This window comes from Halorussus halophilus, assembly GCF_008831545.1.
GTDB lineage: Archaea > Halobacteriota > Halobacteria > Halobacteriales > Haladaptataceae > Halorussus > Halorussus halophilus.
This window is the reverse complement of record NZ_CP044523.1, coordinates 225,713-281,370: the sequence shown is the minus strand read 5'-3', so window position 1 is coordinate 281,370 and position 55,658 is coordinate 225,713. Positions and strand designations below refer to the sequence as shown.

The 55,658-nt window shown below is 62.9% G+C and carries 57 protein-coding genes and 2 tRNA genes (2 of these 59 running past the window's edge); 34 read left to right on the top strand and 25 right to left on the bottom strand.

Annotated elements, in window-relative coordinates:
- Positions 1–903, bottom strand: the 5' portion of a protein-coding gene (locus F7R90_RS01350) for a DUF1611 domain-containing protein (RefSeq protein WP_158058807.1). It extends 141 nt beyond the left edge of the window; only the first 903 of its 1,044 coding nucleotides appear in the window; the start codon lies at positions 901–903; the stop codon falls past the left edge of the window.
- Positions 904–1,003: 100 nt separating this feature from the next.
- On the opposite strand from F7R90_RS01350, the gene F7R90_RS01345 reads away from it, so the two are divergent.
- From F7R90_RS01345 to F7R90_RS01335, 3 genes are all read left to right on the top strand, one after another.
- Positions 1,004–1,702: a helix-turn-helix domain-containing protein gene (locus tag F7R90_RS01345; protein ID WP_158055489.1), complete on the top strand. Its 699-nt coding sequence runs from the start codon at positions 1,004–1,006 to the stop codon at positions 1,700–1,702.
- A 113-nt stretch (positions 1,703–1,815) separates the two neighbouring features.
- Positions 1,816–3,255, top strand: coding sequence for an APC family permease (locus F7R90_RS01340; RefSeq protein WP_158055488.1), 1,440 nt, complete (start codon positions 1,816–1,818; stop codon positions 3,253–3,255).
- A complete protein-coding gene (locus F7R90_RS01335) occupies positions 3,248–4,462 on the top strand; it encodes a M20 family metallopeptidase (RefSeq protein WP_158055487.1) in 1,215 nt (404 codons plus the stop codon). The genes F7R90_RS01340 and F7R90_RS01335 overlap by 8 nt, the downstream gene beginning before the upstream one ends.
- 127 nt (positions 4,463–4,589) lie before the next feature.
- Here F7R90_RS01335 and ddh read toward each other — a convergent pair whose 3' ends face one another.
- The gene (gene ddh / locus F7R90_RS01330) at positions 4,590–5,525 is read right to left on the bottom strand and encodes a D-2-hydroxyacid dehydrogenase (RefSeq protein ID WP_158055486.1); all 936 of its coding nucleotides are present in this window, start codon (positions 5,523–5,525) and stop codon (positions 4,590–4,592) included.
- A 229-nt stretch (positions 5,526–5,754) separates the two neighbouring features.
- Here ddh and F7R90_RS01325 point away from each other — a divergent pair, with 229 nt between their 5' ends.
- Entirely contained in the window at positions 5,755–6,849 is a 1,095-nt protein-coding gene (locus tag F7R90_RS01325; RefSeq protein WP_158055485.1) for a PQQ-dependent sugar dehydrogenase, read from the top strand.
- A 316-nt stretch (positions 6,850–7,165) separates the two neighbouring features.
- On the opposite strand, the gene F7R90_RS01320 is transcribed toward F7R90_RS01325, so the two are convergent.
- Positions 7,166–8,431: an aryl-sulfate sulfotransferase gene (locus F7R90_RS01320; protein WP_158055484.1), complete on the bottom strand. Its 1,266-nt coding sequence runs from the start codon at positions 8,429–8,431 to the stop codon at positions 7,166–7,168.
- A gap of 82 nt (positions 8,432–8,513) precedes the next feature.
- Here F7R90_RS01320 and F7R90_RS01315 point away from each other — a divergent pair, with 82 nt between their 5' ends.
- Complete coding sequence (locus F7R90_RS01315; protein ID WP_158055483.1) at positions 8,514–8,792, top strand: DUF7577 domain-containing protein; 279 nt, start codon at positions 8,514–8,516, stop codon at positions 8,790–8,792.
- Between the two features lie 92 nt (positions 8,793–8,884).
- On the top strand, positions 8,885–9,664 hold the full coding sequence (locus F7R90_RS01310) for an Nmad3 family putative nucleotide modification protein (protein ID WP_158055482.1): 780 nt from the start codon (positions 8,885–8,887) through the stop codon (positions 9,662–9,664).
- Between the two features lie 9 nt (positions 9,665–9,673).
- Here F7R90_RS01310 and F7R90_RS01305 read toward each other — a convergent pair whose 3' ends face one another.
- A complete protein-coding gene (locus F7R90_RS01305; RefSeq protein WP_158055481.1) occupies positions 9,674–10,786 on the bottom strand; it encodes a lipid II:glycine glycyltransferase FemX in 1,113 nt (370 codons plus the stop codon).
- 425 nt (positions 10,787–11,211) lie between these two features.
- Between F7R90_RS01305 and F7R90_RS01300 the strand changes: the two genes are divergently transcribed.
- Positions 11,212–12,408 (top strand): GAF domain-containing sensor histidine kinase, encoded by a 1,197-nt coding sequence (locus F7R90_RS01300; RefSeq protein ID WP_158055480.1) that lies wholly within the window; start codon positions 11,212–11,214, stop codon positions 12,406–12,408.
- Between the two features lie 20 nt (positions 12,409–12,428).
- On the opposite strand, the gene F7R90_RS01295 is transcribed toward F7R90_RS01300, so the two are convergent.
- Positions 12,429–12,499: transfer RNA gene (locus tag F7R90_RS01295), tRNA-Gly, on the bottom strand.
- Positions 12,500–12,753: 254 nt separating this feature from the next.
- Here F7R90_RS01295 and F7R90_RS01290 point away from each other — a divergent pair.
- Positions 12,754–13,551, top strand: a complete 798-nt coding sequence (locus F7R90_RS01290; RefSeq protein WP_158055479.1) for an NAD+ synthase — start codon at positions 12,754–12,756, stop codon at positions 13,549–13,551.
- Positions 13,552–13,563: 12 nt separating this feature from the next.
- On the opposite strand, the gene F7R90_RS01285 is transcribed toward F7R90_RS01290, so the two are convergent.
- Positions 13,564–14,271: an enoyl-CoA hydratase/isomerase family protein gene (locus F7R90_RS01285; RefSeq protein WP_158055478.1), complete on the bottom strand. Its 708-nt coding sequence runs from the start codon at positions 14,269–14,271 to the stop codon at positions 13,564–13,566.
- A 61-nt stretch (positions 14,272–14,332) separates the two neighbouring features.
- On the opposite strand from F7R90_RS01285, the gene F7R90_RS01280 reads away from it, so the two are divergent.
- From F7R90_RS01280 to F7R90_RS01250, 7 genes are all read left to right on the top strand, one after another.
- Positions 14,333–15,016, top strand: a complete 684-nt coding sequence (locus F7R90_RS01280) for a DUF7114 family protein (RefSeq protein ID WP_158055477.1) — start codon at positions 14,333–14,335, stop codon at positions 15,014–15,016.
- A 71-nt stretch (positions 15,017–15,087) separates the two neighbouring features.
- Positions 15,088–15,159: transfer RNA gene (locus F7R90_RS01275), tRNA-Thr, on the top strand.
- Between the two features lie 264 nt (positions 15,160–15,423).
- Complete coding sequence (locus tag F7R90_RS01270) at positions 15,424–15,825, top strand: response regulator transcription factor (protein ID WP_158055476.1); 402 nt, start codon at positions 15,424–15,426, stop codon at positions 15,823–15,825.
- 92 nt (positions 15,826–15,917) lie between these two features.
- Positions 15,918–16,592, top strand: a complete 675-nt coding sequence (locus F7R90_RS01265) for a potassium channel family protein (protein WP_158055475.1) — start codon at positions 15,918–15,920, stop codon at positions 16,590–16,592.
- Between the two features lie 601 nt (positions 16,593–17,193).
- Positions 17,194–18,060, top strand: coding sequence for a dihydrodipicolinate synthase family protein (locus F7R90_RS01260; RefSeq protein WP_158055474.1), 867 nt, complete (start codon positions 17,194–17,196; stop codon positions 18,058–18,060).
- Between the two features lie 434 nt (positions 18,061–18,494).
- Positions 18,495–19,451, top strand: a complete 957-nt coding sequence (locus F7R90_RS01255; protein WP_158055473.1) for an AEC family transporter — start codon at positions 18,495–18,497, stop codon at positions 19,449–19,451.
- Between the two features lie 72 nt (positions 19,452–19,523).
- Positions 19,524–20,639 carry a site-2 protease family protein gene (locus F7R90_RS01250; RefSeq protein ID WP_158055472.1) on the top strand — a complete coding sequence of 372 codons (1,116 nt, stop codon included), beginning with the start codon at positions 19,524–19,526 and terminating at the stop codon, positions 20,637–20,639.
- A 27-nt stretch (positions 20,640–20,666) separates the two neighbouring features.
- Here the strand turns inward: F7R90_RS01250 and F7R90_RS01245 are convergent, their stop codons facing one another.
- From F7R90_RS01245 to thiL, 3 genes are all read right to left on the bottom strand, one after another.
- Positions 20,667–21,287 (bottom strand): hypothetical protein, encoded by a 621-nt coding sequence (locus tag F7R90_RS01245; RefSeq protein WP_158055471.1) that lies wholly within the window; start codon positions 21,285–21,287, stop codon positions 20,667–20,669.
- Positions 21,288–21,348: 61 nt separating this feature from the next.
- Positions 21,349–22,236 carry a hypothetical protein gene (locus F7R90_RS01240; protein ID WP_158055470.1) on the bottom strand — a complete coding sequence of 296 codons (888 nt, stop codon included), beginning with the start codon at positions 22,234–22,236 and terminating at the stop codon, positions 21,349–21,351.
- 111 nt (positions 22,237–22,347) lie between these two features.
- A complete protein-coding gene (gene thiL / locus F7R90_RS01235; RefSeq protein WP_158055469.1) occupies positions 22,348–23,229 on the bottom strand; it encodes a thiamine-phosphate kinase in 882 nt (293 codons plus the stop codon).
- 148 nt (positions 23,230–23,377) lie between these two features.
- On the opposite strand from thiL, the gene F7R90_RS01230 reads away from it, so the two are divergent.
- The 10 genes from F7R90_RS01230 to F7R90_RS01185 all read left to right on the top strand — a co-directional run bounded on the left by F7R90_RS01230 (position 23,378) and on the right by F7R90_RS01185 (position 31,811).
- On the top strand, positions 23,378–24,424 hold the full coding sequence (locus F7R90_RS01230; protein WP_158055468.1) for a lysylphosphatidylglycerol synthase transmembrane domain-containing protein: 1,047 nt from the start codon (positions 23,378–23,380) through the stop codon (positions 24,422–24,424).
- 76 nt (positions 24,425–24,500) lie between these two features.
- Positions 24,501–24,956, top strand: coding sequence for a 30S ribosomal protein S19e (locus F7R90_RS01225; RefSeq protein ID WP_158055467.1), 456 nt, complete (start codon positions 24,501–24,503; stop codon positions 24,954–24,956).
- 224 nt (positions 24,957–25,180) lie between these two features.
- Positions 25,181–26,119 carry a DsbA family protein gene (locus tag F7R90_RS01220; protein WP_158055466.1) on the top strand — a complete coding sequence of 313 codons (939 nt, stop codon included), beginning with the start codon at positions 25,181–25,183 and terminating at the stop codon, positions 26,117–26,119.
- Positions 26,120–26,196: 77 nt separating this feature from the next.
- Positions 26,197–26,538, top strand: coding sequence for a DNA-binding protein (locus F7R90_RS01215; RefSeq protein ID WP_158055465.1), 342 nt, complete (start codon positions 26,197–26,199; stop codon positions 26,536–26,538).
- A 1-nt stretch (position 26,539) separates the two neighbouring features.
- On the top strand, positions 26,540–27,130 hold the full coding sequence (locus F7R90_RS01210) for a DUF7411 family protein (RefSeq protein ID WP_158055464.1): 591 nt from the start codon (positions 26,540–26,542) through the stop codon (positions 27,128–27,130).
- Between the two features lie 39 nt (positions 27,131–27,169).
- Complete coding sequence (locus F7R90_RS01205; protein ID WP_158055463.1) at positions 27,170–28,384, top strand: hypothetical protein; 1,215 nt, start codon at positions 27,170–27,172, stop codon at positions 28,382–28,384.
- Between the two features lie 361 nt (positions 28,385–28,745).
- Positions 28,746–30,053 (top strand): histidine--tRNA ligase, encoded by a 1,308-nt coding sequence (gene hisS / locus F7R90_RS01200; protein WP_158055462.1) that lies wholly within the window; start codon positions 28,746–28,748, stop codon positions 30,051–30,053.
- Between the two features lie 54 nt (positions 30,054–30,107).
- Positions 30,108–30,506, top strand: coding sequence for an SHOCT domain-containing protein (locus F7R90_RS01195; RefSeq protein ID WP_158055461.1), 399 nt, complete (start codon positions 30,108–30,110; stop codon positions 30,504–30,506).
- A gap of 231 nt (positions 30,507–30,737) precedes the next feature.
- Positions 30,738–31,532, top strand: a complete 795-nt coding sequence (gene truA / locus F7R90_RS01190) for a tRNA pseudouridine(38-40) synthase TruA (protein WP_158055460.1) — start codon at positions 30,738–30,740, stop codon at positions 31,530–31,532.
- A 42-nt stretch (positions 31,533–31,574) separates the two neighbouring features.
- On the top strand, positions 31,575–31,811 hold the full coding sequence (locus F7R90_RS01185) for a GNAT family protein (protein ID WP_158055459.1): 237 nt from the start codon (positions 31,575–31,577) through the stop codon (positions 31,809–31,811).
- Here F7R90_RS01185 and F7R90_RS01180 read toward each other — a convergent pair whose 3' ends face one another.
- Positions 31,812–33,203 (bottom strand): M28 family metallopeptidase, encoded by a 1,392-nt coding sequence (locus tag F7R90_RS01180; RefSeq protein WP_158055458.1) that lies wholly within the window; start codon positions 33,201–33,203, stop codon positions 31,812–31,814. It abuts the gene before it with no gap.
- A gap of 122 nt (positions 33,204–33,325) precedes the next feature.
- On the opposite strand from F7R90_RS01180, the gene pepF reads away from it, so the two are divergent.
- On the top strand, positions 33,326–35,122 hold the full coding sequence (gene pepF, locus F7R90_RS01175) for an oligoendopeptidase F (RefSeq protein ID WP_158055457.1): 1,797 nt from the start codon (positions 33,326–33,328) through the stop codon (positions 35,120–35,122).
- 108 nt (positions 35,123–35,230) lie between these two features.
- The gene (gene pan2 / locus F7R90_RS01170; protein WP_158055456.1) at positions 35,231–36,469 is read left to right on the top strand and encodes a proteasome-activating nucleotidase Pan2; all 1,239 of its coding nucleotides are present in this window, start codon (positions 35,231–35,233) and stop codon (positions 36,467–36,469) included.
- Between the two features lie 99 nt (positions 36,470–36,568).
- On the opposite strand, the gene F7R90_RS01165 is transcribed toward pan2, so the two are convergent.
- The 9 genes from F7R90_RS01165 to F7R90_RS01125 all read right to left on the bottom strand — a co-directional run bounded on the left by F7R90_RS01165 (position 36,569) and on the right by F7R90_RS01125 (position 42,371).
- Entirely contained in the window at positions 36,569–36,841 is a 273-nt protein-coding gene (locus tag F7R90_RS01165; protein WP_158055455.1) for a DUF5808 domain-containing protein, read from the bottom strand.
- Positions 36,842–36,934: 93 nt separating this feature from the next.
- Positions 36,935–38,506 carry a bifunctional N(6)-L-threonylcarbamoyladenine synthase/serine/threonine protein kinase gene (locus F7R90_RS01160; RefSeq protein ID WP_158058806.1) on the bottom strand — a complete coding sequence of 524 codons (1,572 nt, stop codon included), beginning with the start codon at positions 38,504–38,506 and terminating at the stop codon, positions 36,935–36,937.
- Positions 38,507–38,567: 61 nt separating this feature from the next.
- Positions 38,568–38,702, bottom strand: a complete 135-nt coding sequence (locus F7R90_RS01155) for a 30S ribosomal protein S27ae (protein ID WP_158055454.1) — start codon at positions 38,700–38,702, stop codon at positions 38,568–38,570.
- Complete coding sequence (locus F7R90_RS01150) at positions 38,702–39,025, bottom strand: 30S ribosomal protein S24e (protein WP_158058805.1); 324 nt, start codon at positions 39,023–39,025, stop codon at positions 38,702–38,704. Before F7R90_RS01150 ends, F7R90_RS01155 begins: the two co-directional genes overlap by 1 nt.
- Before the next feature lie 329 nt (positions 39,026–39,354).
- A complete protein-coding gene (locus F7R90_RS01145) occupies positions 39,355–39,975 on the bottom strand; it encodes a GTP-dependent dephospho-CoA kinase family protein (RefSeq protein WP_394352014.1) in 621 nt (206 codons plus the stop codon).
- 4 nt (positions 39,976–39,979) lie between these two features.
- The gene (gene spt4 / locus F7R90_RS01140) at positions 39,980–40,177 is read right to left on the bottom strand and encodes a transcription elongation factor subunit Spt4 (RefSeq protein WP_158055453.1); all 198 of its coding nucleotides are present in this window, start codon (positions 40,175–40,177) and stop codon (positions 39,980–39,982) included.
- A gap of 2 nt (positions 40,178–40,179) precedes the next feature.
- A complete protein-coding gene (locus F7R90_RS01135) occupies positions 40,180–40,749 on the bottom strand; it encodes a DNA-directed RNA polymerase (protein ID WP_158055452.1) in 570 nt (189 codons plus the stop codon).
- A gap of 1 nt (position 40,750) precedes the next feature.
- Entirely contained in the window at positions 40,751–41,137 is a 387-nt protein-coding gene (locus F7R90_RS01130; protein WP_158055451.1) for a DUF188 domain-containing protein, read from the bottom strand.
- A gap of 1 nt (position 41,138) precedes the next feature.
- On the bottom strand, positions 41,139–42,371 hold the full coding sequence (locus tag F7R90_RS01125) for a translation initiation factor IF-2 subunit gamma (protein WP_158055450.1): 1,233 nt from the start codon (positions 42,369–42,371) through the stop codon (positions 41,139–41,141).
- A gap of 232 nt (positions 42,372–42,603) precedes the next feature.
- Between F7R90_RS01125 and F7R90_RS01120 the strand changes: the two genes are divergently transcribed.
- Positions 42,604–43,554 carry a winged helix-turn-helix domain-containing protein gene (locus tag F7R90_RS01120; protein WP_158055449.1) on the top strand — a complete coding sequence of 317 codons (951 nt, stop codon included), beginning with the start codon at positions 42,604–42,606 and terminating at the stop codon, positions 43,552–43,554.
- 512 nt (positions 43,555–44,066) lie between these two features.
- Here F7R90_RS01120 and F7R90_RS01115 read toward each other — a convergent pair.
- Entirely contained in the window at positions 44,067–44,336 is a 270-nt protein-coding gene (locus F7R90_RS01115; RefSeq protein ID WP_158055448.1) for a hypothetical protein, read from the bottom strand.
- Positions 44,337–44,501: 165 nt separating this feature from the next.
- On the opposite strand from F7R90_RS01115, the gene F7R90_RS01110 reads away from it, so the two are divergent.
- From F7R90_RS01110 to fdhF, 4 genes are all read left to right on the top strand, one after another.
- A complete protein-coding gene (locus tag F7R90_RS01110; protein ID WP_158055447.1) occupies positions 44,502–44,780 on the top strand; it encodes a hypothetical protein in 279 nt (92 codons plus the stop codon).
- Between the two features lie 49 nt (positions 44,781–44,829).
- Positions 44,830–45,789 carry a DUF5787 family protein gene (locus F7R90_RS01105; protein WP_158055446.1) on the top strand — a complete coding sequence of 320 codons (960 nt, stop codon included), beginning with the start codon at positions 44,830–44,832 and terminating at the stop codon, positions 45,787–45,789.
- 71 nt (positions 45,790–45,860) lie between these two features.
- A complete protein-coding gene (locus F7R90_RS01100; protein WP_158055445.1) occupies positions 45,861–47,402 on the top strand; it encodes an NADH-ubiquinone oxidoreductase-F iron-sulfur binding region domain-containing protein in 1,542 nt (513 codons plus the stop codon).
- Complete coding sequence (gene fdhF / locus F7R90_RS01095; RefSeq protein ID WP_158055444.1) at positions 47,399–50,710, top strand: formate dehydrogenase subunit alpha; 3,312 nt, start codon at positions 47,399–47,401, stop codon at positions 50,708–50,710. Before F7R90_RS01100 ends, fdhF begins: the two co-directional genes overlap by 4 nt.
- Before the next feature lie 22 nt (positions 50,711–50,732).
- Here fdhF and F7R90_RS01090 read toward each other — a convergent pair whose 3' ends face one another.
- Positions 50,733–50,951 carry a hypothetical protein gene (locus F7R90_RS01090; protein ID WP_158055443.1) on the bottom strand — a complete coding sequence of 73 codons (219 nt, stop codon included), beginning with the start codon at positions 50,949–50,951 and terminating at the stop codon, positions 50,733–50,735.
- Positions 50,952–51,118: 167 nt separating this feature from the next.
- On the opposite strand from F7R90_RS01090, the gene F7R90_RS01085 reads away from it, so the two are divergent.
- A complete protein-coding gene (locus tag F7R90_RS01085; RefSeq protein WP_158055442.1) occupies positions 51,119–51,586 on the top strand; it encodes a hypothetical protein in 468 nt (155 codons plus the stop codon).
- Positions 51,587–51,663: 77 nt separating this feature from the next.
- Here F7R90_RS01085 and F7R90_RS01080 read toward each other — a convergent pair whose 3' ends face one another.
- Positions 51,664–53,421: an aldehyde ferredoxin oxidoreductase family protein gene (locus F7R90_RS01080; RefSeq protein ID WP_158055441.1), complete on the bottom strand. Its 1,758-nt coding sequence runs from the start codon at positions 53,419–53,421 to the stop codon at positions 51,664–51,666.
- A gap of 86 nt (positions 53,422–53,507) precedes the next feature.
- Between F7R90_RS01080 and mobA the strand changes: the two genes are divergently transcribed.
- On the top strand, positions 53,508–54,113 hold the full coding sequence (gene mobA / locus F7R90_RS01075) for a molybdenum cofactor guanylyltransferase (RefSeq protein ID WP_158055440.1): 606 nt from the start codon (positions 53,508–53,510) through the stop codon (positions 54,111–54,113).
- 2 nt (positions 54,114–54,115) lie between these two features.
- Here mobA and F7R90_RS01070 read toward each other — a convergent pair whose 3' ends face one another.
- The 3 genes from F7R90_RS01070 to F7R90_RS01060 form a co-directional block, all read right to left on the bottom strand.
- Positions 54,116–54,442 (bottom strand): putative quinol monooxygenase, encoded by a 327-nt coding sequence (locus tag F7R90_RS01070; RefSeq protein WP_192498373.1) that lies wholly within the window; start codon positions 54,440–54,442, stop codon positions 54,116–54,118.
- A 77-nt stretch (positions 54,443–54,519) separates the two neighbouring features.
- On the bottom strand, positions 54,520–55,257 hold the full coding sequence (yqeC, locus tag F7R90_RS01065) for a selenium cofactor biosynthesis protein YqeC (RefSeq protein WP_158055438.1): 738 nt from the start codon (positions 55,255–55,257) through the stop codon (positions 54,520–54,522).
- Positions 55,258–55,304: 47 nt separating this feature from the next.
- Positions 55,305–55,658: the 3' portion of a DUF6653 family protein gene (locus F7R90_RS01060; protein WP_192498372.1), read on the bottom strand. Its footprint extends 120 nt past the window's final position; 354 of the gene's 474 nt are visible here — the last part of the coding sequence; its start codon lies off the right edge, out of view; it ends in the stop codon at positions 55,305–55,307.

Sequence of the window (55,658 nt, the reverse complement as noted above, 5' to 3'; positions counted from 1 at the left end):
TGCCCCGATAGCTTCGATTTCTGCCTCGACCCCTGCCACAGAGAACCGTTCGAAGTCCGCCCGACCAGTCCGATTGGGGTCGTCCACGAGCACCACTGCGTCGGGATTCGCCCCGTGGAGAAGCGAGAGCGTCACGCCCGAGTACGCCCGGTGAGTCAGTGCGGCTTGGCCTTCCACGACGACGAAATCGTGGTCCGCCGCCACGTCGCAGACGAGGTCTTCGACGACGCCTGCTGTGAAGTCCGCCGGAACGCGGTCGATGACGACGCCCCGGTGCGCGCCGACCATGAGACCAGTCTGACCGGTCGCCACCCATCCGGCGTCCAGTCCTGCGTCGCGTGCCGCACGGTACAGTTCGAAGGCAGTCGTTCGCTTGCCGACCGCACAGTCGGTCCCGAGCGTGAGAATCACGTCGGCGTCTACGTCGTCAACTCGGCCGTCCCCCACGCGCACGTCGTCTCCTTCGGGCGGCTTTCGCACGTCGAACAGTTGGACGCCGAACTCGTCGGCGATGTCTGCCCACTGGCAGTCGGCCGAGAGGAACGTGTGGAGACCAGACACCACGTCACAGCCTGCACGCATGGCTTCTTTGATGTCTTCGACCCACTCCTCGGGAAGTTTGCCGCCCGCGGGCGCGACACCGATGACGAGCGCTTCTGCGTTGGGTGCGGCTTCGAGCGCGTCTTCGACCGAGGCAACGACCGGTACGTCCGGTACGTCGTCGCGGTTCAGAACGTCGCTCGCAGACTGCCCGGCGGCGGTCGAATCGACGACTGCTTGCGAGTCGAACAGTTCGCTGTGCATCACTACGCCGTTGGCCGTCTTCCCCTCGGGAGTGCCGAACTTCCCTTCGGCGAGGACGACGGCGGGCGCTGGCGCGTCGAACGCGTCGTGGAGGTTCACTTCTGGTGAAGGTGACCGCAAGCGCATAGCTACCCTCCCAACTATGAGAGGGAGAGAGACAGTTATTTACTGTGAGCGTCCATCGGTTTAGTCGAAGGGTATGTCACACAGTGACGAACGGGGGTTACGCCTGACACTCGACATCTGGCATCCGAACTGCTGGACGCTGGAGGTGACAGAACGCACGGCAGGAGGCCTGCTCGGCCACGGCGTCCACACCATCGAGGGGTTGGCGACGGGTCGATTCACCGCCTACGGCGACACCGTCGAGGCGGTAGACCGACTCGTGGCGGCAATCCGGGAGTCGAACCTGACTCGGTCTGTCTGGGAGACCGACAGTCCACACGTCACCGACGCCGACGCAGTGGTTCCCGGGAGTGCGAATCGGGGCATCGTCGTCAAGTACGAGTTGAAAAACAGCATCAACGACGCGCTCGTCTCGCGGGGGTTCATCCCCGACGAACCGGTTAGAATGCACGGCGGCCGCGAATACTGGACGGTCATCGTGGACGAAGACCGCGAGGCGGCGTTCGAGCGACTCGACGAAATCCGCGAGGAGATGAACGCCGAAATCGACGTAGACCTACTGACCGCGCCCGCGGCGGGCAGCGGCATCTTCAACGACGACGACCTCTCGACCAGACAGCGGGAGGTGTTCGAACTCGCGCGCCAGAACGGCTACTACACGTGGCCCCGCGAGGTGTCGGCGGCCGAACTCGCCGACGAAGTCGGCATCTCGAAAGCGACGCTTCTCGAACATCTCCGGAAAGCGGAAGTGAAGTTACTCGGCGGATCGTAAGACCGCTGAACTCTATTTTTCTCGGCCGAGAACCGGTCGAAAACCCCGTTTCGGCTATCCGCCTCTCATTCTAGGGACGGGGTTGATACCCTCCCTCACCCCTATGACAATGCATGTCATCCACACAGTCGAAGGACGACCGCAGTCTTTCGCGTGACATGGGCGCACTCGGTGCGATGAGTACCGTCGTCGCAGGAACACTCGGAGCAGGTCTGTTCGTGACCTTGGGGACCGCAAGCGCGACCACCGGTCCGAGCGTCATCCTCGTAGTGATTCTGTCGGGAATACTGGCTATGAGCATCGCCATCAACTACAGTTGGATGGCGACCATCTTCCCGGCCGCCGCGGGGTCGTACGCCTACGTCTCCCGGACGTTCGACAGTCGCCTGCCGGGCTTTCTCGTCACGTGGTCGAAGTGGCTCGGCTACATGGCCGCAGACGCCGTGCTGGCCATCGGCTTCGGCAGTTATCTCCAAGTGTTCTACCCCTCGGTGGACGCGACAATCGCGGGGTTCGCCTTGCTGACCGTCCTCTTTCTGGTCAACCTCGTCGGCACGAAGGGGTACAGTCTCTCGCAGAACGCCATCTTCGGCTTCCTCATCCTCTCGATTCTCGTCCTCGTCATTCCCGGGAGTTTCAACGTAGACCCGGCGAACTACCAGCCGTTCTTCACGGGCGGGTTCGATGGGTTCGTCGGGGCCGCCGTCCCGCTGTTCTACGCCTACATCGGCATCGCCGTCGCCGGGCAGATGGGCGCGGAAGTGAAGAACCCCGAGCGGAACCTGCCGCTGGCGATGGCGGGCGGTACCTTGGTCCTCATCGTCCTCTACGTCTGGACCGCCGCGGTTATCTACGGCGTCGTCGCCGACTACACGGTGCTGGCGGACTCGGCCCGGCCGCTCGCAACGGCCGCGCAGGCGTTCTTGGGTGACGCTGGAATCAGCGTCGTCGCGTTCGGTGGCATGCTCGCAACCGCGTCGAGCGTCCACGCAGTCATGGCCGCCGGAATCAAGATGCCCTACTCGTGGTCGTGGGACGAAGTGTTCCCCCAGAAGTTCTCGGAAGTGAGCGACCGCTTCGGCACGCCTCACTGGTCGCTTGCGACGCTGTACGTCGTCGCCGCCGGACTCACATTCTGGAGTTCGGGACTGAATCAGGCGCTCGCCATCGCCACGTTCAGCTACCTCATCGCCTACGCGTCGGTCTCCGGTACTCTGCTGTACGCTCGGCTCTCCCGACCTGACCTCGTCGAACAGGCAGGCTTCGACTTCGGCTGGCTGACCCCGATTACGGGAATCGTCGGCGTTCTTGGTGCCGTCGGCCTGCTCACGGAGGCATACAAGGGGTCTCTCACGATTTACGTTCCGTGGCTCGCAGTGGGACTGGTCGTCTTCGGCATCTACTGGTACCTCGGCAAGCAGCGCGACACCGACGTGGAAGCGATTCTCGACACCCTCCCGGGTGTCTCCTCCGAGGAGCGCGACCAGAACCGAACTACTGGCGGGGTGAGCGCCGACGAAGACCCCGCGATGGGGGGTGTGAGCGATGACTGACGAGGAGCGTCAGTTTGACGTAGACGCCGAGGAGACCATCGACCTCTTGGGAGAGATGGTCCGCATCCCGAGTCCGTACTTCGAGGAACACGACCTCGCGGAGTTCGTCTACGATTGGCTCGATAATTACGACTTAGAACCGGAGTACCACCACGTCAGCGAGCCAGAGATTACGGAGTACGAGGGCGACAACGTAATCGCACGGTTGGAGGGGACCGACCCGGAAGCGCCGACGTTACTGCTGAACGCCCACATGGACACGGTGAAACTGGTCGAAGACTGGGAGGAAGATCCTTGCTCGGGTCGCATCGAAGACGGTAAACTGTACGGGCAAGGCTCCTGCGACATGAAGGGCGGCTTGGCGGCCGTGATGATGGCGTTCAAGACGCTCGCCGAGTCGGAGCAGGAACTGGCTGGTGACGTGCTCCTCACTGCCGTAGTCGATGAAGAGGGCCCCTACGGCCTCGGCACCGACCGATTGATTCGGGACGGCCTGACCGACGACTGCGACATGGCAATCGTCACCGAACCGGGGCCGATTCTCGCTCAAGAGGACATCGAGAATCCTGCGCTCCTGCTCGGGGCACGCGGCCGGTATCTGTACGACTTCACGGTCAAGGGGAAGGCCGCTCACGGGTCACAACCGCACAAGGGCACCAGCGCGCTCGTGGACGCCGGACGACTCGCAGAGGCACTCACGGAAATCGAAGTCGGGAGCCACGAGAAGTTGGGCGACGGCTCGATTTGCCCGCTCATGCTCGACAGCGGGAGTCAGACGCTCTCGGTGCCAGAGCGCGCCCGCCTGATGGTGGACCGCCACGTCGTCCTCGGGGAGACAGAAGCAGACGTGCGTGCCGACGCCGAACAGGTAGTCGCTGACCTGAATCTCGATAGCGAGGTCGAAATCAACTTCCGGGAGGCTCCGGACCCCGGCATCAAGTACGGTCCCTACGTCACCGACGAGGACCACGAACTCGTGGGGGCACTACAGCAAGCGACCCGCTCAGTCGCGGGCGTCGAACCTGCACTCGGCTACTTCGCCAGCGTCGGCGACTTCAACTATCTCGGCGACCGCGCAGGGTTGCCGACAGTAATTATCGGCCCGGACGGCGAGAACATCCACGGCGCGGGCGAGTTCGTCTACACCGACGAAGTGGTCGAGGTGACCGAAATCGTGACGGAAGCGGCGGCGGACTTGTTGGGGTAAGCGATACGGTTGCGGTCGTCGAAATTCGCTGTGCCGCGAGCAGAGCGAGCGGGCCAAGTGACGACCGTAGGGAGGAACGCCGTGTTTTTGGTCCAGCTTTTACCAGAGAGCGCAGTAAAAGGTGGTTCTAAATCACGCGGTTCGTCAGTTCTCCGTCCGTCCGAATCCGCTCGACGTTCTCCCGAACCAACTCCTCGATGTGCCGGTAGTAATCGCGCTCCGCGGCCGCCGCGTGGGGTGTGACGATTACCTCGTCCATCTCCCACAGCGGCGAGGACTCCGGAAGCGGTTCCTCCTCAAACACGTCGAGTCCCGCACCCGCGATTTCGCCCGCTTCGAGCGCGGCAACGAGTGCCGACTGGTCCACGCAGGCTCCGCGAGCGACGTTGAGGAAGTACGCGTCCTCGCGCATGGCAGCGAACTCCGCGTCGCTCATCATCCCTTCTGTCTCCTCGGTCAGCGGCACCGCGAGCGCGACAAAGGTGGCGTCAGAGATTGCTTCGTGGAGTTCGTCGGGGGTGTACACTTCCTCGACGCCCGGACGTGACTCGCCGGAGCGTCGAACGCCCGTGACGGTCATGCCGAGGGCGTCTGCGCGCTCGGCGATGCCGTAGCCGAGGGTGCCGAGACCGACCACGCAGAGCGATTCTCCGGCGAGCGTGAACCCTTCGTCCCACTCGGGGCGTCGCCACTCGTTTCTGGTCTGCTGACGCGAGTAGGCGTGGAGTCGGCGTGCGAGCATCAGCATGAGACCGACGCCAAATTCGCCGACGCTGGTGCGGTGGATGCCGCTGCTGTTGGTGAGTGTGACGTTCGCTTCTTCGAAGGCGTCGAGCGGGAAGCGGTCGTAGCCCGCCTGAATCGAGTGAATCCAATCGAGGTCCGCGTCGAGAAATTCCTCGCGGTGAGCGAACGTGACGAGAGCGTCGCAGTCGGTGAGTTTGTTGGGGTCGTCGCCGACGATGCGGACCTCGGCGTCGAGGTCGGCGAGTGCTTCGCGGAGTTTCTCCGGCGGGAAGACGACTCCGAGCGAGTCGTGAAGCCCTATCGTTTGCAGTTGCATGAGCGGGGTATGCGCGGCTAGTGGGTTGAATGTTCGGACAGCGGCTAGAAGCGTGGCACTCGGCGAATTCGAAAGGTGGCTCAGTAGAAAGTCCTCGTCACAAGGGGCTCAGAGGGGGTAACTTTCGTCACTGCCACCGGCCGGGCGTAAGCGTGGCGGACGTTTAACTCTTGCACACTCACGAGCGGAACCACGCTACTTTTGAGTTGGCACGTCGTTGTCATCGTCCATGCAACGGCGTGCGTATCTGGGGTCGCTGGCCTCCCTCCTCGGCGCGGGCTGTCTCCGGCCCGCCAGAAGCGACCCCGGCACCGCCACGGAGACGACGACGAAGGGCGTTGGCTTCCGCATCGAGACGGTGACGATGGAGTTAGAGGTGCCGTGGGGCCTGGCGTTCGGGCCCGAGGACGACCTGTACGTCACCGAGCGACCCGGCCGAGTGCAACGCGTCGAACGCGAGACCAACCGCAAGGAGATGGTCGCCGACCTCACCGAGAGTATCGCACCGCGAGGCGAGGGCGGCCTGCTCGGCCTCGCGTTCCATCCCGACGACTCGGACTTGGCGTACACCTACCAGACGTACGAGGGCGACAACGGCCTCGCCAATCGCGTCGTTCGTCACCGGGTGAGCGAAGAATTCGCCCGCGAGAGCGTAATTCTCGACGACATTCCCGGGGCGTCGATTCACGACGGCGGCCGCATCGCGTTCGGTCCCGACGGCGCGCTGTTCGTCACGACCGGAGATGCGAGTCAGGGGAGTCTGGCACAGGACAAAGAGTCGCTGGCGGGGAAGGTCCTGCGAGTCACCCCTGACGGGGAGCCGCATCCGGACAACCCCTTCGACTCGCGGGTGTTCACCTACGGCCATCGCAACCCGCAGGGGTTGGCGTGGCGCGACGGCACCCTGTTCGCCACCGAACACGGCCCGGACACCCACGACGAAATCAACGTCTTGGAGGCCGGGAACAACTACGGGTGGCCCAAGGTGAAAGGTGCGAGCGAGAAAGAGCGATTCACCGACCCCGTCACGAGTTACACGCCGACCATAGCGCCGGGGAGTGCGACGTTCTACGACGGGCCGATTTCGGACTGGCAGGGCGACTTCTTCTTCGGCACGCTCGCCGGAACGCATCTCCGACGCGTTCGAATCGACGACAATCGCAACGTCGTCGAACAGCAACCGTTGCTGGACGGCGAGTACGGTCGGCTTCGAACCGCGTTCACCGGCCCGGACGGCCACCTCTACGTCACGACCAGCAATCAGGACGGCCGCGGGTCGCCCGCACCCCAAGACGACCGCGTCCTGCGGATTCAGCCCAAGTAAACCGACCTTTTTATTGCGAGCGTGCCCCGGGGGCGCACGCTCGATAAAAACGTCGATGAAAATCACGTCGTCACCGCCTACAGAGCGCGCGAAGCGCGCTCTTCTGACGGTTCCTCGGACGCGCTTGCTCGGCGAGATTCCAGAGGAATCTCGCCTCGCTCGCGGTACAGCACGCTGGTCAACCGCACAAGGTCAGCCAGTCGAAGCAGTGGGAAAAGACAGTCAGGCGAAACAAGGTGGATGGTTAGTCGGGCGATACGGGTGGTTGGTGGGGTCTAATCGAGTGTAGAAAAGAGGGAGAGAGAATCGAGCGTAGTCAGTCCCTGAGCAGTGCCACCGCGCCGTCGCCGACTAGCGCGAACACGCCGACGAGCATCCCCAGCATCGTCAGCAGTTCCGGCAGTCGGACCCACCCGGGAAAGACGAACGAGGCGTACGCTTCAGCTTGCTTGAGCGAGCTTTCGACCGTGCCAGTGTCGCTCTCTTGGCTCTGGAGTTCCGAACCGGGAACCGTCTCGTGGTCCTCCTCCGGGACCGACAGTCGGTCTGCGGTGTAGGGCATCATGACGCCTTCGTACTTCCAGACGACTTCGCCCGCGGGGTTGATTTCCACCACGCGGTTGTTGAAGGTGTCCACGATGAGTGTGTTGCCGTTCGGCAGTCGGTCGGCGTCTCGCGGCCAGTGGAGCAGGCTCTTACCGCCGTATTCCCAGACGATTTCGTTGGTCGTCGCGTTCAGTTCGACCACGCGGTCGTTCTCGCTGTCGGCGACCAACACCGTGCCGCCGCGGAGTTTGTAGGGGTTGTGCTGGCGGTGGAGGATACTGTGGTTGCCGGGTTCGCCGACGACGTTAGTGATGTTCTTCGTTTCCGGGTCAACCTCGATGACGGTGTCGAAGTTCCGGAGCGAGAGCTGGAAGTTCCCGTTGTCGAGCTTGTCGATGTCGTTCATGTGGGTCCAGTCTTTCTCGCCGCCGGGGTTCTTCGGCCCGCCGTACTTTTCGCGGAACTCCGTGCCGTTGCCGACGTGGTTCTCGGCGTGCCACTCCCACGTGATGTTGCCGCTCTGGTTGACGACGAACGCTCGGTCGTTGCCCATGTCCACGATGGCGGTGTTGCCGTTGTCCAGTCGGTCCACGTCGTGAACCTCGTGGTGGGTGATGTACTCGTCGTGCCAGGAATACTGCCAGACGACCTCGAACGTGTCGGGGTTCATCTCGATGACTTTGGCCTCGATACACTGCCCCTTCGCTACCTGCAACTGTTCTTGGGGGCAGTTTTTCGGCTTCAGTTTCGTCGTCACCGCCACGAGATAGTTACCGTTCTCCAGTTGCTCGGCGTCGAACACCCGGGAGTTCTCGGGGGCGTACTCCCAGACGACTTCGTTGTTCTCGTCCACTTCGACGAGTCGGCCGTCGAGCCCGTAGCTCTGGACGCTGATGAGCGTGTGGCCCTCGTAGCTGCCGTTATCGACCGACTTGGCTGAGACGCCTTGGTCGGCGGTCACCGCCTGTCCGGCGAGCGCGAGCCCCAATAGCAGTACGGCCCACGCGAGATACCGCATCCTACTCCGTCGCTTCATACTGTTGACTCGCAACCGCGGTGGCTAATCGTTGGCGGTCTCCGACCGAAGAACCAAGTACCATGAGAACATATGTCACTCCATGAGCGTCTGGGGACTCATCGTCCTCTACGTCTTGGCGTTCTCCTTGCTTCAGTTGTTGCTCTATCGATACTTGCGGAGCGACGACGACAGAGCGTTGTTCCGTTCGACGCCCCCGTCGAGCGACCTCTCTGCGATGGACGACTTGAACGACTTCGAGTTAGAAGACCGTTCGGCCAGTACCAACCCGGAGACGATAGTCTGTCCGCGCTGCGACGAAGAGAACGAGACCGGCTACACGTACTGCTGGAACTGTGCGGAAGCGATGACTGCTCGGTAGCGGCGACTGCTCGACAATTGCACGGCAAGGAAGTGCCACGAGCGCGACTGTACGATGAAAGACCTTTCTCGGTAGACTCCCGAGCAGTGTGTATGCCCCGTGCCGTCGCCATCAACGTCGGAGCGAACACCAACGTCCCCGGCGTCCGTGGCCCGATATATCCCGACGGAACGTTCGAGTACGTGCCGATTCCGGAGGACGAGGAGACGAGCGAGAGCGTCTCGGTTCCGACCTACGCGGACTTGGCGTTGGAGACGGAGTTACCGGAGAGAAAAGACGAACTGCCGGTTCACCTCGACCCCGAGTTCGCGGAGTACCCCGAATGCGAACGCTACACCTACGGCGACCCGCACGGCGTGAAGGCGCGCCCGCTGTTGGAACTGACAGCTGGCGACTACGTCTTCTTCTACGCGACGCTGACGACGCACGAAGATGCAGAGCCAGAGCCAGAGCCAGAGAGACGCGAATCGTGGATAACACCCGAGTGGGGGACCTACGTCATCGGTCAGTTTCGGTTGGCAGATGACCCCATCGACGGAGCGGCATTCTCGGAACTACCAGAACGAGAGCAGGCAGTCTTCGCAAACAACGCCCACGTCAAGCGCGAGGAGTTCGACGCGGCGGTCATGCTGGTGGGCGAGGATGAAGAATCGAAGTTGTACGAGACGGCGGTGCCGTTGAGTAGCCCAGAACAGGGTTCGACCGCGAACGAGGTGGTCACTGAACTGTCGAGCGATTCGGGGAAAGGGCCGTGGTGGCGGCGGCCGATGAAGTTCGACTCGGAGGCGACGGCGGCCGTGCTGGAAGTGGCCGGAAGCGACGGGTCGAAGAACGTCCGCGAAGTCGTCGAGCGAACACGTACCGACGCCTAAAACTGTAAACTATCGGAGTTTACTTGCGACGTAGCTCGCAAAATCCGTCGCTCGGACATTTCGTCGAGACCTAACTAGCGACAATGAACTGTACTCTTTGACTTGCCGATAGATCTTTTCTACTGCCCCCGCTGTGGGTGTCGTTCGGGTACAATGGTAGTACGTAGTCAGTTCCGGGGCAAACTTCGCTTTATAGTCCACGAGCCCGCGTTCGTTCGCACCCATGAAGTCGTAGCGGGTGAGCCCTCGGGCCTTCATCTCGCGCATGATGTGCCAGTCTACGAGGTCGTTGACGGGAAGTATCGTCGTTCGTGGCTTGACCCCTCCTTGCCACGCATAGCACGTATCTCCGTCCTCGATTGTGAGAGTACCGCCAACTGGTTCACCGCCGACGAGACAGACGTACGGACGGATGTAACCTGCAGGGAGTGCATCGTACAGTGCGACCACGAACTCAATTTCGAGCGGAAATTGGACGCCCTTTTCCGCGTGGCGCTCCTCCGTGAGTTTCATCAGTCGCCGAACGTCGTCACGGCTCCCCTCGCGTATCGAGTAGTCCGATTCGTCGCTCGTACGGATGTGGTTGCGCGCGTCACTACTGAAACTGTCCAGCAACTCGTTCTCATCGGGCGTGAGGTCTACGACGTACGAACAGCGGGGCGTGACTCCGAAGTTGTTCCAAGCGAACGGTCTCGGGTCCGAGTTTCTATCGGTCGTCCGAATTCTCACGTAGGAGGGCTGGCACGTAGTCTCGATCCATTCGGAAACGGCATCGACGAACCGTAACTGTCGTTTTTCCAGTCGCTGTTGACTCAGACGGTCTGTATCGAGCAGAATCGGACCGAGGTACCGAACTCGGAACGACGGAGGCGGGGAGAAGACGAGCGTTAGCGGCCCTCTCGATGTTTCGAATACCGGAAACAAGCCGATAGGTTGGTCGCCTTTGTAGCCGACGAGTAGGTGGAGAGTCATCGTAGACCACTCTTCCAACAGTCGGAGACACTCCAACCGATGGAACGGCGTACTCGTAGTCGAACGCTCAACGTACTGGTTCCATCGCTCGCGGTCCGCGTCGTCTGCCTCTCGAACGAGAATTCCCTTCGTCGTTATTTCTACGCTCATCGAAGACACTCCAGTGTCACAACTGACTACAAACCGCCAACGGCGACTTTGTTATTGGCCCGCTGTCCTCTGGTATGGATGATTATACGCGTCTAATGTCACGACAGGTAGACAGTAATCGAAAATGCAAACCTCCTTCTCTGACCGGATTCGTACATATTCCACGTCAGGTTGGAGAAGCGAACTCGTCAATAAAGTAGATTCGAAAATTCTATTCGCACAAGTGGTAGAATTTCAAAACCAATTCGTCGAGAAAATCACGAGGTGGCAACTGGTTTTATAACTTCAGCGTGTAAACCTGCTATAGTGTACCAGATCGGTCGTCGTCTCGGTTCCCACCACTGCAACCCCAGGTGGGCAAGCGGCAGGACACGTGGTGCCAATGACGACGGTCACGGCGCGACCCACAGCAACAAACGTAAGATATGACTTCGGACGACAATTGTGGCTACTCCGTCGAACGACGGGAACTCGAATCGGACGCCGACGGACGCGAGACCGTTCTCCGGAAGATGTACCACGTCATCGCCGACAAGGACAGGGAGTTCGAGGAGAAAGTCGAGCGACTGCTCGAGCTCGGCCGCGAGACACTCGACACCGAGTACGGCGCACTGTCGTACGTAGACGGCGACAACTACATCTTCGAAATCGTCCACGACCCTGAGGGCCAAACCCAACCGGGCGACGTCGTTCCGTTAGGGGAGACGAACTGCGAGCGAGCTATCGACACCGAACAGACGCTGGTCCTCTCTGACATCGAAGCCGAGGCGCCAGAGTTGACCGACCGCACCGGATTCACCGACCAAGGCATCGAGTGCTACATCGGAACGCCTGTCGTAGTCGAGGGAGAGACGTACGGGACGTTCTGCTTCTACGACCGCACTGCTCGCACTGAGTCGTTTTCGGAGTGGGAAGTGACCCTCGTCGAACTGATGGGTAAGTGGGTCAGTTACGAGCAGGAGCGCAAAAATCAGGCCGACGAGTTAGCCCGTCAGCGCGAGGTTCTCGAAGACTTCGCCAAGGTCGTCGCCCACGACCTGCGCAATCCGCTCAACATCGCCGCCGTACAGTTGGAACTCGCACGTGGGCAGTTGGAAGACGACGACGTAACGAAGAACTTAGAGGAAGTAAGCACCGCATTGAGCCGAATGGAACAGATAATCGGCGACGTACTGACGCTGGCCAATATCGGTCAGCAAGACATCGACCGGACGCGACTCCACCTCAAGACGGTCGCTGACAGTGCGTGGGATACCGTCGAGAGCGACGACGCATCGCTGAAGGTCGGTGAGAATCTACGGCCGATAGTTGGCGACCACGGACTCCTCCAGCAACTCTTCGAGAACCTCTTCCGGAACTCCTTCGACTACGCAGGGACCACTCCGACGGTCCGAATCGGAATGCTCGACAGTGGGTTCTACGTCGAAGACGACGGCCCCGGAATTCCGAAAGACGAACGCGAGAGCGTGTTCGAAGGCGGGTATTCTATCGGGGAAGGAAGTACCGGCTTCGGCCTCAGTATCGTTGAAGAGATTGCGGGCGCTCACGGGTGGGATGTGAAGATTGTGGACGGGAATGAGGGTGGTGCGCGGTTCGAAGTCGAGGGTGTGCAGGTGGCGTGATTAGGGTTTTCGGGAGAAGGTGCGCCGACCGGGAGTTGAACCCGGGCTATGAGCTTGGGAAGCTCATGTCCTACCACTAGACCACCGGCGCACTGCGTTCGCTTTGCTCACTTGTGCCCCGAGGCTCGCAAATCCACCGGATTTGCTCACCACCGGCGCTTCGTTCTTCGACGCAGGTACTCTGCGTTCGAAATCACGTGAGAAATCTCACGCGGGCCATGCACCGACGCATGGTCATCCACTCACTGCTTCCACTCGGCGACACTTCAACGTAGCGTTTGACCGTTCGTCCAGAAATCAGCGCCAACAGGACGATTTTAGTCACTACCGACCCAACGGCGGAGTATGGTAGACCTGCGACTCTCGGAATCGGAACTCGACGCCCGCCGCGAACACGTCGTTCAATTCATCCAAGACACCGCCGAGGCCGCGGGGACCGACCGAGCGATCCTCGGTCTCTCGGGCGGCATCGACAGCACGCTCACTGCCTATCTCACGGCAGAAGCACTCGGAGCAGAGCACCTCCACGGGCTGGTTATGCCCGGCGCGGTGAGCAGGAACGACAACATGAGCGATGCCGAGTGGGTCGCTCAAGAACTCGAAATCCCCTACGACGTGTTCGAGATAAATCCCATCGTAGACCGCTTTTTGGATGCCTACAGCGAGGCCGAGGACGACAAGACCGCCGTGGGGAACGTCCGTGCGCGTTCGCGGGCCGTGCTGAACTATCTCGTCGCCAATCACGAGGACGCGATGGTCGTCGGCACCGGCAACCGGAGCGAGGCGCTGGTCGGCTACTTCACGAAGTACGGCGACGGCGCGGTCGATTGCCACCCACTCGGCAACCTCTACAAACAGCAAGTGCGACAGCTCGCGGCTCACGTCGGTGTCCCGAAAGAACTCGTCGAGAAAGAACCCACTGCAGGTCTGTGGGCAGGTCAGACCGACGAGGAGGAGTTGGGACTGGACTACGACACCCTCGACTCCATTCTCGCGCTCCACGTCGATGGCCCGCTCTCGGTGGCCGCGACTGCCCGCGAAGTCGAGGGCGTCACCGAAGCGCAGGTCGAGCAGGTCAGGAAGATGTACGAGCGCAGCGCCCACAAGCGGTCGGTGCCGCCCGCACCAGAACCGTTGCACTGAACGGGTAGTTTCTCACTCGCCCTTCCCGCGCTGTTCCGCAATCGCGTCGGCGTGGCGCTCGACGAGTCGTCCGAACGTGGTCGCCTCTGCTGTTTCTTGTTCTCCCGACGCGGCGTCGTCACGCATCCGCGTCTTGAGCGCTCGGAGCGTTTCGGCGTCGTTGCCGGCTATTTCGTCTGCCACGAGTCGAGGCTCGTCCACGACGCGAGAGACGAGTCCCATGCGGAGTGCTTCGTCGGCACCTATCGTCCGGCCCGAGAGCGCGAGGTCCAAGGCTTCGCCCTCGCCGACTATGCGTGGCAACCTGACAGTGCCACCCCACGCGCCGAACAGGCCGAGGCTGACCCCGGGTTCCGCGAAGGTGGCTCCCGCGGTCGCTATCCGCAAATCACAGGCCAACGCCAGTTCGACGCCGCCACCCCGTGCTGCACCGTCGATTCCGGCAACGACGACCGAGTCAGTGGCTTCGACGGCGTTTGCGACTCGCTGGCCGTGTTCGGCGAAAGATTCGGCTTCGTGCTGGTCGAGGTCCGCGACCACGTCCAAGTCCGCTCCGGCACAGAACGCGGGGCCGTCGCCGCGGAGGTAGACGACAGGTTGGTCGGCGTCGGTGACGGCCCATTCGAGGGCGTCGAGTCCGTCCGGCGTGAGCGCGTTGCGCCGCTCGGGGCGCGCGAGCGTGACGACGCGTACGCCTGCTTCGTCGGCAATTTCTATCACACCCGGACCTCGGAGGCGGGTTTCCAAAGGTCTTTGGCGGTGCCGTCATAAGCTTCGACTGATGGAACCGGCCGTCCGGGCACGAGACGCGGGGAGAGAGGCTGTGCAGGATATCACACCGAAACCCCTGCGCGACCGAATCCACGCGCTGTTGGACGACTCGGCGATGGTCCCCGCCGTGTTGACGCTGTCGTCTGCGGACGCTGCCGACGGTGAGACCGCTGGCCAGCCGAGTCAGTCGTACACCGTCGAGGGCGTTGCCGAGCGAGCGGCCGGAGTGCAACTCATCTACGAGGGGCTTCGACTCACACGGACGCTCGCGGGCGACACTCCATGGGAGAAAGAATCGCCCCACACCGACGCGAACATCGACGTACTCGCGGCGGACGTCATGGTCGCTCGTGGCTTCTACCTTCTCGCTCGCACGGACGCCGCAGACAAGGCAGTCGAGACTGTCCAGTCGTTCGGCAAGGACCAGACTGACCGCCAGCAGGGCCGCGACGGCACCGAGAACGGTCTGGAGGGCGACGTGTTCGAGTTGGCTGTCGTCGCAGGCACGGCCGTCGTCGGCCGCACGCCGCCGACGGCACTGCTGGCGTACGTCTCCGCGTTAGCCGCCGACACTGATGCCGACGACAGCGACCCACCGGAGGCCGTTCCGGACGCCGTCGAGAAAGCGATGACCGGTCGGTCGCCGGACCACGTTCTCGGCGGCGAACCGCGACCCTCGGCCACCGACCCGTGACCGAAATCGAAACCCCTAAAGAGGAAACGGGACAACGAAGCATTGCACACAGCAGGTGCGAACTGCACTGTGCCTGGGTAGCTTAGCGGTAAAGCGCGTCCTTGGTAAGGACGAGAGCCCGGGTTCAAATCCCGGCCTAGGCTTGTTCTGTTCTGAACTACGCTTCGATAGCTCTTGGTTTGGCGACATCTAGTGGGTCGGTATCGTTCCACCCCTGTCGGTAGTCCGTCCTAATAAATATACAGGTCGATCCAACGATATGTAACACAAATGGTATCGTTCCGTTCTATACGCTCATCCAAACCGGTACGAAACCCGCGAAACGGTACGGAACGAACTGAGACGAACCTGTTACATTCCGGGTAATAAAGAGCCCTGGTGTCGTAGCGAGAAGTACGACTCTCACCATGTCCGCCGACACTACTATCCTGGTTGTCGATGATAATCGCCCGCTCGCCGAAGGATTCGCCAAGATGCTCTCCGCAGAGTACGAGGTTCTGACCGCCTACAACGGTGAGGAGGCGATCAGTCTTCTCGACGAGACCATCGACGTGGTCCTCCTCGACCGGCGACTGCCAGGTATCTCCGGCGACGACGTGTTAGAAGACATCCGGCGGCGGGGACTCGACTGTCGGGTCGCGTTCGTCTCCGCGGCCGACCCCTCCCCGAACCTCGACTGCGACATGTACGTCACGAAGCCGATTTGGGGTTCGGACACGCTCCACGAAACCGTCGATAGTCTCCTCGAAAGTGAGGAGAGCAGTGCGACCAGTCGGAATGGCAACGGCGGCAGTCGGCCACCCGCCTGAGCGGACGGTCCTCCCGAGGTCCAGCGCGTACGGAATCTTCCCGGGGTTCGGTGCGCCGAATCTTTTTGTCCCCTGGTGCGGTAGAGGTTGACATGCGATTGGTTATCGTCGGTGCGGGCCGGGTCGGCCGTCGCACCGCCCAGATTCTACAGGAAGAAGGTCACGACGTGACGGTGGTCGAGAACGACCCCGACAAGGCCGACCTCGCCCGTTCGATGGGATTCATGGTCATCGAAGGCGACGGTGCGAGCGAAGATATCTTAGAACAGACGGACCTCGAAACCGTCGATGCCATCGCTGGCGTCACCGGCGACCTCAACGTCAACTACGCGGCCTGCATGATTGGCAAGCACTACGGCTGTCGGACGGTGCTGCGAATCGACGAGGACTACCGCGAAGACATCTATCACAAGTTCGCCGACGACGTAGACGAGGTCGTCTACCCCGAGCGACTCGGCGCGGCGGGCGCGAAGACTGCGCTGCTGGGCGGCGACTTCAACGTCATCGCCGACCTCACCGAGGGTCTGCAACTGACGACGTTGACCATCCCCGAGCGCGCTCCCATCGTCGGCCAGCGCGTCTCCGGAATCGAACTGCCGGAGGACGCGAGAATCTACGCCCACGGCCACTCCCGGGACAGACTGACGATTCCACTGCCGGGGACCGAAATCGACGCGGGCGACCGACTCGCCGTCATCGTAGACCAAGGCGCACTGCCGGAGGTCAAAGAGCGACTGTTGGGCGAGGCCACAGAAGCGAACATCTAGCTGGACGACGCGTCACTTCGGACAAATAATCGCCCGGATAAAACGTCTATCCGGGAAAAGCGGAGGGCAGAACATGCACAGCGCGGGGTCGAAAACGGGGCCGAGACGAGAACTTTCGTGGGAGGGTTGGTGACACGGTGGTGGGAGGCCAGCCCACCGCCAGGGCCTCCGGCTCCGTCGGCGTACCCGTCGAGAGTCTGCTGCACGCATTGCGCCCGAACCGTCGGACGCATTCCTTTCTAAGGCGAACTCGGACTTTGTTATGGGCCGTTTGCGGGGGTAGTAGGCACTCACTGTAACTGGTAGTAATCGGCAACAGAGCGGCCAGTCGGAGCCTACAGTAGGGGAAGAAGCCTGAAACGGTTGTGCGGGACGACGTCCCGCTAACCAGCGGTTCGGAAAGGGGGAGAGAGGGTGTGGTGGTGTGCCGGGCGCGGGTCCGGAAGGATGGGGGAAGAGAGGCCGTAATGCGCGCCCAGTCGGGGGACTCGGCGGGATTGACTTAAAACTACGTCAGACGCTCGGCAGACGCAGGGGCGGTCGTCCGATGCCGACTGCCTGCGCACCCAGATTCATAGGGCCGGAGCGACGAATTACTCGCATGCAAGGCACAGGCGTCCCGTTGGTCACGCCCTTCGAGAGCGACGGCGAACTCGACGAGCAGCGCCTCCGCGAACTCGTCGGCTGGGTCGAATCACACGGCGTCGATTTCGTGGTCCCCTGCGGGTCCAACAGCGAGGCCGAACTGATGAGCGTCGAGGAGCGCGCTCGCGTCACGGAAATCGTCGCCGAGGAGTCCGACGTACCGACGATTGCGGGAACGGGTCATCCGGGGCTCCGCGAGACGCTCAAGCAGACGGAGTTGGCGGCCGAGTCGGGTGCTGACGCCGCACTCGTCGTGACGCCCTTCTATTACAGCTACGACGACGACTCGCTGGAAACGTACTACCGCAAAGTAGCCGACGAGAGTCCGATTCCAGTCTACCTCTACAGTGTGCCTGCCTACACGGACGTGAAACTGGCTCCCGAATCGGTGGGGCGACTGGCGAGCCACGAGAACGTCGCGGGCATGAAGGATTCGACCGGGGACTTGGAGACACTCCAGCGCGAGCGCGCCCTGACGGCAGACGAGGAGTTCGACCTGCTGGTTGGCAGTGGCAGCGTCTACGCGCACGGACTCGACTCGGGTGCGGACGGCGGCGTGCTGGCACTGGCGAACGTCGCGCCAGCGCGCGCCAGCGAAATCTTCCAACTGCACCGTGGGGGAAAAGACGAGCAAGCGCGGCAACTGAACGCCCGACTGGTCGAGTTGAACTACGCGGTCACGGCGGGGTTCGGAGTGCCGGGGTTGAAAGCGGCGATGCGCGAGCGCGGCGCGCCTGCTGGGTACGCCCGGAAACCGCATCGTGAGGTCAGCGAAGCGGTTCGTGAGGAGTTGGAAGGGTTAGTAGAGACTGCACGACTGTAGGTTTCAGCGTTTCAGTTCGGGGTTTCAATTTCGGATTTTCGCGGCTAGACGGCGCGCGCCGGTCGCGGGCTCGTACCGCGACCGAATCCGTGCGAGGGATGAGTAACGCAACTCGGAAGACGCGATCCGAAGTGTCCTCCTGAGCGTAGCGAAGGAAGGCTCGTCGGAGCTTGCTCCGACGGTGGTCGCGTCTCCCGGAATTGAGTAACGCAGTCGGTTGGGGAGGCGTGTGGCCGTCGCGGAGCGGTGCTGAGCGGTCTTTGCACGGCGTTGTCTCGGGAGTAGCTAGCTTCGACTCGTTTGAGGTAGCAGTAGTTCCTGAAACCGGGCGAAGGAACGTCTCACGGAGTAGAGAGACAGCGTCCCACCACAAAACCACCCCTTCCTAGCCGCCTTCGACAGTTTTGAGATACCACGAAAACATCTCCGAAACAGTGTCACTGCTCTCCGCGCTCTCGACGGCGATTCTCCCAGTTCTCTCCGTGGCGGCGGTCGGCTTTCTGCTCGGTCGGACCCGCGAAATCGACGTGGACCCGCTCGGAACCATCACTATCTACGTCCTCACGCCCGCGCTGGTCTTCTACAGTCTCGCTACCTCGTCGCTGTCCGGCGCGCTCGCGGCGAAGATACTTGGCGGCGTCGCCCTGTTCACGGCGGCGATGGTCGGTCTCGCAGAAGGCGCAGGCCGACTGCTCGGCGAGACCGAACCCGTGCAAGGTGCGCTCGTCCTCTCCTCGTCGTTCCCGAACGCGGGCAACTACGGCATCCCGCTGTCGGCGTTCGCGTTCGGCGCAGTCGGCCGCTCGACGGCCGTCCTCTACATCGCCGGGCAGTCCGTGCTGATGTACACCGTGGGCGTCTATTTAGCCTCCCGCGGCGAGGAGAGCGACGTTCTCGGCTCCGTCTCGGAGGTGTTTCGCCTGCCGCTGGTGTACGCCGTCGTAGCCGCCGGACTCGCCCGCTGGTTCGGTGTCGTCCCGCCGACCGACACCGCGGCGATGGAGACGCTGAAACTCGTCGGCGACTCGGCAATTCCCGTGATGCTCCTCATCTTGGGCATCCAGTTAGCAAACACCCGCCACGGCGCGTCCATCTCGCGCGTCGGCGTTTCGAACGGCCTGAAACTCGTCGTCGCGCCGCTGGTCGGCGCGGCCGTCGCCGTCGGTCTCGGAATGGCGACCAACGACGCAACCGTCGCGCGGGTGTTCGTACTCGAATGTGGGATGCCCGCCGCTATTACGCCGCTCATCCTCGCTATCGAGTACGACGAGGGCGGCGACGGGTTGACCGCCCCGGAGTACATCAGCACCGCCATCTTCGCGAGTACGCTCGCCAGCGTCGTCACACTGACCGCGCTGATCGCGATTCTGCGGGCCGGACTGCTGGTCTGAGACCTGTAGACGTACCACTCCACTTCTCCGCCGTCCGGAGGTTTATCAACGGTCACGCCATAGTGCAAGTGAATGGGTTCGACCGCCCCGCCTGACGATGGTCCGTCGCCCGAGCGACTCAAATCGGTCTTCAGGGTGTACGAGACCCGTAGCGACGGCCGACGACTTGTGTACTACGGCGAACCACTCGTCCCCCAAGAACGGCTCATGCAGACCGTCTGGCCGTTGTTCCGGGAACACGGCTACGAAGTGAACCTAGCGACCGAAACCGGCGAGTACGTCCTCGTCGCCGAACCCGCCGAGACGGGCGTAAACGGCTTCCCGTTGACGAACGTCGTCCTGTTCCTGCTCACGATTCTCTCGACGATGTACGCCGGGACGGCGTGGTATCACATCCAACTCGCGGAGAATCCGCTGGCCGTCCTCGAAGCGTGGCCGTTCACCGCGGCCGTGGTCGGCGTCCTGCTCACCCACGAGTTGGGCCACTACGTGATGACTCGGTACCACGGCGTCGAAGCCTCGTTACCGTACTTCATCCCGATGCCGACGCTCATCGGGACGATGGGCGCAGTCATCCGCATGAAAGGTCAGATGCCCGACCGCGAGGCACTGTTCGACATCGGCGTCGCTGGACCGTTGGCGGGACTCGTAGCGACTATCGTCGTGACCGCCATCGGCCTGACGATGGACCCGATTTCGGTGCCGGAACGCGTCGTCAACAGTCCCAACACCATCCAAGTGGAGTTCGGCTACCCACCCCTGTTACACCTCATCGCCATGGCAGTCGGCGAACCAGTGAGCTACAGCGAGGGCTTGGCAGTCAACCCGGTCGTCATCGGTGGCTGGGTCGGGATGTTCATCACCCTCCTGAACCTCATCCCGGTCGGCCAACTCGACGGCGGCCACATCGTCCGCGCAATGCTCGGCGAAGACCAAGAGCGCATCGCGGCACTCGTCCCCGTCGCGCTGTTCGGTCTCGCCGCGTACGTCTTCTACGTCGAACACGTCAGCAACGCCTCGGTGCTGTGGGTGTTCTGGGGTCTACTCGCGACGTGGGTCGCCTACGTCGGCCCGGCGAACCCCATCGACGAAGAGGGGTTAGACACCCGCCGGAAGTTGGTCGGACTGCTGACCTTCGTCCTCGGGGCGCTGTGCTTCACGCCGGTTCCCATCGAGATAATCGCGTGAGAGAAGTGGTTGGGTGTCTCGCCCAACTCAGAGTTCTGCTTCGACTTCGTCCAGCCGTTTCCGTAGCTCCTCGATTCGCTCGCTGGCCACTGCCTCGCTCCGGAGTTCCTGCAACGCGCGCAGGCGATTCCGAATCGACCCGAAGCTAGCGTCTATTTCGTCCTGCACCGACTGGTAGCCCATCTGGTTGCAGAGGAAGTGAACGGCTACCCAGAAGCCGAGTCGTCGGTCGGTCTCCGGGAAGGCGTCGGCGGGCGCGGGGCGCTCGTGGGAGTCGAAGTTCCGGTAGTAGACCACCGCCATCTCTGTCGCCAGCGTCTGCATGCGCTTCATGAACTCGAACTGGTCGTCTGGCCACGACTCCCAACTGAGACCCGTTCGTCGCCACTCTCGGACGAGACCATCCTCCACAAATTCGTCCCAGCGGTCGCGTTCGCGCTCGACGACTGCGTCGTGGTCGCCGAACAGCACGAGATGTATCTCTCCGTGGTCTTTCCTCGGGTCGGCCGCGTACCGCGAGAATCGAAGCCCGGTACAGCCGTCGATGCTGGTCAGTCGTTCGTACTTCGGGACGACGTACTCTCGGATGAACCGTTCGTCAGCCTCGTGACTGTCGGTTTCGAACACGACGACGCGTCGTTCGACCATGCAGAACGAGGCACGCGCCGTGCTAATCAGCGTTCGGCGAATCGTAGTTCTCTAAGAAATCTTAGGATTCGTCGTCTGCGTCGAGGTCGGGTGGAGACGGCGCGTCGTCGCCCAGATTCTGCTGGAGAATCTCCTCGGGGTCCATCTCGACCAGTTCCTCGGGGTCTACGTCGGCGGCTTCCCGCGGGTCTGCCTCGGCGACTTCGGCTGGACTCATTTCCGAAGACGACTCCGAACCGTCGGCTTCGCCAGACGTACTCGAGTTCTCTTCGTCCGCGAGCGAGTCGGAGTCCGACTCGCTCGCCTCTTCTCGCTCCGGTTCGACTACCGCCGCAAGTTCTTCCTCGATAGCGCGAAGTCGTCCTTGCAATAGCTGCACCTTCTCCAGCGCGTTCTCGGCACCGCCGAGTTCCACGAGCGTCCGCAGTTGGTTCTCTATCGACCGATAGCTCCCGTCGAGTTCTCCGTGGGAACCGTAGCCAGCTTGGTTGTAGAGGAAGTGCGAGACGAGCCAGAAGCCCAGCGGTCGCTCGTCGTCGTGGAACTGGTCGGCAGGTGCAGGTCGCTCGTCGGCGTCGAACTCACGGAAGTACGAACAGGCCATCTCCGAGGCGAGCGTCTGGAAGCGGCGCGTGAGTCGGGCTTGCTCCTCGGGCCACTGTTCCCACTCGGGTCTGAAGACCGACCACTCTTCGACGAGGTCGTCGGCGACGAACTCATTCCAGCGGTCGCGCTCCGTCTCGACGACCGACTCGTGGTCGCCGAATATCGTGAGGTGAACGCCGCCGCGGTCGGCGTGGCGGTCAGTGGTAGCGCGCGAGAAGGCGATGCCCTCACAGTCTTCGATGCCGGTCAGTCGGTCGAACTCCGGGACGACGTACTCCCTGACGAGTCGTTCGTCGGCGTCGAAGCCGTCGGTCGAAAACACCACGATGCGTCCGGAAACCATAGCGTGTGGGCGACGCCCTCGCTAATCAGTGTTTGGTAGTTAACGAGTCCCGTCGCGCGTAACGACTCATTTTCCGGGGCCGTGGTACGATTTCTGAGGACGTAGCAGAACTCACTCTCCGTGGGTGTATCCACGGTCCGGGAGTAGGTCGTCGTCCATTCGAACGTCCGCCTCGGTCACAGTTCCCACCACAGAAATCGGCGTCGGCGAGGCTTCGCGGGCGGCTTCGAGGTCGTCTTCGGCGAGCGTGAAGACGAGTTCGAAGTCCTCGCCGAAGAAGAGCGCGCGTTCTCGAATCCGCTCTTCGGGGTCGTCTGCGGACACCGCCAGCACCGCGTCGTCCACCGGAATCGCCGACCACTCGACCGAAAAACCACAGTCGCTTGCCTCCGCGAGTTGGTGGAGCGAGCGCGCGAGGCCGTCGCTCGAATCCATCATCGCGGTGGCGTCGTCGGCGAGCGCACGTCCATCGGCGACTCGTGGCTCGAACCGGAACAGGTCGTTCGCGCGCTCGCAGTCGCCGCGGTCGAACAGTTCGAGCGCCGCCGCGCTTCGACCGAGCGTGCCCGTCACGCAGACGAGTTCGCCGGGCGTCGCACCCGAGCGAAGTACGGGGTCGTCGGTTCGACCGAGGGCAGTCGTGGCAGCGGTGAACTCTCGGCTTTGGTCTAAGTCGCCGCCGACGTACTCGGCTTCGACGGCTTCGCACACGTCGGTCGCACCCGAGACGAACGCTTCCAGTTCCTCGCGGTCGAAGTCGGGACTTGCGTACACCGCGACGGCTGCCGACGCGCTCGCTCCCATCGCGGCTACGTCGGAAAGCGAGGCACCGACTGCTCGCCAGCCAGCAGTGTAGCGGGTCGTTCCCGCGGGGAAGTCCGTCGTCTCGTGGAGCATGTCGGTCGTCAGGACTTGCCCATCGACCACCGCCGCGTCGTCGCCCGCGCTCGCCACGTCCTCGGCGAGGAGTGCGAGTGCCGCCCGCTCGTTCATAGTCGTACTTTTCGGTCGGAAGACAAAACCCTCCCGTCTCGAATCGGTCGTGTCAGTCTGCCATCGGTCGCGTCGGCCCGCTATCGGTCGCTTCAACCTGCTATCTGCTTCGGTGGCTTCAAGCCCCGACCCGCCGTCCGTCGAATCGATGGACGTAGACTTCGGCGACGCCCGCTCGATAGTGGTCGGGTTCGGCGTCGGTGCCCTCGTCTTGTTGGGACTGTACTCACTCGTCGGTCTCGACGAGGTAGCGGCGGCACTCTCGCAGGCCGACATCACACTCGTCGCGGCCGTCTGCGGCGTCGCCGTGGGCTGGTTGTTCGCGTGGAGTCTCGCGCTCCGGACTGTCCTCGGTGTCATCGCCGTTCCCGTCTCGGTGCTACGGTCGTTCTTGCTGTTCGCGGGCGCGACGTTCGCCAACAACGTCACGCCCTTCGGGCAGGCGGGCGGCGAACCGTTCAGCGCGCTGTTGGTCTCTCGCACGACCGAAACGGAGTACGAGAACGGACTGGCCGCCGTCGCCAGCGTCGATACGCTCAACTTCGTCCCCTCCGTCTCGTTCGCGCTGTTGGGCATCGGCTACTACGCCACGACGTTCACAGTCGGCGACCGCGTCGAGTTGGCGGCCATCTCGTTGGCCGCGCTGGCTATCGCGGTTCCGGTGGCGGCCTACTTCGGGTGGCGATACCGCGATTCCGTCGCCGAGGTGGCAGTCGGCCTCATCGTGCCGGTCGGGACGCGACTCGCACGCGTCGTCCCGTTTCTCGACGCACCCGACGAGTCCAGCCTCCGCGACCGAGTCGAGGGGTTCTTCTCCGCGCTGGAGCGGGTCGCTGGCGACCGCCACCAGTTGGCCTTGGCGCTCGCATTCTCCGCGATTGGCTGGTTCTTACTGTCGGTCTCGCTGTGGCTCTCGCTACTCGCGCTCGGCCACGCCGTCCCCTTCGCGGCCGCGCTGTTCGTCGTCCCGCTGGCGAGCGTCGCCGGAGTGACGCCGCTTCCGGGCGGACTCGGCGGCGTCGAAGCCGTACTTGTCGTCCTAATCGTCCCCGTGACGGGCGTGGACGCCGCGACGGCAGGTGCGGCGGCAGTCATCCACCGCGGGGCGACGTACTGGCTTCCCGTGCTACTCGGCGGGAGCGCTACCGCGATGTTGGAAGCCGACAACGCTTCGAAAGCCACGAAATCGGACTGATGGACGAGAGCAATTCCCAAGCCAGAGACGGGATTGTAACGATGGCTTTAAACGCCGCGGAACGGAAATCGTGGGTATGACGACGCTCTACGACGTTCCCGCGGACGACCTCATCGAAGCGGTCGCCGCGAAGCTAGAGGACCGACTCGAACAACCAGACTGGGCCCAGTTCGCCAAGACCGGTTCCCAGCGCGAACTCCCACCGGAGCAGGAGAACTTCTGGGCGATTCGCGGTGCCAGCCTCCTGCGCAAAGTCGCCGACAACGGCCCCATCGGCGTCGAGCGACTCGCCACCGAGTACGGCGGCAAGAAGGGCGGCACGAACCGCTACGTCGTCGCGCCGGAACACCGTAAGGACGGCAGTCGAAACGTCATCCGCACTATCCTCCAGCAACTCGAAGACGAGGACCTCATCGAAATCGGCGAAGGCGAAGGCCGCCGCGTGACCGCCGAGGGTCGCAGCCTCCTCGACGATACCGCGGGCGAGGTTATGGAAGACCTCGACCGTCCGGAACTCGAACGCTACGCGTAAGTACGCGCTCGACGCGATTCGACCAGTACGACTTCGTTCGACACAGAACGAACTGATTCGACGCGGGCGGTGTTTTTCGTCCGTCGTTCACAGCGTTCGTAGCGACGGGTAGGTTCTTCCTTACCATCCATCGTTTATTCTCCTGAGTTTCGTTCAATTTGCCACTGTTCAGCCGCTTATCCTGCGGATAGTAAAGCGGTGTAACTGCCTATCGGCGAGTGAGTATGACCAACGACAACGAGCGATTTGACCGGCGAGCGTTTCTCGCCGCGACTGCGAGCGCGAGCGTCCTGCTCGCCGGGTGTTCCGGCGATGATGGCGCGGACTCGACGACGACCGGAGGAACGTCGGGGACGACGGTGGGGAGCATCGGGACCACGCGCGGAACGACGAGCACTCGGAAGACCACTAGTACAGATGGAGCGACGACAGAGGCGACCCAGACGACGAACGCGGAGACAGCGACGAGTTCGACCGAGACCCAAACGACGGCAGGGACCGAAACGACGACCGACGCAGGAACGACGACCGAGACCCAGACGACCAGCCAACCGACCACGACCACGACGACCAGTGGAAAACGCCGCAAGCCGCAGTTCAGCTTCACTGCGAATCACGCGTCGGCGTCGGGACTCGGCCGCCAACCGTATCTCGGCGACCCGCCCAGTCAGACCGGCAAGGTCGTCGTGATGTATCAGGACATGTCCTGTTCGGTGTGTAGAGACTTCGAGTTCGGTGCGTTCCAGAAACTCCGCTCGAAGCGCATCGTCTCCGGCGACGTGACCTTCGTCGTCCGGGACTACCCCCACGTAGACAACTGGACGTATCCGGCGACCACCGGCCTCGAATCGACGTACGATCGGAACCCGGAGATGTACTGGCCGCTCCGGCATCACGTCTACGAAGAGCAGTCGTCGTTCACGATGGAGAACGTCTACGACCGAATCGAATCGCTGCTGCGAGCGAATACGAGTGTGAACCCCGACGCCGTGGTCGAGGACATGGCGGAGGGCGCGTACAAGCCGACTCTCCAAGCCGACCTGAAAAACCGCAAGCAAGCGAGCGTCAGCGGAACACCAACCTTCTTCCTGTTCGACGGGGCCACGCTCGTAGACCGCCTCGAAGGAAACGTCGAGTACGAGGCGTTCGGCTCGCTGTTCTGAGCACGGCGCGACTGTTCTGTTGCCGCCGTTTCCTCCGTAATCGTTTTTGGTCCTGCGCGTCAAACGACCCAGTAAGGATGTCCGACAGCCCCGACGACGAACGACTCGAAGAACTTCGCAAGCAGAAGATGCAGGAGATGCAGGAGCAAGGCGAACAGCAAGAGGCCCAAGAGGCCGCCCAACAGCAAGCCGACGCCCAGAAGCAGGCGATGCTTCGTCAGTACCTCACCGACGGCGCGCGCAAGCGACTCAACTCGGTGCGCATGAGCAAGCCGGACTTCGCCGAGAAGGTCGAACAGCAAGTCCTCGCCGTCGCCCAGAGTGGCCGCGTCAACGGCAAGATAGACGAAGAGAAGATGAAGGAACTCCTCCGCGAACTGAAGCCCGATTCGAAGAGCTTCAACATCCGCCGTCGCTGAGATGGAACTGGGACTCCTCTACAGCGGCGGGAAAGACTCGACGCTGGCCGCCCTCCTGCTCGACGACTTCTACGAAGTCACGCTCGTCACCGCTAGCTTCGGGGTCACCGACGCGTGGGAGTACGCCCGCGAGACGGCGGAGAAGACGGGATTCGACTTCGAGACCGTCGAGTTGGAGACCGCGGTCGCCGAGGAAGCCGTCGCCGAAATGGTCGAAGACGGCTACCCGCGAAACGGGATCCAACACGTCCACCAGCACGCCCTAGAGATGGTCGCAGAGATGGACTTCGACGCGATTGCGGACGGCACGCGCCGGGACGACCGGGTACCCTCCATCTCTCGGGCGCAGGCCCAGAGTCTGGAGGACCGCCACGACGTCGATTACATCGTCCCGCTCTCGGGATTCGGCCGCGGCGCGGTCGATAGAGTCGTCGAACAGACGCTCTCGGTCACTACGGGGCCGAGCGAAGAGATACCGAAGGCCGACTACGAAGACGAGCTCCGGGCGATTCTGCGCCGCGAACACGGCGAAGAGGCAGTCGCGGACGTGTTCCCGGACCACACGCAGACGTACGTGACAGGATTGAATTAATCCACAGACACTTTTACCGGACCACTCCTCTATCGGCGCATGCGTCGCGTCGTCGTCCTGTTCGCGGGTCTACTCGTGCTTTCGGGCTGTACGGCCCCGATGGCCGGTCCGACTACGGAGAACTCCACGCTCCAAACACGGACGCCGGACGAAGGGCCGGACTCGCTGCCGACGAACGAGAGCCGTATCTACGACCGAGTAGCGACGCTGTTAGACAGCAACGTCTCACAGCCCTCGTTGCAGACGACGAGCGCCAGTGGAAACCAAGTCAGTTATCTCGGCGGGCGGGCCGGACCGTTCCATCGGTTGCTCCTCGACGCCGACGACTCGAAGGAGGGTGCGCCCGCGGCCTACTACGGGCAGGGCGCACACCGAGTCACGGTCATCCTCCACGACGGCGTGCCAGCAGGCGCGCAGAATCTCCCGGAGTTAGAAGCCATCCTCGCCCACGAGTACGCCCACGCGGTGACGCTCACCAGCGAGCGCTACCGAGATGCGATGGACTTACGAGGTGGAACGACAGACTCCGCGGCGGTCTCCCGAGCGATGGTCGAAGGGAGCGCGGTGTACGTCGCCGACACCTACGGCGAACGCTACCTCACAGGGCCGGGACAAATAGAGGAGATGCGAGGTGACTATCGCGCTGGCTCCGCGCTCGGTCGGTACGTCCGCGGGCCGTATCTGTTCGGTGGCAGGTACTTCGAGAAGCGACTCGACTCCCCCGCGAATCTGACCGCAGTCTACCGCAACCCGCCGGAGACGACCGAACAGCTGATACACAACTACGGCCCAGAGAATGAACCTCCGGCGACCCTGCGCGTCTCGGTACGGGAGACCGAAACCGTAAGCGCAGGCCAGACTGACACGACCGGCGAACTGTTCGTCCGCGACGTACTCGGCGGAGACCTCTCCGAATCGCGGGCCGCGACTGCCGCCGAAGGCTGGGGCAACGACCGCATGGTCACGCTCTGGAACCACGGCGCGAACGAATCCGACCAGCGCAACTTCGTCTGGGCACTCCGGTGGGACGACCAACAGAACGCGACCGAGTTCCAACGAGCGTTCGCAGACTACATGGACGCCCGCAGCGAGCGCATCGGCGAGAACCGCTGGCAGACAGACGGCGAGCAGTTCGGACTCCAGCGAGTCAGCAACGAGACGGTTGTCGTGGTAATCGGGAGCGAGCGAATCGTCGAGCAGACGCGAGTTTCGGGGAGCGAGGGCAACGTCTCGGTTAGAGTCGCGACTGCGTGAGAACCCTCCAAAACGCTCGGTGGCACTTCCACCGGAAACAGCAGGTGAACCCAACCACCGGAAACGCCCGGCCGACCAAACGACGGGTGGGAATGAAAGGGGCCGAGTGGTGGACGAAGCCCGGAGCCTCAAGCACCGCAGGCGAAGCCGAGGCGCGCAGAGTGTTCCGCGCGAGTCCACCACTCGGGGGCTTTCGAAGTGATCGTATCCGATGTGTCGTCTGCAACTTCTAGCGGGTGTGCAGGAGCTTTCGAAGCAGTGCTATCCAAAATGACATCCGAACCCGACGAATCAAATAATCCAGACAGTACCCAAAGCCCGAACGGAAGCTTTCAAGCGCGCGCTCGCCCAAACTGGCCACATGTACGACCGCATCAAGGGCTTTCGAGACTTCTACCCAGCCGAGATGGGCTCTCGGCGAGAGATGTTCGATACTCTCGAAGACACCGCTCGGCGCTACGGCTTTCGAGAAATCGGCACGCCAGCACTGGAGCGCGTAGACCTGTGGACAGACAAGAGCGGCGCAGAAATCGTAGACGAACTGTACGCCTTCGAGGACCAAGGCGGCCGCCACGTCACACTGACGCCCGAGTTGACACCGACCGTCGCCCGGATGGTCGTCGCCAAGCAACAGGAACTCAGCAAGCCCATCAAGTGGTTCTCGACGCGGCCGTTCTGGCGCTACGAGGAACCACAGAGCGGCCGTCGCCGCGAGTTCTACCAGACGAACGTGGACATCTTCGGCTCTTCCGAACCGGAAGCAGACGCCGAACTGCTCGCGTGTGCGGCCTCCTCGCTGACGAACCTCGGACTGACGAGCGACGACTTCGAGTTCCGCGTGAGTCACCGCGACATTCTGGGTGGACTACTCGAAGCGTTCGACGCCGACGTAGACACGGAAGCCGCGATTCGCGCCGTGGACAAGAACCAGAAGATAGAACAAGCGGAGTTCTACGGTCTGCTGACCGACGCCGGACTCTCCCACGAGCAGGCAGAGACCTTCGATGGACTCCTCGACACCGCCGAAGAGAACTTGGACGAACTCGTGACGTTCGCCGAAACCGAGCGGGTCGAGCAGTCTGTCGAGAATCTCACGGCCGTCTTGGAAGCCGCCACAGACTTCGGCGTCCGCGAGTACTGCACGCTCTCGTTGGACACCGCTCGCGGACTGGACTACTACACCGGTATCGTCTTCGAGTGCTTCGACGCGACGGGCGACGTGAGTCGTTCGATCTTCGGCGGCGGTCGCTACGACGACCTCATCGAAGACTACGGCGGCCAACCGACGCCAGCAGTCGGCTACGCAGTCGGTGACGCCACGCTGACGCTCCTCTGCAAGCGCGCTGGCGTCTGGCCAGAAGAAGCACTCTCGACGGACTACTACGTCCTGCAAATCGGCGACACGCGCGACGTGGCGGCCGAGATAACGCGCGAGCTTCGAGAACGCGACTTCGTCGTGGAGACCGACGTGTCCGGTCGAAGCTTCGGCGGCCAACTCGACTATGCGGACTCTATCAACGCCGAGACGGTCGTCATCGTCGGCGAGCAGGACCTCGCAGACGGCAACGTAACGGTCAAGGACATGGACTCCGGCGACCAGACGCAAGTGCCGGTAGACGACTTCCCGCCGGAAGACGAGCAGCGGCCGACCTACGAAGACTTCGAGTAGTCGCACGCCGCCCGCAGTTTAACCTTTTTGACAACCGCTCTCAAACGCGCTGGCATGCAGGAGAGTTCGGTACAGATCGAACACGGGACGTTGGTCGCGGTCCTCGCAGTTCTGTCGTTCGGTCTGACGGCGCTGGCGGCGGTTCTGGGATTCGGGAGCCTCGTCCCGATTATCTTCGTAATCGGTATGTTCATCCTCGTTCCGCTGGTCGCAATTCTCGGCGACTCGCTCCCGATGGTCGAAGAAGAGTACGCAAGCAAGGGAACGGCGGTCGAACAGCAGTCGGCCAACACGACCCAAGACGACCCCCTCGAAGAGTTACGGTCTCGCTACGCCCGCGGCGAGTTGAGTGAGGACGAGTTCGAGCGGCGTCTGGAGCGACTGCTCGAAACTGAGGGCATGGAAGTGCCCGAGAGCAATCGAGAACGAAGCTACGAAGAGTTCGAGACGTAACGAAGGGCAAGCAGACGGTACGAGCGAGACATTCACTCAGCGAAGGCCTCGATTCGTCGAACGGACGCAAACCCGCGAGACGAGGGCAACGCGAAACGGGGTACCGTACACCCGCGGACCGTTTCGCGTTCGTCGGTCAGGTCACGGTCGGTGTTGGTCCCCTCTTCTCGGATAAACTCTCGCTCGGTCGTTTGCCCGGCGTTAAATACTATCACCGTCAATCACCGAACAATGCGAGCGTTCCGGATCGCGTACGACGGCCGCCCGTTCCATGGCTTCCAGCGCCAGCCAGACGTGCCGACCGTAGAGGGGCGGATTTTTTCGGCACTGCAGAACTTGGGCGTCGCCGACGAGAAGCCAACGGGCTACGCCGCGGCGGGGCGGACGGACGCGGGTGTTTCCGCAGTCGGACAAACTGTCGCGTTCGAGTGCCCCGACTGGCTGACTCCGGCCGCGTTCAACAGCGAGCTACCGGGGTCCATTCGAGCGTGGGCGAGCGCTGACGCCCCGGACCACTTCCACGCGACCCATCACGCAGAGTACCGGGAGTACGTCTATCACTGCTACGCGCCGGACGCGGACCTCGAACGAGCGCGGGCCGCACTCGACGTACTCCGCGGCGAGAACGACTTCCACAATCTCACTACGGACGAGCAAAACACTATTCGAGAACTCCGCGGCGAGGTTCGGCGTGAGGACGGCTACCTCGTCTTCCGTCTCCGAGCGGGCGGGTTCGTCCGTGGGATGGTCCGACGAATCGTCTCGCTCGTGCAGGCAGTTGCAACCGGCGACTCGGACGTGGCGAAAGTCGAGCGCGTGCTGGGACCAGAGCCAATCGACGGCCCGGAAGGCATCGCCGCTGCGCCTGCGTATCCGTTGGTGCTGGCAGACGTGGCGTATTCGGAACTGGACTTCTCGGTAGACGAGCGAGCGGCAGCGAGCGCGCGGGCCGTCTTCGAGCTGTTGCGAGCAGAGCGAGCGACCCGCGGGCGGGTCGCTAGTGAAGTAGAACGGCGAATAGAATAGCCAGATGACAAGGTTTTCGACCTCCACGTGAGTCGCGGGCGTATGGTCTCCGACAACGCCCTCACAGACGCAACTATCTGGGTGCTCTCCGGCTTCGTAGTCGTCGCGCTCGGGAATTTCGTCGGTAGTTTGTTCGTGGAACTGCCAATTATCGGTAAGTTACTGTTCGCCGCGATTTGGCTGGCGGCCCACTTCTACGGCATCAGACTCGGTCTGATCGGGGTCTCGATTCTCATCGACGACGCCGTCGAAGGCCAATCCACCCCTTCGAAGTCGTAGCTACGCCCACGCGTCCGGCCAGATTCCGGCCGCTCGCATCCCTTCTTCGAAGTCGCCGTCGCGGAGATTGTCCGCGACGTTCTCGGCACTCTGGCGCGGAATCTCGTCAGTACTCGCCACTTCCTGCACGAGCAACGCCGTCAGCATCGCGTGTTCGCGCAGATTTCGGTCGTCTACCTTGTCGCGGGTGTCGGCGTGGGTGTGGCCCCAGCCTCTACCGCGCTCGCCGCTCTCGCTGTGGAGTTGGAGTACTGGTACGCCGCGTTTCAGGAACGGCCACTGGTCACTGAAGGGGTGGACTTGCTCGTTCGTGGCAATCGGCTGGTTCGCTTGGTCGGAGACCGCTTGAACGAGTTCCTTCATCGTCTCCGAACCGTGGGTGTGGGCGCGCATGTCACGGAATCGCCCCGCGCCATCGACGTTGACGACCGCGCGGACGGTGTCGAGGTCGAGTTCGCTCGCAAGTGCGTCCGCACCGAGTAGGCCGATTTCCTCGCATCCGACGCCGACGACGCGGACTTTCGTATCTAAATCGAGTTCGGCGAGCAGTTGGGCTGCCGTCACGACAGTCGTGATGCCACAGCCATTGTCCAGTGCGCCCTCGGCGATGTCGTGGGCGTCGTGGTGGCCGACGACGAGAACTTCCTCCTCGGTGTCCGGGCCGAGGAGCGCGTGCGTGTTGTGGCTCGTGCCGGGATCGGTGTCGGCAGTGACTTGGAGCGAAACCGTCGCGCCGCGCTCGGCGTAGTCGGTCAACCAGTCGCCGGTCTCCTTGCTGACCCCGACGCCCGGAATCGCGGCTTTCGCGTCGAACCGGAGCGACCCGGTCGGCGGGAGTTGCCCGGGGACGTGGTTGCGGAAGACGAACGCCTCCGCGCCAGCGGCCGCGGCGTAGCCGAACTTCTCCATGCGGTGGATGAACCGCGACCCCTTCGGCGTCGTCGTGGAAGCTACGACGACTTTTCCGGCTACGTCTTGCTCGTCTATCTCCTCGGGCGTGCCGTGACCCACGTCTACGAGTTCGCCGTGGACCTCGCCAGCGGGCGAGTAGGGGAGCGCAATCGTCTCGAAGGTCCGCTCGACGGGGTCGGTGACGCCGAGTTCCGCGTCGCCGCGGGTCCAGCGCTGCATCTCGAACGGGTCTACTGTCACCTCGCGAGCGCCCGCCCGCTCGAACCCCTCGGCGACTAACTCGGCCGCGCGTCGCTCGCCGGGGTGGCCACCCAGCCGATTCTCGATTTCGGTGAGTTGCGTGAGAAACTCCCACGGGTAGTCGTCGCGCCACGCTTCGCCGAGCGCGACCGCAGTAAGATTGGTCGCGTGGTCGTCTTCGTCGTTTCTCGCGTGGACAGTCGCGTCGTTCCTCGTCTGCCCATCCGTGTCCTCGTCCATGGCAGTCCGTGGGTGACGGACGGACAAAAACCTACAGGCGTGTACTACTTTCTGCAGAGCGGACGCTGCTTGCGGGTTCCGAATGACAAACACTTACAGTAAGTCTCTGCTTAGCCCGTGGTATGAGTTCAGTTCCGGAACGGTCCGATATCGACACCAAGTACAAGTGGGACTTAGAGAGCGTCTACGAGACCGACGAGCAGTGGGAGCAGGCGTACGAAGCAGTCGAAGAGCGACTCGACGACCTCGCGGCGTACGAGGGACAAGTCACCGAGGACGGCGAGACGCTACTCGAAGTCCTCGAACTCCGCGAAGATATCATGCGGGAAGTAGAGACGCTCAGTTCCTACGCGCGGATGCGGAAAGACGAGAACACGGCCGACCAGCAGTATCAGGCGCTGGCCGGACGTGGGATGTCGCTGGCCTCCGACGCCAACAGCGCGGCGAGTTTCGTCGAACCGGAGATTCAGTCGGCCGACGCCGACGAAATCGACCAGATGCTGACCCACACGGAGGGGTTAGAACAGTACGAACACTACCTCCACGACGTACTCCGGATGGCCGAGCACACTCGCTCGGCGGAAGTCGAGAACGTCCTCGCGGAACTCGGTGAAGTGACCGGTGCGTCCGGCGACATCTACAACATGCTGATGAACTCCGACATGGAGTTCTCCACCGTCGAGAAACCTGACGGCGAGCGCGTCGAAATCACGCAGAACAACCTGACGACGCTCCTGAAGAACCAGGACCGAGAGTTCCGCCGAACCGTCCACGAGGAGTTCTACGACCAGATGGGCGACATGCACAACACCATCGGCACCGCCTACAAGAACAACGTCAAAGCCGACGTGAAACTGGCCCAGATTCACAACTACGACACCGCCCGCGAAGCGGCACTCGACGGTCCCAACGTCCCCGTGGAAGTCTACGACAACCTCGTTGACACCGTGCGGGACAACCTCGATAAACTCCACCGACACGCCGAGTTGAAGCGGGAGAGCCTCGGCGTGGACGAACTCCAGATGTGGGACCTCTACATGCCGATGACCGACAGCGAGACGCCGGAAATCGGCTACGAGGAAGCCGCGGACCACGTGGTCGAGGCGCTCGGTGCGCTCGGCGACGACTACCAGCAACGAGTCGCGGAGGGACTGGAGTCCCGTTGGGTGGACGTCTACGAGACGAAGAACAAACAGTCGGGCGCGTACAGCGGCGGTACGTACGACACCCAGCCGTTCATTCTGATGAACTATCAGGACGACATCTCCTCGATGTACACGCTCGCCCACGAACTGGGCCACTCGCTGCACTCCCAACTCACCAGCGAGACCCAGCCCTACGTCTACGGGAGCTACGAAATCTTCGTCGCAGAGGTCGCCAGCACCGTCAACGAGACGCTGTTGACCCACCACCTGCTCGAAACCGTCGAAGATCCGACCTTCCGCCGACACGTCCTCAACGAGTACCTCGAACGGTTCCGCTCGACGCTCTACCGCCAGACGATGTTCGCCGACTTCGAACACCAAGCACACCAAGTGGTCGAAGACGGCGAAGCACTCACGCCCCAGAAGGCAGACGAAATCTACGGCGACCTCAAACGAGAGTTCTACGAACCGGCCGTGGTGGACGACCACATCGAGCGCGAGTGGAGTCGCATCCCCCACTTCTACCGCGCGTACTACGTCTACCAGTACAGCACCGGCATCAGTGCGGCCGTCGCGCTGGCCGACGGCATCCTAGACGAGGGGCCGGATAGCGAGGCCGCCAAGTCCTACCTCGAATTCCTCGAAAGCGGGTCGCGCGAATACCCGCTCGACCTGCTGGAAATCGCTGGTCTCGACATGAGTTCGCCCGAGCCGATTCAGCGCGCGCTGAACGTCTACGACGACTACCTCGACGAGATGGCGGCGCTCATCTGAGGCCCGGACGACCCGATTTGGGCCGATTCGGCGAAAGTCTTTTTTGCGGTGGAACGACCGAGACCCAAAGGCACTTTTAAGCCGGTGACCTAGGAGGTAGTAGCAAAGATGTCGCGTAGCCCACCTCTCCCAGACCAACCGACACTCGAACTCGACCCCGAGATGACAGACAGGGAACGGCTCGCGGCGCTCCGCGACCACTTCGCAGACATCTTGGAGGTGAACGAGACCCTCGAAGACCGTCTCGAAGAGGCCCGCGAGCGTCGTGACGACCTCGAAACCGAAGTCGACCAACTCGAACGCGAGAACGAGACGCTGAAGACGACGTCGCTGTACGTCGCCACCGCCGAAGAGGTGACCGACGACGGCGTCATCATCAAACAGCACGGCAACAACCAAGAAGTGCTGACCGAAGTCTCGCCGCGTCTGCGCGAGGAAATCGAGTCGGGCGACCGCGTGGCGGTCAACGACTCCTTTACCGTCCAGACGATTCTGCAAGCCGAGAAGGACGCCCGCGCACAGGCGATGGAAGTGGACGCCTCGCCGGAGGTCACCTACGAGGACATCGGCGGCATCGAAGAGCAGATTACCGAAGTTCGGGAAGCGGTCGAAGAACCGCTAGAGAATCCCGAGCAGTTCGCGACGGTCGGCATCGACCCGCCGAGCGGCGTCCTGCTGTACGGTCCGCCGGGCACGGGCAAGACGATGCTGGCGAAGGCCGTCGCCAACCACACCGACGCGACCTTCATCAAGATGGCTGGCTCGGAACTCGTCCAGAAGTTCATCGGCGAGGGTGCGAAGCTAGTCCGCGACCTCTTCGAACTCGCTGGACAGGAGGAACCGGCCATCATCTTCATCGACGAAATCGACGCCGTCGCGTCGAAGCGTACCGACTCGAAGACTTCCGGCGACGCCGAAGTCCAACGGACGATGATGCAGTTGCTCTCGGAGATGGACGGCTTCGAGGACCGCGGCGAGATTCGCATCATCGCGGCGACCAACCGCTTCGACATGCTCGACCGCGCGATTCTACGCCCGGGCCGCTTCGACCGACTCATCGAAGTGCCCGAACCGAACCAGGAAGGTCGCGAGAAGATCTTCGAAATCCACACCCGCGGCATGAACCTCGCCGACGAAGTGGACTTCGCGGACCTCGCCGACAAGACAGCGGGCTTCAGCGGCGCGGAGATAGAGAGTCTCACGACGGAGGCTGGCATGTTCGCCATCCGCGACGAGCGCACCGAAGTCGAGACCCAAGACTTCGAGGAAGCACTCGGCAAGATGGAGAAAGACGACGCCGAGACGGGCATCGTCACCGAAGGGTCGCTCCCGAGTTACGCCTACTGACCGAGAACGCTTTCGGAGACGCGACATCACTCTCCTTCGGAAGCCGTCGTCGCTGCTACTACGTTCGCTATTTTCGGAGAAGCAGGTAATATAGACCGCTCAGTCGTCGTCCACGACGACTTCGACCGGTCCCGCTTCTGCGACCTCTTCCTCTTTGCCCTGTCGCTCCTGCCAGAACAGCGCGCCCACGACGAGTAGTACGACCCACGAGCGCCAACTCGCGAGGTTGAGCGTGTAGCCGATGCCGAAGGGCTTCTCGACCAGCATTCCCTCGCCGGGTTGCCAGTACGCAGAGAGCATCCGGCCGATGCTCGGTCGTTCGAAGTTGTACGGCATGCCGAACAGCGTCCCGCTGCTAGGTTTGTCGTCCATGGATAAGAGTACGCCAGAGAGGAATAAAGTGCTTTGGCCTCCGAGCGGTATCAATCGGCAATCGGGCTGACAGCTACGGAAGCGTGAAGAGGACTACTGATATCGACCGCGACCTTCGATTTCTCGCAGTTGGGTCAACACTGCTTCCGAACCCACGTCGCCGTACGCGTCTTCGAACTCGCGCTGGAGTTGTTCTGCGTCGTCGGAGGTGCCCGCGAGGCTCTGGGAGAAGACGTGGAGGTCCATCGCGTAGTCCTCGGCGTCGTCGGTGTTGTAGCCGAGTCCGAAATCGATGAGATACGTCCGCATTCCTACCCTAACATTCCGCGTGGTCGGGTCGCCGTGGACGAACCCAGCGTTGTGAATCGTGGCGAGATATCGCCCCACATCCTGCACACGCTCGACAGTAAGTTGTTCGCGCAAGTCCACGTCGCCCACGCGCTCGAAGACTAACGTCCCTTCCTGGGGGTCCACGTCGTAGACGACCGGCGTCGGCACGCCGTGTCTGCGCGCCTCGCTCGTGAGGCGCGCTTCGAGGACGGTCCGGTGTCGCCGCAAGGTCGCGTCGAGTTCGGGGTGGCGGTAACTCTTCGGCAGGCGGCGCTTCGTCACTCGCTCGTCGCCGATTTCGACGGTCGCCTCCGCGCCGACGACTTCCGTGCCTTCCTCGCGCCAGACGGCGACCGACTCGTCCTCGCCTCTCCACGTCACCGCCACTTGATCTGGCCGGAAGTTCGGATTCACCGCCGACGCTTCGACCTCGATAGTATCGCCAGCGCGCACCATCTTCGCACCGAGCGCGGCAATCATGCCCGCGTTGTCCCGCAGGAAGCGCGGGTCGGGCGCGTAAAACTCCGCACCGCGCTGGTCGCACATCTCTTCGAGCATCGCTCGGAGTCGCTCGTTCTGACCGACGCCGCCGCCGAGTACGAGTTGGTCGCTCCCGGTCAGCGAGAGCGCGCGCTCTGCGACCTCCGTGAGCATCGCAAAGACGTTCTCCTGAAGCGAGAAGCAAACGTCCTCGATGGCTTCACCTCGGTCGTAGGCCTGCTTCGCCGCGCTCATGATGCCCGAGAAGGAGAAGTCCATCCCCTTCACGACGTACGGTAGTTCGACGTACTCGCCGTCGCTTGCGGCCTCCTCGACCTTCGGCCCGCCGGGGTGGGACCACCCGACGTGCCGGGTGAACTTGTCGATGGCGTTGCCGACGCCGGTGTCCATCGTCTCGCCGAGGACACGGTAGCGGCCGTTGCGGTAGCCCAGCACGTGGGCGTTCGCACCGCTGGCGTTCAAGCAGACCGGCGAGTCGAAACCGGATTGCTGGCGGCCGATTTCGAGGTGTGCGACCATGTGGTTGACGCCGACGAGCGGCACGTCGAGCGTCTGGGCGAGTGCGCGCGCGGCGGTGCCGACGGTGCGCAGACAGGGACCCAAACCGGGCCCGCGCGAGAACGCCACTGCGTCGATAGGGCCATCCGCTTCCGCCAGCGCGGTCTCGACCACCTTCGGGATGGCCTCGCTCATGTGCTCTGCGGCCTCGCGCGGGTGAATGCCGCCGCTCTCCGGTTCGTAGGCGTCGGTCTCAATAAAAGTTGAATCGGTTTCTGTGTCGTGGATGGCCGCGCTGGCCGCCCACGCGGTGCCCTCGATGCCGAGGACTCGCATTCGCTCGCTCACGGTTCCTCCGTCACCGCTCGCGTTTTCCGATGCGCGCAAGGCGCATCGCTTACTGCCACTCGGTGTAACCGCAACGACCACAGTGGAGGCGGTCGCCGTGGTCGGCGAGGAACGAGTCGCCGCAGCGGGTACACGTTTCCTTGTCCGTCGTGCCGTCGTCGTCGTACATCTCGTAGCGCGCCATTATTCAGCCTCCTCGGGCTCTGCCTCGCCTTCCGCTTCGGCGTCGGCGGAAATCTTGTTGCGTTCGAGCATGTGGTCCTGCTCGACGTCGCGGGCGTGTTCGGGGCTATCGTAGACCTTCGCGTAGCCGACGGTCTTGCGCATGCCGAACTTCGTGTTCATCTCGTGGACGACGACCTCGCTGGAGTCCTTGTCGAGCTTCGCGGCGAGGCTGTCGCGCACGGAGAGGCGCGAGGGGGTTGCTTCGTCGTGAACGATCTGGAACCGCACTTCGTTCCGGTGGAGCATCGGGTTCTGCTCCTCGGAGAGGATTTCGACTTCCATGTTTTCAGTTGTACTGTACTTCACCCTGAAGCCTGTAAAAGGATTTCGAACAACCTTTTGCTGCGGGCCGGGCGCGTTCCGCGCCCGACCACTGGCAAAACGCTGATGAAAAGCACGGCGTCACCCGCGACAGAGCGCGCGAAGCGCGCTCTTCTGCGGGTTCCTTGGCCCGCTCGCTCCAGCGAGATTCCTGCGGAATCTCGTCTTCGCTCGCGGTAGAATCGCTGGACGACTACCGCACAAGGTCAGTCTGCTACAACAAGGTGGTCACCCAACCAGCACGAAAAACGTTCGCCAGCGTCTCGCGCGCGGAGCCGCAAGTCGAAAAGTCAGTCTTCGAAAACTGCCAACAGCTCGGTGGCGTCCCCGTCCATCTTCCCCAACAACTCGCGCATCTCCTCTTTCAGCTTCGCCGTCACCTCGGCGTGAACCATCCCCTCGTTCGGTTGCCCGTAGACGACGCTCGCGCCGATTGGCGCGGCGACGATGGCCGGAAGGGCAACGAGGTCCTCTTCGCCATCGACGACGATAGTAGTCGGCTCCCCGCTTCTGAGAGCGTCCCGGAGCGCGACCACCATCTCGCGAGTGAGCGTGGCGGCGGGATTCTCGACTTCGACGCAGTTCGTGTTCTCGATGAGGGCGGCGACAACTTCCGCGACTTCGCCGCCGACTTCCTCGCGCTTCGTCAAACCGTCTACGACCGCCACGTCGGGCGTTCGTCCAGCCTGTTCGAGGTGGGAGGTCACTACGTCGCCGACCGTAATCAGGGGTCCCTCGACTGCAGAGAGCAGTCGCTCGGAGTCGGTGAAAATCGGCCCCATCGGCTCTTTGAGTTCCGCGCGCAGGTCGCGTGGAAGCCGAACGAGTACGTCTGCGTCCGCGTCTGGCGAATCGTCCGGGTGCGCCGAATCGTTCGCGTTCGGCGGCACGTCTCCGTCGTCGCGCGTCACGAACTTAGCGGACCTTCAGCGCGTACTTGCCCGGCTTGTCCACTTCCATCTCCGTCGCAATCTCGCTCTCGTCGGGGTGGGCGATGATGACGTAACCACTCCAGTCTTCGGTCAGACTGGACGACCCACAGAGCGGGCACGTTTGCTCGTCGGGTTCGACGACGGCGTGGCACTCCCGGCAGGCGAGACGGTCAGCAGCCATCGTTATTCACCAGTCGCGGCTTGCTGCTTTTCGCGCTCTTCTTTGAGCCAGCCGAGTTTGCCGAGGCCCGGCTGTTTGGCGGTCAGGCCGATCTTGCTCTCGCGCGGGTTGCGCTCGTCGATGCTCTTCGTGACGATGCGCGCTCGCACGGAGTCGCCGACGCTCAGCACGCGGTTCGATTCGCGCGAAGCGAGTTGCTGGTTCTCTTCGTCGTACGCGAGGTACTCGTCGGAAATCTGGGAGACGTGGAGCAGGCCGTCTACCGGACCGATGCCGACGAAGGCACCAAAGTTGACGACTTCCACGACTTCCCCGTCCACGACTTCCTGCATCTGCGGGTCGTACGTGACGGCGTCGAAGTCCGCCTCGTAGTAGACGCCCGGTCGGTTCGGTAGCACTGCACCGTCGCCGATGTCGTGTACTTTCACGACGCTGACGACGCTCCCCACGTCTTCGTCCATCCGGCCTTCCAACTTGTCCTGCAACAGCTTCTTCACCAGTTCCGGCGTCACCTCTGCGAGATGCTCGGGTGGTACCTCGACTGTGTCTTTGAGTCTAGCCCGTTTGTACATGCTATGGTTGACTGATTTCGAGTTTGTTCCGGCCCCTTATATGAATTACCGACGCGCCCGCGTCGAGCAGGCGTTGGCGTAAGGGACCGTCGTTCGTCACGACGTAGTCGAACTCGTCTGCGAGTTCGACCAGCACGTCGTCGGCGTACGATGCCTCGGATTCGGCGTCGATGGTCCGACAGCGGTCGGTTGCGAGGTCCGCGCCGACGCTCGCGGCGACGGCCTCTTCGCTGGCACCCTGCGAGAGTTTCGCCAACTCGTCGTGGATTGCCTGCGGGACCACGCAGTCGTACTCGCCCAGGAGACGCTCCAACTCGTCGAACAACCGCACGTCACATTCGACTGGCATCATGAGCGCGCTCGTATCGAGGGCGACGACCGCAGTCATCCTACTCCCGGAGGGTGCCGACGCCGATGAGCCGCCAGCGTGCGCCGACGCGGCGGTTGATGGCTATCTTCGACCCTTCGGGCGCGCAGACGGGACGCTTGAGTGCGACTTCGCACTCGCCGTCGCGTGCGCTCGTCACCGAACCGACCGTCGTCGCGGTGCCGATGGTCAGCATCAGCGGTTCGCCGGTCGAAATCTCGTCGATGTCTTGGTCGTCCACGCCGACGAGTCGTTCGAGCAGGTCTACCTCCATGGTGAACTGCCGCCACGTCGGCGGGAGCGTGCCCGGCGGGCCAGCGAGTTGGCCAGCGAGCGCGTCACCTTTGGTGAGGCTCGGGTCGAGACCGGTCCCGACGCCGAGCAGGCCGCCCGGCGTCACTTCGTCTACCATGTCGCCACCCGCTTGAAGCGAGCGCACGTCGGTCTCGATGGATTCCCAACGGGTCTCGCCGCCTTCCTCGACCTCGCGGCCGGGACGCAGTTCGAGTTCGTCGCCGTCAGTGAGTTTCCCTTCGACCAGACTGCCGCCGAGGACGCCGCCCATCAGACCGTCCCACGTCGTACCGGGACGGTTGATGTCGAAACTGCGGGCGACGTACATCCGAGCGTCCGCGTTCGGGTCGCGTTCGGGCGTCGGAATCTCGTCTTCGACAGCGTTGATGAGGAGGTCGATGTTGACCTCCTGCTGTGCGCTGATGGGGACGACTGGCGCGTCTTCGGCGACGGTGCCCTCGACGAACTCCTGAATCTGTTCGTAGTTGCGCTGGGCCTGGTCGCGGTCTACCAGGTCGATCTTGTTCTGCGCGATGACGATGTTGTCGATGCCGATGATGTCCAGCGCCATCAAGTGTTCTTCTGTCTGTGCCTGTGGGACGGGGTCGGTCGCCGAGACGACCAAGACCGCACCATCCATGATGGCCGCGCCTGAGAGCATCGTCGCCATCAGCGTCTCGTGTCCGGGGGCGTCCACGAACGAGACGGTCCTGAGGACCTCGCTCTCGCTGCCATCTGGGCAGGTTTCGTCCACTGTGTAACATTCCGGCTCGTCCATATCGGGACAGTGCCGGAACGTGGCGTCGGCGTACCCAAGGCGGATGGAGATGCCACGTTTCATCTCTTCGGAGTGCTGGTCGGTCCACTCGCCGCTGAGTGCCTGTACCAACGTCGTCTTGCCGTGATCGACGTGGCCGACCAGTCCGATGTTCACCTCCGGTTGGGTGTGTGTTCCTGTCAACGTTGACCTCCTACAGTAATTCTGTTGTGGATTTCGCCCTGAACGACTGATAAACCTACTGTTCTGGTTCGGGACTGTGGTGGTCGAAAACACGGCTGTTCAGTGGTACCTGATGACGTGCGCGGCGAATTTCGTCGTTTCCCAGGCTCGTGACGACCGGCGAAGTTATTAGAAAATTTACAAAAGTCGAATCGAGCAAACGCATAAGCCGATGGCGTAAGAACTCTCACACATGAGCGGAACGACTGAACCGAACGCCGAGGTGGGCGAGGCCGAGAAGGCCGCCTTGCAGGACTGCGAGGACTGCGTGGCCCCCGCCGAAGCGTTCTCGGTCATCGCCAACGAGACGCGCCTCTCCATCCTCGAAGCCCTCTGGGCCGCGCCCGAGCGACCGGTCGGGTTCTCGGACCTCCGGCGCGAGGTCGGGATGCGCGACAGCGCGCAGTTCAACTACCACCTCAAGCAACTGACCGACCACTTCGTCGTCCAGACCGACGACGGCTACGACTTCCGACAGGCGGGCAAGAAGGTCGTCCGCGCGATTCTGGCGGGGTCGTTCAACGAACATCCCGAGATGGAACCGTTCGAAGTCGAGGGAAGTTGCGCAGCCTGCGAGGGTGACCTGCGCGCGACGTACCACGAAGAAAAGCTCGCCATCGACTGCACGGACTGCGCGAAGAACCACGGCCACTACCCGTTCCCGCCCGGCGGCCTGAACGACCGCACGAACGCCGAGATTGCAGATGCCTTCAACCAGCGCGTGCGTCACCTCCACTGCCTGGCCGCCGACGGGGTCTGTCCGGAGTGCAACGGCCGAATGACGACGACGATTCGGCCCGACACGGAGGAGTATCTGGGACTGGAGGTCCGCGTGGACCACCGCTGTGAACAGTGCCATCATCAACTGTACTCCGCGGTCGGGTTGTCCTTGCTCGACCAGTCAGATGTCGTCACGTTCCACCGCGACCACGGCATCGACCTCTGCACGAAACCCTACTGGGACTTAAACTGGTGCGTGAGTGACGAGGGGACGACGGTGCTGTCGGAAGACCCGTGGAAAGTGCAGGTGGATATTCCGCTTGATTGCGAGACACTGACTGTGGTCTTGGATGGCGAGTTGGATGTGGTCAAGATGGAACGCTCTGGTGAGTCGTTGTCGGGTGAGAGTGTGGAGATGGTTTGAGACGATAGAGTTCGAGGGGTCAACCACTGGAAACGGCTGGCCGACCAGACCATCGGAAACAGCTGACTGACCAGACCATCGGAAACAGCTGACTGACCAGACCATCGGAAACAGCTGACTGACCAGACCATCGGAAACAGCTGACTGACCAGACCACAGGGTGGGACTGAAAGGGGTCGCCCGGTCGCGTTCGTCTTGGTCGCTCGGCGACCTCTATCCGCGCGGTTTGTGGATATGTCGCCGAGTGGCCGCGACCGGGCGAGGGCTTTCGAAGAAGAAACTACGGTCGTGCTGATTGCTACGTAGCGGCGACGAACCGAAAGGAGCTAGCTACTCCCGAAACCAAGGAGAGACCGCACCGCACAGCACCGCAGCAGCCACGCCCTCCCACCCGATTGCGTTTCTCGGTTTCGAGAGACGGACCGTGGCCCGTCTCTCACGCTGCGATACTCATCCCTCGCGCGTAGTTTGGCGCGGCATGAAGCCGCGCCAGCGCGCGCCGGAGGACTGATTCACGGTCTGAGTTCACGACCGAGACCCGTCTTCTCTACGTAGACCCACGGGAGCAGACCAAGAAGAACTAGTAGTCCCCCTCCCGCGAAAATGTAGCTCGGCGGGATGGTTACTACGAAATCACTGGACTCCGTCCCGTACCCGATCCAACCGGCCGAAAAGTGGGAGCCTGTTAGCAGTGTCTCGCGCATCGTGAGCCACTTTACCAGAATAGTTCCCGTGGAGAGTAGCACCAAACTAGCCAACAGCCCCTTCGTTTGCGTCTCCATTCGTTTGGAACGTCATATTCCTGAACAATGAGTTTGGTGGCACGGACCCCCACACAATATTCAAAATATTTTACAGAAGTCAACTCCAGTAACACACCGTACAGAAATATCCTTCAGATTACACTTTAGGCCCCCTAGCCCCTCTGTACAGACGAGGACAGACCGATGAAGACGAACAACCCACGAAAGGCCGCACCGCCCGTCCGTGCCCCGTACGGACGAACCCTCCCGAACCTCGCTCGCCGAGCGGTGCCGGTCGTCGGCGCGCTCACGCTCGTCGCCGCCGCACTCGCCGCGGGTCTCCTGCTGGCTACCGCGCTGGCCCTCCTGCCGAACACGGTCCCAACCATCCTGCTCGGCTGGGTCGCCAGCATCGGACTGGCGTTCGCGCTCCCCGTGCTCGTCGTGAAGGCAGTCGTCGCGGGAATCGAGAGAGCCCAGTAACGACACTGAACACGCGAAGTTTTTCTTTGCCGCACTGCCAACGACCACCGTGCGCGAATTTCCCTTCGAGTTGGCGTTGTGTGCCCACCTCGAAGCCACTGGAGACCAACTCGTCGCCAGACAAATCGGTGGGAGCGTCCGCGCGCCCTCGAATCGCGTGCTGGACGTACTCACGGTCTCTCCCGGCCCGGAAATCGAGGCCCGGACTGCCCTCACCAGCGAGACGATTCCCGCGGCGGCAATCGAGAACGACGTGGGCGTCGGGCGCGCCCGTGACCCCGTGAAGGCGTTCGATTGCTCGCCCCAGCACGCCCGCCGCGTCACCGAGCGCGCGGAGGAGATCGGGTTCTTCGAGCGTGCCGACGGCGGGGTCCGACAGGTCGCGCGGTACCCCGAGAACTGGTTCGGAACCATTCGAGCCATCGAGAACAAGCCAGACTTAGACGTGCCCGGCGACCTCCAAACGCAACTCCGTAAGGACGTGAGTCTCGGCTTAGTGGACGAAGTGGTCCTCGCTACGGAGAGCTACGTCACTGGTGCGCACCTCAATCGCATCCCCGAAGAGGTCGGCGTCTGGCGGTTCTATCCCGAATCTGGCGAGCGCGAAGTGATTCGAGGACCCGAGCCACTGCCGATCCGAGAAGCAGGCATCGAACTGCTCGACAGCCACACCGGCCGAACAGACGTATCGGTCGTCAGTGCCGAAGAGAAGGCCCGAAAGCGCCGTCGAATCGCCGAACGCGCCTACGGCAAAGGCTGGCGAACGTACGACTTTCCGGGCTGTGAAGAAGCGACCGCAGTCGCCCGCGAAGGGAGCGACGGCCTCCCATACTGCGCGTGGAAAGACCGACTCGTCAATCCCGCAAACTGCGGCACTGACTGTCCGGGGCACGACCCGGCCGACCCACTCGAATTCGACAAAGAAGCGGCCCGCGACGGCCGCACTCCGTGGGTCGCCGACCCCGACGGGAAGGCGAGGCGGCAATCGGGACTCGACAAGTTCTGGTAGGCTCACTCGAATCCAGCAGAATCCGCAGACGGGCACAACTCCTTTGAACGAATTCGTCCAACAGCTAGAGGATGGAAGACGTACCCGGTGTAGTTTCTGAGACGACCGCCGTCCGCGTCTCGGACGGTGCTTCCGGCGTCGTTTTCGACGCCGCCCTCGAAGCGGCGTCCTCGGTACCCGTCGTCACCGTCGGGTCGCCCGGAATCTCCGCGCTCGAACCGCTGGTGCTGGCGACCCACGACGGCCACACGGCGTTCTACGCTGACTGCACGCCCGAGCAAGCGAGGGGTGTTGTCGAAGCACTCGAAGACGGTGAGCTACCGGAGGGAGAAGACAGGGGCGTCGAGCACGACTCCGAGACGAAGACGCTCCCAGTTCCGGCAGACGGCCCGCTCGCGGTCGGCGAGCGGCACGTCCTCGAACGCGTCGGGTGGGTGGACCCCACGAGCGTGGCCGACTACGAATCGTTCGCATTCGAGAGAGCGACAGGTGACGCAGAAGCAGAAATTTCGAACCTCGGCCTGCTCGGCAGAGGCCGCGGCGACGGCGCGACAGACGTGCCAGTCGCCGAGGCGTGGCAGACCGCACGTGAATCAGAGGGCGACCCAGTGGTCGTCGTCAACGCCAACGAAGCCGACGAGCGCAATCAGACCGACGAAATTCTACTCGAAGGCGCGCCCGCCGACGTTCTCGACGGTGCGCTCGCAGTCGCGGAGTTCGTCGGCGCGGACGACGTGGTCGTCTACTGCAACGAGGAGGACGTACTCGCTCAGCGACGACTACAGGAGACGATTCAATCGCTCGGAGAGATGGCCGACCACGAACTACCCACGCTCCCGCAGGTCGTCACCGGGCCGGACCGCTATATCGCCGGCGAACCCACGATGGCACTCGAATCACTGGAAGGAGCCGACCGACTGGAAGCGCGGCTTCGACCGCCGTCGCCCGCGAAGCACGGACTCTACGGGCGGCCCACGGTCGTCCACACGCCGCGGACGTTGGCCCAGGTTCGACAGGCGATTCGCTCGCCCGAGCGATTCGATGCTGCGGATTCGGACCCCGGAACGCGACTGGTGACGATTGGGGGCGATGTGGAGGACCGGGCGACTGTCGAGTTGCCGACCGGCGGGTCGCTCGCCGACGCACGCGAGGCAGTCGAATTCGCGGGGTCAGGCGCAGTGAAGATGGCCGTCGTCGGCGGGCAGTTCGGCGGCCTGACTCGCTCGTTGGACCTCGCGCCGAGTGCTCCCGCGCTCGCTGGGGCAGACTTGGGCACCGACGGCGTCGTGGAACTGTTCGGCGAGTCGCAGTGCGCGGTGGCCACTGCTGGTTCGCGTGCCGCCTTCGCCAAATCGGAGAACTGCGGGCGCTGTGTCCCCTGCCGCGAGGGGTCAAAGCAGTTGACCGACTTGCTCCGGGACGTCTACGACGGCGAGTACAAATCCGGAAAGCTCGCCGAGTTGACCCGCGTGATGGAGACGAGTAGCACCTGTTCGTTCGGCCGGGACGCCGCCCGCACCGTAGCAACGGCAATGGACGAGTTCGAGACAGAATTCGAAGCACACGCCGAGGGACGCTGTCCGAGCGGCGCGTGCAGGAGTGAGAAACCATGAGTACAGACAACTCTACCGAACCCCCAACGCGACTGCCGGGCGTCCCCGACGTGGAGGACCCACGGCCGAGGACGCCGCTGACCGAAGATTTCAACACTGGGACCGCCAACGACCCAGCAGTCGGCACCGACGGCGAGGAGTTGACCCACCTCACGGTGGACGGCCAGTCGATTGCCGTGCCGCCCGGTTCGACCATCATCGACGCAATCGAAGCCGCCGAAACAGAAGCCGACGTGCCCGCGCTCTGTTACTACGACAGACCGAGCGACGAGGCAGAGGACATCGGCCCGCGCTCGGAGTGTCGCACCTGCATGGTCGAGACGGACGAACACGGGCAGGTTCCGGCCTGTAGTTTCCCCGCAGAAGACGGTCTGTCGGTTCGAACTGACGACGAGGACGCCGCAGAGGCCCGCGACGTAAATCTCGATTTGGTGCTGTCGAACCACAACCTGCGATGCACGACCTGCGGGCAGAACGGGCGCTGTGAACTACAGGACACTTCGATAGAGCATGGTGTCGAAGAACCCAGATACGGCGTCTTCGAGGACCGCGAGGCGTACGAACCGATAGACGACACCTCCGCGGTCATCCAAATCGACCGCAACAAGTGCATCCTCTGCAACCGGTGTGTGGACGCCTGCAACGACGTGCAGGTCGAAGGCGTCCTGCGAATAGAGGGGCACGGCGAAGACACCCAAATCGGCTTCCAGAACGACGCCGACACGTTCGACGATTCGACCTGCGTCTCCTGTGGCCACTGCGCGACGGTCTGCCCGACTGGCTCGCTAGTCGAGAAGGGTCTGGAAGACTCGGCGACGATTCCGATTCCGGGATTCACCCAGAAGAACTCGATTGGCAAAGTGAGAGAGAGCGACCACGCCGAGACGACGGACGACGCGACCGCGCCGAATCGGACCGTTCCGGGCGTTTCTGCCGACGACTCGGAGTCCGAGGGCGACGAAGCCCTCTCCGGCGTCGCACGATTCATGGCGAACGCGAAACAGCGAGCTAGTGCCGTCGCAGACGACGCGAGAACCGCGGCCGACAGCACCAAAGACGAACTGCTGAAACAGGCCGAACACGCCTCCGAGGAAGTCGCCTCCGAGTCGCTGAACATCGGCCAGATGTTCGACGTGGCGGGCGTCGTCAGCGACGCCCGCCTCTCGGAGGTGAACGTTGCCGAGACGACTTGCCAGTACTGCGCGGTCGGCTGTCGATTCGACGTGTACGGCAAGGACGGTGAAGTGATGGGGGTCAGACCAGCCGACGCGGAAGCGACTCCGGCAAACGACTTCTCGACCTGCGTGAAAGGGAAGTTCGGCTACGAGTTCGTCAACAGCGACGACAGGCTAACGACCCCGCTCATCCGAGAGGACGAGCAGTTCCGCGAGGCGAGTTGGGACGAAGCGATCGACCTGATTCACGAGAAACTGAGCGAGATTCAGACCGAACACGGGAACGACTCGGTGGCAGTCACGTCTTCCTCGAAGTGTACCAACGAGGAGAACTTCCTGAACCAGAAGTTCGCTCGCCAAGTCTTGCAGACCCCGCACGTGGACAACTGCGCGCGCCTCTGTCACTCATCGACCGTCGCGGGCCTCCAGCAGACGGTCGGCTACGGCGCGATGACGAACCGCATCAACGAGGACATCGGCGAGACCGATTGCTATCTCATCACGGGGTCGAACACGACGGAGAGCCACCCGGTCCTCGCAACGCGAATCAAGCAGAACGTACGCGACGGCGCGGACCTCATAGTCTTCGACCCCCGGAAAGTCGGGGTTGCCGAACACGCAGACCAGTACGTCCAGACGAATCCCGGCGAAGACATCGCGTGGCTCAACGGGATGGTGCGCTACATCGTCGAGAACGATCTCCACGACGAGGAGTTCATCGAGGAGCGAACGAAGCACTTCGAGCAAGTGAAAGAGAAGGTCGAACCCTTCACTCCCGAGAAAGTCGAGGAACTGGCTGGAGTCGCGCCCGAAGACCTCAAACAGGCCGCCGAGACCATCGCCACCGCCGACACCTGCATCTTCGGGTGGGCGATGGGCATGACTCAGCACGCCCACGGGACGCGGAACGTCATCGCCATCACGAACCTCGCGCTCGTCACTGGCAACCTCGGGAAGCCCAGAGCAGGCCTCTCGCCCTTCAGGGGCCAGAACAACGTGCAAGGCGGTGGCGGCGACATGGGTCCCGCACCGCACAACCTGCCCGGCTATCAGGACCCCACGGACGACGAGATTCTGGACAAGTTTGAGGACGAGTGGGGCGTCAGACCACCGGACGAAATCGGCCTCCGACTTCCCGAGCAGTACGAAGCGATGGACGACGGCGACATTCGCGGGATGTTCATCATGGGCGAGAATCCCGTCCTCTCCGAACCGGACATCCGCGGCGCGGAGCAGTCGATTCAGGAACTCGACTTCCTCGCCGTCCAAGACATCTTCCTCACCGAAACCGCCGAATTCGCCGATGTGGTGCTTCCGGCCGCCAGCGCCGCGGAAAAACGCGGCACCTTCACCAACACCGAGCGGCGCGTCCAGATGGTCCGACCCGCAGTCGAACCACCCGGAGACGCCCGCGACGACGCGAGCATCCTCGCGGACCTCGCCAGCCGCTGGGGCGTAGACTGGGAGTACGACGGCGCGGAGGACGTGATGGACGAAATCAGCCGACTCGTGCCACTCTACAGTGGCATCAGCTACGACCGTCTCGAAGCGAATCCCGAAGGAATCCAGTGGCCCTGCGAGGATGAATCGGACCCCGGCACGCCGTACCTCTACGAAGACGAATTCAACTTCGAGGACGGCAAGGCGCGGTTCGTCCCGGCCGACTACGCCGGGCCGGTCGAGATGCCCGACGAGGAGTATCCACTGATGCTGACCTCGGGGCGCGTCCTCTATCACTGGCACACGGGGACGATGACTCGCCGAATCCGGGCGCTGATGGACCACGTGCCCGAGAGTTTCGTGACGATTCACCCGAAGATGGCCGAGGACCTCGGCATCGAAGACGGTGAGTACGTCCGCGTCTCCTCGCGGCGCGGCGATATCGTGGTCAAGGCCAGCGTCGAAGAGATGTCGGACCCCGGCGTCGTCTTCATCCCGATGCACTTCATGCACGGCGCGGTCAACGAACTCACCCAGCACGAACTCGACCCGACGAGTCGGATTCCGGAGTACAAGGTGACGAGCGTGAAAATCGAACCGCTGGGTCCGGACCCCGACGAAGAACCACTGCCGGTCGAACCGCCGACGGAAGACACCGACGGCCACCCCGGCCCCGCGCCGATGGACACCTAGTCGCGCTCGTCTGGCCTCCCAATCAGTCGCTCTCCTCGTCCTCGGCGTAGAACAGCACGCGCTGGCACTCCGGGCAGACGTACGGAATAGGGGTCAGTTTCTCTTTCGCCCCGAGTGTACCGCGGAGTCCACCCTTGGACTCGTCGGTGACGAGTTTGACCTCGTCTTGGTACGCTTGCGTCTGGAGTTTGGTCGCGTCCATCTCGACGCCGCAGTCGGGGCATCGCCGTTGAGTTGGCATACTGGCGGGTACTCAGTGTGCCGATAAATCTCCGTTGGTGATACGGGGTTCCCGAATCGAGAATCTGCGGTGGATACAGTACGGACAGTGTATTCTGGACGGGAACGCTACGCCGACACCGCTGGGAGAGGCACAATTTTATAACATTCAGTGATTGAGGTATATCAATGAAAAATAACCGACTCGTTCCGGCAGTGATGGCTGTCGTTGGCTTCGGAGCCATCGTAGTCGGAATACAGCAGGGATTAGTACACGTTGCGCCGGGGTACGAGGGGACTATCGTGACCGGTTGGGACGGAGCACTCAATCACGAAGAAGTATTGCTCGTACTGCTCGGGGGCGTCGGCATCGGTGGCACGGTTGCCGCACGGAAGTGGAAGCGCTTGGCAAGTATTCCGGTCGCGATGGGTGGTATCGTTCTTTTCTACGTGTTCCGAGCGGTACTCGCACAATTCCAGTCACCACACTCGCTCTATCGAGAGCATTCGCTTCGGCCGCCGGGTTCCGAAGAGTACACTGTCATGGTCGTCCTCGGTGCCGAGCCATTCCTTCTCGCGGTTGGCGGCCTCCTGCTCGTGGGTGCCGGCGTCGCACGGTCGAAAGTAGAACCGCTGTCGGGGACAACGACGAGTTGACGAAGGCTGTCACGCACCGAGACACCCGTATTCAGCGCGCTATTCTTGGCACGGTCTGCGGATTTCAACAGAACCTCTCAAGAAGAAGAAGGCCCCAGAACCCCCACCGCCGGAAGCCCCAATCGCTCTCGCAACGTCCGCGTCGGCCGCCCTTGCTCGTTCCACCCTCGAAGTTCGTAGTACGAATCCAACGACTCCTCGAATTCGGACGAATCGAGTGCTTCCCCCTCCTTTGGGCCCCCTTCCAGTGGCTCCGTAAGTTTCTCCGGCAGTTCGTCGTCCGACCTGTCGAAGCCCTCGCGGACGTTGAACAGGCGCGTCAGCGTCCAGACGCGCTCGCCGACTTCCCGCAGTTCTTCAGGCGAGTACTCTAAGCCAACCGCCGAGAGCCACTCTGCGCCGAAGTCTTCGAACACTTCGCCAACGAAGTCGTCCGCGACGAGACACCAGAGCAGCGAACGCAGGTCCTGCTCGGCCGCGACGGCCGCCGCCCGTCGCTCGTCGCTCCACGACTCGGTGGCGAACACTTCCTCCACGACCGGCCGGGCGCGCCGGTGACACGCTCCTCTGTCGCTGGTTGCGTAGGCCAGCGCCATCGTCGGCGCGCCTCGCGGGTCGTAGGTCGGCAGTTCCATCGCCTTCACCGTGGGCACCAACTCGCTACCGCCGTACTGCTCGGCGGCCGCGTCCACTCCGTCTGCGAGCGCGTCGCCAAGTTCGGTCTCTCGTCGTGCGGTTTCGCCGAGCAATTTGTGGGTCTCCGACTCGTCGCCGAAGTCGAGGTCGCGCGAAATTCGGCCCTCCTCGCTGGCTCGAATCGCCCACGCGACGGCGTTTCCGGCGCTGATTACGTCGAGGCCGAGACGGTCGCAGGCCGCGCCGAGCGCGGCCACGGCGTCGAAGTCCTCGATGCCGAGTCCCGACCCGAGCGAGATAGCGGTGGCACCTCTGGGGACCGACGTTTCGGACTCGCTCTCGACTCGAAAGCCGCCGGGAATCGCCTCGTCGTCGCGTTCGCGGGCGACTGCCGCCGCGCGAACCGCTTCGATTCCGACCTCGTTCGCGCCGTCGAACGACCCCGACTGCCAGCCTTCCGTGGGGAGAACTCCGACCTCGTCTGCGAACTCGACGGTCTCGACCGTCTCACTCGCGCCCTGCCAGCGGCCGGTATCGGTGTCGGCGAACGTTCGCTCGTAGGACTCACGGAGGTCGGCGAGCCCGTCCGGCGACTCGCCGTGGGCGACGACCGCCTTCAGATTCTTCGACCCCATCACGGCCCCTGCGCCGCCGCGGCCTGCCTGATGCTCGCCGCCGTCCGAGGCGATAGTCGCGTAGCGAACTTCACGCTCGCCTGCGGGACCGATGCAGGCGACTGGTTGGTCGTAGTGTTGTTCGACTTCGATTGCGTCTCTTCCCCAGCAGTCGTCTGCCGGGCGAATTTCGGCATCGCCGTCTTGGACGTGCAGGGCAACTGGTGCGCTCGCTTTTCCCTCGACCAAGAGCACGAGGTGGTCGCCCAGCGCGCCAGCGAGCGCGCCGGGGAACGCTCCGCCCGCGTAGGAGTCGAGGAACGCCCCTGTCAGCGGCGACTTCGTGACCGCCGCGTAACGTTGCTCGCCGGGCGTCAGTCCGGAGAGCGGGCCGAGCGCGAACAGGAGGACGTTCTCGGACCTGAGGGGGTCGATGCCGGGCGCGAGTTCGTCGTAGAGGTAGCGCGCGCCGAGACCCTTCCCGCCGAGGTAGCGCCGCCGCCACGATTCTGGAACTGGTTCGCTCTCGACCGACCGGGTCGTCAGGTCCACGCGGAGCAGTCGGTCCGGTGGCGTGTACTGCATTCGATTCGTGCTACGGCGGCGAGTCGGGAAACGCTTCGGGCGCAGGCAAGACGACGGCTTTTCGTTCGGGAAGACGTAGTCGAAGTATGGTTGCCGGAGTCGTCCTCGCAGGCGGTCGCTCGACGCGATTCGGCGAATCGGACAAGGCCGTCGCGAACCTCGCAGGCACGCCAATGATTCGCCGAGTCGCCGACCGACTCGCGGGCGTCGTGAACGAACTCGTCGTCAACTGCCGTGCCGACCAGCGCGAGGCAATCGCCGACGCGCTGGCGGACTACGAGCGCCCGGTCCGATTCGCCATCGACCCCGAACCCGACGAAGGGCCGATGGCCGGGATTCGGACGGGACTCCGCGCAGTGGAGGCCGAGTACGCCGTCGTCGTCGCCTGCGACATGCCGTTTCTGGATTCGGAACTGGTCGAGTACCTGTTCGAGCGTGCGGCAGGGAGAGGGGCGGCAGTTCCCCGTCCCGGCGAGTGGTTCGAGACGACCCATGCCGTCTATCGCGCCGAACCGATGGCCGACGCCTGCGACGACGCGCTGGAACGTGGCGAGGGCAAGATTATCGAACCGCTGTTCGAACTCGACTACGCCGTCGTCGGCGAGGAAGACCTAGAGAATTTCGACGCCCAGAGCTTCGAGAACGTCAACACGCGCGAAGAGTTCGAGGCCGCGGCGGCACAGTTCGAGTAAGTTCAGTCCAAATCCTCGACGCCGAATTCGACGGTTTTGGGGTCGCCGTCGGAGCGGAATTGAGTAGTCTTCATCCGCCCGTCTACGAATTTCGGGAGTTGCTCGGTCCACTCCTCATAGTGTTCGGTCTCGACGTGTGCTTCCAGTGCCGCCACGTCTTCGTACTGCTCGAAGAACCGGACGACGTTCGGGTTCTCGATGTCGGTCGTCGCTCGATAGTCGAGTGTGCCGTCTTCTGCTCGTGATTGCTCCGCTAACTCCGCAATTTCGTCGAGTGCTTCGGCGCGCCGGTCCGGGTCGATTGGAATGCTCGTCTGGACGACTATCACGACCGACACGTCGAAGTGACCGGGAAAAGCTCTTTGGCGAACGACAGTTCACTCGACTGTTCGACAGGAATCCCAACTCACTTCACGACGGCGACGACCGGATCGTCCGCAACCATCTGTGTCAGAACGACTCGGGGCACGTCGAACTCGCGGTCCGCGGTCTGGGCGAGAACGCGACGTGCGATTTTTTTGGCGGTGGTCGCTAAACCATCGTCGTCTACCATGTTCACGACGGGGACTGCCGTCGCTCCTTCGGGCACTCCTTTCAGGCCGCCCTCGTCGCTGGCGAGGACGGTGGCGACGGCCTCACAGTCGAGTTCGTGGCCGACTTCGCAGTCCGTGAGTGCCGCCACGCGCTCCGGTCGGTGGACGAACTCCTCGGTGAGCGGTTTGCCGACCACCTTCGCGCTGGCGATGGGAAGAACGGTATCGACAGTCGCTGGAAGTTGGGGTTCGCGCTCGTTCGGGGCCTTCAGCCAACGAGTGCGCGCACCGTCGGCTTTCACGAGCGTGGGGCCGTCGTGGGCGTCTGCGAGTTCGGCGACTGTCTGGGGGTCGTAGCCGCGGTAGCGGTCCTCGCGCTCCTGTTCGGGGACGAGGCCGAGTGGCCACGACGAAGCGGTTTGGATGTACGAGCGTGGTTTCTCGGTCACTTCGACGCTGGTGACCTGCTCGTCGAAAATGGGGATGCGAACGGTCGCGGTGACGATAGCTCGGTCGAGTCTGTCGGCCAGTGCGTACAGCGTCGTCTTCTTCCCACCTGCGCCGACGACGCAGACGAGGCCGCGGGCTTCGAGGGCGTCGGAAAGATTCACGGTCGGAAATTGGTCTGGCGGCTACTTCGTCTTGTCCCACTCGTCGGTCAGTCCGCGAACGGGGCTTCGATTTGCCGGGACTGGTCTCGCTCGTACAGTTTCGCCATCTCGTTCACGAACAGCAGTTTCAGCGCCATCGTCGCCGCAGTGGCGAGGAACGTCGCCCGCGGGTGTTGGCGGTACGCCGAGTAGAGCGCGTACAGGAAGACGGGCACGTTGAGAACGTTCAGCCAGTTCGCTCGACCTGCGTCCGTACCCTGCAACCACAGTTGCTCACCGCAAACGCCCTTCGTCATCCAGCCTTCGAGTCCGTCGTCTTCCTCGCTCTCGTCTGCGGGAAACAGAATCGGATTGACGGCGACGAACAGCACCGTGCCAGCGAGCAGTTTCCAGTTGCGCCG

Bases quoted from the DNA above. Each gene is read 5' to 3' on its own strand.
- F7R90_RS01345 (WP_158055489.1), top strand. From the start codon at position 1,004: ATGTCACACAGTGACGAACGGGGGTTACGCCTGACACTCGACATCTGG.
- F7R90_RS01340 (WP_158055488.1), top strand. From the start codon at position 1,816: ATGTCATCCACACAGTCGAAGGACGACCGCAGTCTTTCGCGTGACATG.
- F7R90_RS01335 (WP_158055487.1), top strand. From the start codon at position 3,248: ATGACTGACGAGGAGCGTCAGTTTGACGTAGACGCCGAGGAGACCATC.
- ddh (WP_158055486.1), bottom strand. From the start codon at position 5,525: ATGCAACTGCAAACGATAGGGCTTCACGACTCGCTCGGAGTCGTCTTC.
- F7R90_RS01325 (WP_158055485.1), top strand. From the start codon at position 5,755: ATGCAACGGCGTGCGTATCTGGGGTCGCTGGCCTCCCTCCTCGGCGCG.
- F7R90_RS01320 (WP_158055484.1), bottom strand. From the start codon at position 8,431: ATGAAGCGACGGAGTAGGATGCGGTATCTCGCGTGGGCCGTACTGCTA.
- F7R90_RS01315 (WP_158055483.1), top strand. From the start codon at position 8,514: ATGAGCGTCTGGGGACTCATCGTCCTCTACGTCTTGGCGTTCTCCTTG.
- F7R90_RS01310 (WP_158055482.1), top strand. From the start codon at position 8,885: ATGCCCCGTGCCGTCGCCATCAACGTCGGAGCGAACACCAACGTCCCC.
- F7R90_RS01305 (WP_158055481.1), bottom strand. From the start codon at position 10,786: ATGAGCGTAGAAATAACGACGAAGGGAATTCTCGTTCGAGAGGCAGAC.
- F7R90_RS01300 (WP_158055480.1), top strand. From the start codon at position 11,212: ATGACTTCGGACGACAATTGTGGCTACTCCGTCGAACGACGGGAACTC.
- F7R90_RS01290 (WP_158055479.1), top strand. From the start codon at position 12,754: ATGGTAGACCTGCGACTCTCGGAATCGGAACTCGACGCCCGCCGCGAA.
- F7R90_RS01280 (WP_158055477.1), top strand. From the start codon at position 14,333: ATGGAACCGGCCGTCCGGGCACGAGACGCGGGGAGAGAGGCTGTGCAG.
- F7R90_RS01270 (WP_158055476.1), top strand. From the start codon at position 15,424: ATGTCCGCCGACACTACTATCCTGGTTGTCGATGATAATCGCCCGCTC.
- F7R90_RS01265 (WP_158055475.1), top strand. From the start codon at position 15,918: ATGCGATTGGTTATCGTCGGTGCGGGCCGGGTCGGCCGTCGCACCGCC.
- F7R90_RS01260 (WP_158055474.1), top strand. From the start codon at position 17,194: ATGCAAGGCACAGGCGTCCCGTTGGTCACGCCCTTCGAGAGCGACGGC.
- F7R90_RS01250 (WP_158055472.1), top strand. From the start codon at position 19,524: ATGGGTTCGACCGCCCCGCCTGACGATGGTCCGTCGCCCGAGCGACTC.
- F7R90_RS01245 (WP_158055471.1), bottom strand. From the start codon at position 21,287: ATGGTCGAACGACGCGTCGTCGTGTTCGAAACCGACAGTCACGAGGCT.
- F7R90_RS01240 (WP_158055470.1), bottom strand. From the start codon at position 22,236: ATGGTTTCCGGACGCATCGTGGTGTTTTCGACCGACGGCTTCGACGCC.
- thiL (WP_158055469.1), bottom strand. From the start codon at position 23,229: ATGAACGAGCGGGCGGCACTCGCACTCCTCGCCGAGGACGTGGCGAGC.
- F7R90_RS01230 (WP_158055468.1), top strand. From the start codon at position 23,378: ATGGACGTAGACTTCGGCGACGCCCGCTCGATAGTGGTCGGGTTCGGC.
- F7R90_RS01225 (WP_158055467.1), top strand. From the start codon at position 24,501: ATGACGACGCTCTACGACGTTCCCGCGGACGACCTCATCGAAGCGGTC.
- F7R90_RS01220 (WP_158055466.1), top strand. From the start codon at position 25,181: ATGACCAACGACAACGAGCGATTTGACCGGCGAGCGTTTCTCGCCGCG.
- F7R90_RS01215 (WP_158055465.1), top strand. From the start codon at position 26,197: ATGTCCGACAGCCCCGACGACGAACGACTCGAAGAACTTCGCAAGCAG.
- F7R90_RS01210 (WP_158055464.1), top strand. From the start codon at position 26,540: ATGGAACTGGGACTCCTCTACAGCGGCGGGAAAGACTCGACGCTGGCC.
- F7R90_RS01205 (WP_158055463.1), top strand. From the start codon at position 27,170: ATGCGTCGCGTCGTCGTCCTGTTCGCGGGTCTACTCGTGCTTTCGGGC.
- hisS (WP_158055462.1), top strand. From the start codon at position 28,746: ATGTACGACCGCATCAAGGGCTTTCGAGACTTCTACCCAGCCGAGATG.
- F7R90_RS01195 (WP_158055461.1), top strand. From the start codon at position 30,108: ATGCAGGAGAGTTCGGTACAGATCGAACACGGGACGTTGGTCGCGGTC.
- truA (WP_158055460.1), top strand. From the start codon at position 30,738: ATGCGAGCGTTCCGGATCGCGTACGACGGCCGCCCGTTCCATGGCTTC.
- F7R90_RS01185 (WP_158055459.1), top strand. From the start codon at position 31,575: ATGGTCTCCGACAACGCCCTCACAGACGCAACTATCTGGGTGCTCTCC.
- F7R90_RS01180 (WP_158055458.1), bottom strand. From the start codon at position 33,203: ATGGACGAGGACACGGATGGGCAGACGAGGAACGACGCGACTGTCCAC.
- pepF (WP_158055457.1), top strand. From the start codon at position 33,326: ATGAGTTCAGTTCCGGAACGGTCCGATATCGACACCAAGTACAAGTGG.
- pan2 (WP_158055456.1), top strand. From the start codon at position 35,231: ATGTCGCGTAGCCCACCTCTCCCAGACCAACCGACACTCGAACTCGAC.
- F7R90_RS01165 (WP_158055455.1), bottom strand. From the start codon at position 36,841: ATGGACGACAAACCTAGCAGCGGGACGCTGTTCGGCATGCCGTACAAC.
- F7R90_RS01160 (WP_158058806.1), bottom strand. From the start codon at position 38,506: ATGCGAGTCCTCGGCATCGAGGGCACCGCGTGGGCGGCCAGCGCGGCC.
- F7R90_RS01155 (WP_158055454.1), bottom strand. From the start codon at position 38,702: ATGGCGCGCTACGAGATGTACGACGACGACGGCACGACGGACAAGGAA.
- F7R90_RS01150 (WP_158058805.1), bottom strand. From the start codon at position 39,025: ATGGAAGTCGAAATCCTCTCCGAGGAGCAGAACCCGATGCTCCACCGG.
- spt4 (WP_158055453.1), bottom strand. From the start codon at position 40,177: ATGGCTGCTGACCGTCTCGCCTGCCGGGAGTGCCACGCCGTCGTCGAA.
- F7R90_RS01135 (WP_158055452.1), bottom strand. From the start codon at position 40,749: ATGTACAAACGGGCTAGACTCAAAGACACAGTCGAGGTACCACCCGAG.
- F7R90_RS01130 (WP_158055451.1), bottom strand. From the start codon at position 41,137: ATGACTGCGGTCGTCGCCCTCGATACGAGCGCGCTCATGATGCCAGTC.
- F7R90_RS01120 (WP_158055449.1), top strand. From the start codon at position 42,604: ATGAGCGGAACGACTGAACCGAACGCCGAGGTGGGCGAGGCCGAGAAG.
- F7R90_RS01115 (WP_158055448.1), bottom strand. From the start codon at position 44,336: ATGGAGACGCAAACGAAGGGGCTGTTGGCTAGTTTGGTGCTACTCTCC.
- F7R90_RS01110 (WP_158055447.1), top strand. From the start codon at position 44,502: ATGAAGACGAACAACCCACGAAAGGCCGCACCGCCCGTCCGTGCCCCG.
- F7R90_RS01100 (WP_158055445.1), top strand. From the start codon at position 45,861: ATGGAAGACGTACCCGGTGTAGTTTCTGAGACGACCGCCGTCCGCGTC.
- fdhF (WP_158055444.1), top strand. From the start codon at position 47,399: ATGAGTACAGACAACTCTACCGAACCCCCAACGCGACTGCCGGGCGTC.
- F7R90_RS01090 (WP_158055443.1), bottom strand. From the start codon at position 50,951: ATGCCAACTCAACGGCGATGCCCCGACTGCGGCGTCGAGATGGACGCG.
- F7R90_RS01085 (WP_158055442.1), top strand. From the start codon at position 51,119: ATGAAAAATAACCGACTCGTTCCGGCAGTGATGGCTGTCGTTGGCTTC.
- F7R90_RS01080 (WP_158055441.1), bottom strand. From the start codon at position 53,421: ATGCAGTACACGCCACCGGACCGACTGCTCCGCGTGGACCTGACGACC.
- mobA (WP_158055440.1), top strand. From the start codon at position 53,508: ATGGTTGCCGGAGTCGTCCTCGCAGGCGGTCGCTCGACGCGATTCGGC.